Origin of the sequence: Embleya sp. NPDC050154 (assembly GCF_044460165.1) — a bacterium.
Classification (GTDB): domain Bacteria; phylum Actinomycetota; class Actinomycetes; order Streptomycetales; family Streptomycetaceae; genus Embleya.
Genome location: NZ_JBITJP010000030.1, coordinates 57,672 through 115,342, shown reverse-complemented (window position 1 = coordinate 115,342; position 57,671 = coordinate 57,672). Strand labels below are relative to the sequence as shown.

General features: G+C 70.6%; 42 protein-coding genes and 7 pseudogenes (2 of these 49 cut by a window edge). 27 read left to right on the top strand and 22 right to left on the bottom strand.

Annotated elements, in window-relative coordinates; genetic code table 11:
* Both ACIBSV_RS42260 and ACIBSV_RS42255 read left to right on the top strand, forming a co-directional pair.
* Positions 1–736, top strand: the 3' portion of a protein-coding gene (locus ACIBSV_RS42260; protein WP_395872800.1) for a hypothetical protein. Its footprint begins 53 nt before the window's first position; 736 of the gene's 789 nt are visible here — the last part of the coding sequence; the start codon falls outside the window, past its left edge; the stop codon is at positions 734–736.
* Positions 737–1,897 (top strand): methyltransferase domain-containing protein, encoded by a 1,161-nt coding sequence (locus ACIBSV_RS42255; protein ID WP_395872799.1) that lies wholly within the window; start codon positions 737–739, stop codon positions 1,895–1,897.
* Between the two features lie 3 nt (positions 1,898–1,900).
* On the opposite strand, the gene ACIBSV_RS42250 is transcribed toward ACIBSV_RS42255, so the two are convergent.
* The 3 genes and pseudogenes from ACIBSV_RS42250 to ACIBSV_RS42240 all read right to left on the bottom strand — a co-directional run.
* Positions 1,901–2,083, bottom strand: a complete 183-nt coding sequence (locus tag ACIBSV_RS42250) for a hypothetical protein (protein WP_395872798.1) — start codon at positions 2,081–2,083, stop codon at positions 1,901–1,903.
* 354 nt (positions 2,084–2,437) lie between these two features.
* Positions 2,438–2,989 (bottom strand): transcriptional regulator, encoded by a 552-nt coding sequence (locus tag ACIBSV_RS42245; protein WP_395872797.1) that lies wholly within the window; start codon positions 2,987–2,989, stop codon positions 2,438–2,440.
* Positions 2,990–3,039: 50 nt separating this feature from the next.
* Positions 3,040–3,582: pseudogene (locus tag ACIBSV_RS42240) on the bottom strand (hypothetical protein); the annotation flags it as partial.
* 938 nt (positions 3,583–4,520) lie between these two features.
* Between ACIBSV_RS42240 and ACIBSV_RS42235 the strand changes: the two are divergent.
* Complete coding sequence (locus tag ACIBSV_RS42235) at positions 4,521–5,375, top strand: hypothetical protein (protein ID WP_395872796.1); 855 nt, start codon at positions 4,521–4,523, stop codon at positions 5,373–5,375.
* On the opposite strand, the gene ACIBSV_RS42230 is transcribed toward ACIBSV_RS42235, so the two are convergent.
* Positions 5,325–6,122 carry a Scr1 family TA system antitoxin-like transcriptional regulator gene (locus tag ACIBSV_RS42230; protein WP_395872795.1) on the bottom strand — a complete coding sequence of 266 codons (798 nt, stop codon included), beginning with the start codon at positions 6,120–6,122 and terminating at the stop codon, positions 5,325–5,327. The two genes, ACIBSV_RS42235 and ACIBSV_RS42230, sit on opposite strands and share 51 nt — an antisense overlap.
* Before the next feature lie 130 nt (positions 6,123–6,252).
* Positions 6,253–6,570 (bottom strand): hypothetical protein, encoded by a 318-nt coding sequence (locus ACIBSV_RS42225; protein ID WP_395872794.1) that lies wholly within the window; start codon positions 6,568–6,570, stop codon positions 6,253–6,255.
* A gap of 152 nt (positions 6,571–6,722) precedes the next feature.
* On the opposite strand from ACIBSV_RS42225, the pseudogene ACIBSV_RS42220 reads away from it, so the two are divergent.
* Positions 6,723–7,445, top strand: a pseudogene (locus ACIBSV_RS42220) (PP2C family protein-serine/threonine phosphatase); the annotation flags it as partial.
* Between the two features lie 287 nt (positions 7,446–7,732).
* Here ACIBSV_RS42220 and ACIBSV_RS42215 read toward each other — a convergent pair.
* Entirely contained in the window at positions 7,733–7,951 is a 219-nt protein-coding gene (locus ACIBSV_RS42215) for a hypothetical protein (RefSeq protein WP_395872793.1), read from the bottom strand.
* 719 nt (positions 7,952–8,670) lie between these two features.
* Here ACIBSV_RS42215 and ACIBSV_RS42210 point away from each other — a divergent pair.
* Positions 8,671–9,111, top strand: a pseudogene (locus tag ACIBSV_RS42210) (sigma factor); the annotation flags it as partial.
* A gap of 43 nt (positions 9,112–9,154) precedes the next feature.
* Entirely contained in the window at positions 9,155–9,619 is a 465-nt protein-coding gene (locus ACIBSV_RS42205) for a sigma-70 family RNA polymerase sigma factor (protein ID WP_395872832.1), read from the top strand.
* Between the two features lie 410 nt (positions 9,620–10,029).
* Here ACIBSV_RS42205 and ACIBSV_RS42200 read toward each other — a convergent pair whose 3' ends face one another.
* A complete protein-coding gene (locus ACIBSV_RS42200) occupies positions 10,030–11,064 on the bottom strand; it encodes a glycoside hydrolase family 19 protein (RefSeq protein WP_395872792.1) in 1,035 nt (344 codons plus the stop codon).
* A gap of 402 nt (positions 11,065–11,466) precedes the next feature.
* Here ACIBSV_RS42200 and ACIBSV_RS42195 point away from each other — a divergent pair, with 402 nt between their 5' ends.
* On the top strand, positions 11,467–12,357 hold the full coding sequence (locus tag ACIBSV_RS42195; RefSeq protein ID WP_395872791.1) for a hypothetical protein: 891 nt from the start codon (positions 11,467–11,469) through the stop codon (positions 12,355–12,357).
* 186 nt (positions 12,358–12,543) lie between these two features.
* On the opposite strand, the gene ACIBSV_RS42190 is transcribed toward ACIBSV_RS42195, so the two are convergent.
* Positions 12,544–13,110 carry a hypothetical protein gene (locus tag ACIBSV_RS42190; RefSeq protein WP_395872790.1) on the bottom strand — a complete coding sequence of 189 codons (567 nt, stop codon included), beginning with the start codon at positions 13,108–13,110 and terminating at the stop codon, positions 12,544–12,546.
* Positions 13,111–13,426: 316 nt separating this feature from the next.
* On the opposite strand from ACIBSV_RS42190, the gene ACIBSV_RS42185 reads away from it, so the two are divergent.
* A complete protein-coding gene (locus ACIBSV_RS42185; protein WP_395872789.1) occupies positions 13,427–15,613 on the top strand; it encodes an IPT/TIG domain-containing protein in 2,187 nt (728 codons plus the stop codon).
* A gap of 167 nt (positions 15,614–15,780) precedes the next feature.
* On the opposite strand, the gene ACIBSV_RS42180 is transcribed toward ACIBSV_RS42185, so the two are convergent.
* The gene (locus tag ACIBSV_RS42180; RefSeq protein ID WP_395872788.1) at positions 15,781–15,921 is read right to left on the bottom strand and encodes a hypothetical protein; all 141 of its coding nucleotides are present in this window, start codon (positions 15,919–15,921) and stop codon (positions 15,781–15,783) included.
* A 37-nt stretch (positions 15,922–15,958) separates the two neighbouring features.
* Here ACIBSV_RS42180 and ACIBSV_RS42175 point away from each other — a divergent pair, with 37 nt between their 5' ends.
* Positions 15,959–16,972, top strand: coding sequence for a terpene cyclase (locus tag ACIBSV_RS42175; RefSeq protein ID WP_395872787.1), 1,014 nt, complete (start codon positions 15,959–15,961; stop codon positions 16,970–16,972).
* 294 nt (positions 16,973–17,266) lie between these two features.
* Positions 17,267–18,390, top strand: a protein-coding gene (locus ACIBSV_RS42170) for an IS3 family transposase (RefSeq protein ID WP_395872831.1) whose coding sequence is annotated in 2 segments (ribosomal slippage) — positions 17,267–17,471 and positions 17,471–18,390 — 1,125 coding nt in all. Because the reading frame shifts where the segments join, the coding sequence is not laid out codon by codon here.
* Positions 18,391–18,681: 291 nt separating this feature from the next.
* Here the strand turns inward: ACIBSV_RS42170 and ACIBSV_RS42165 are convergent.
* Entirely contained in the window at positions 18,682–20,739 is a 2,058-nt protein-coding gene (locus tag ACIBSV_RS42165; protein WP_395872830.1) for a WD40 repeat domain-containing protein, read from the bottom strand.
* A gap of 619 nt (positions 20,740–21,358) precedes the next feature.
* Positions 21,359–22,963, bottom strand: coding sequence for a caspase family protein (locus ACIBSV_RS42160; RefSeq protein WP_395872786.1), 1,605 nt, complete (start codon positions 22,961–22,963; stop codon positions 21,359–21,361).
* 531 nt (positions 22,964–23,494) lie between these two features.
* Here ACIBSV_RS42160 and ACIBSV_RS42155 point away from each other — a divergent pair.
* On the top strand, positions 23,495–25,000 hold the full coding sequence (locus tag ACIBSV_RS42155) for a TerD family protein (RefSeq protein ID WP_395872785.1): 1,506 nt from the start codon (positions 23,495–23,497) through the stop codon (positions 24,998–25,000).
* 886 nt (positions 25,001–25,886) lie between these two features.
* The gene (locus ACIBSV_RS42150; protein ID WP_395872784.1) at positions 25,887–26,114 is read left to right on the top strand and encodes a hypothetical protein; all 228 of its coding nucleotides are present in this window, start codon (positions 25,887–25,889) and stop codon (positions 26,112–26,114) included.
* Positions 26,115–26,304: 190 nt separating this feature from the next.
* Here ACIBSV_RS42150 and ACIBSV_RS42145 read toward each other — a convergent pair whose 3' ends face one another.
* On the bottom strand, positions 26,305–26,640 hold the full coding sequence (locus tag ACIBSV_RS42145; RefSeq protein WP_395872783.1) for a hypothetical protein: 336 nt from the start codon (positions 26,638–26,640) through the stop codon (positions 26,305–26,307).
* Between the two features lie 485 nt (positions 26,641–27,125).
* Positions 27,126–27,371, bottom strand: a complete 246-nt coding sequence (locus ACIBSV_RS42140) for a hypothetical protein (protein WP_395872782.1) — start codon at positions 27,369–27,371, stop codon at positions 27,126–27,128.
* 117 nt (positions 27,372–27,488) lie between these two features.
* Here ACIBSV_RS42140 and ACIBSV_RS42135 point away from each other — a divergent pair, with 117 nt between their 5' ends.
* A complete protein-coding gene (locus tag ACIBSV_RS42135; protein WP_395872781.1) occupies positions 27,489–27,626 on the top strand; it encodes a hypothetical protein in 138 nt (45 codons plus the stop codon).
* 128 nt (positions 27,627–27,754) lie between these two features.
* On the opposite strand, the gene ACIBSV_RS42130 is transcribed toward ACIBSV_RS42135, so the two are convergent.
* The 3 genes from ACIBSV_RS42130 to ACIBSV_RS42120 form a co-directional block, all read right to left on the bottom strand.
* Positions 27,755–28,870, bottom strand: a complete 1,116-nt coding sequence (locus ACIBSV_RS42130; protein WP_395872780.1) for a tetratricopeptide repeat protein — start codon at positions 28,868–28,870, stop codon at positions 27,755–27,757.
* Positions 28,756–29,109, bottom strand: coding sequence for a tetratricopeptide repeat protein (locus ACIBSV_RS42125; protein WP_395872779.1), 354 nt, complete (start codon positions 29,107–29,109; stop codon positions 28,756–28,758). The genes ACIBSV_RS42130 and ACIBSV_RS42125 overlap by 115 nt, the downstream gene beginning before the upstream one ends.
* 353 nt (positions 29,110–29,462) lie before the next feature.
* A complete protein-coding gene (locus tag ACIBSV_RS42120; RefSeq protein WP_395872778.1) occupies positions 29,463–30,224 on the bottom strand; it encodes an IclR family transcriptional regulator in 762 nt (253 codons plus the stop codon).
* A 74-nt stretch (positions 30,225–30,298) separates the two neighbouring features.
* Here ACIBSV_RS42120 and ACIBSV_RS42115 point away from each other — a divergent pair, with 74 nt between their 5' ends.
* From ACIBSV_RS42115 to dmpG, 3 genes are read left to right on the top strand one after another with little or no spacing between them, the layout of a single operon-like run.
* The gene (locus tag ACIBSV_RS42115; protein WP_395872829.1) at positions 30,299–31,117 is read left to right on the top strand and encodes a 2-keto-4-pentenoate hydratase; all 819 of its coding nucleotides are present in this window, start codon (positions 30,299–30,301) and stop codon (positions 31,115–31,117) included.
* Positions 31,114–32,058: an acetaldehyde dehydrogenase (acetylating) gene (locus ACIBSV_RS42110; RefSeq protein ID WP_395872777.1), complete on the top strand. Its 945-nt coding sequence runs from the start codon at positions 31,114–31,116 to the stop codon at positions 32,056–32,058. The genes ACIBSV_RS42115 and ACIBSV_RS42110 overlap by 4 nt, the downstream gene beginning before the upstream one ends.
* On the top strand, positions 32,058–33,089 hold the full coding sequence (dmpG, locus tag ACIBSV_RS42105) for a 4-hydroxy-2-oxovalerate aldolase (protein ID WP_395872776.1): 1,032 nt from the start codon (positions 32,058–32,060) through the stop codon (positions 33,087–33,089). The genes ACIBSV_RS42110 and dmpG overlap by 1 nt, the downstream gene beginning before the upstream one ends.
* Before the next feature lie 805 nt (positions 33,090–33,894).
* On the opposite strand, the gene ACIBSV_RS42100 is transcribed toward dmpG, so the two are convergent.
* Together ACIBSV_RS42100 and ACIBSV_RS42095 are read right to left on the bottom strand one after the other, a co-directional pair.
* Positions 33,895–34,764 carry a helix-turn-helix transcriptional regulator gene (locus ACIBSV_RS42100; RefSeq protein ID WP_395872775.1) on the bottom strand — a complete coding sequence of 290 codons (870 nt, stop codon included), beginning with the start codon at positions 34,762–34,764 and terminating at the stop codon, positions 33,895–33,897.
* Positions 34,765–35,078: 314 nt separating this feature from the next.
* Complete coding sequence (locus tag ACIBSV_RS42095; RefSeq protein WP_395872774.1) at positions 35,079–35,270, bottom strand: hypothetical protein; 192 nt, start codon at positions 35,268–35,270, stop codon at positions 35,079–35,081.
* A gap of 158 nt (positions 35,271–35,428) precedes the next feature.
* On the opposite strand from ACIBSV_RS42095, the gene ACIBSV_RS42090 reads away from it, so the two are divergent.
* The 5 genes from ACIBSV_RS42090 to ACIBSV_RS42070 all read left to right on the top strand — a co-directional run bounded on the left by ACIBSV_RS42090 (position 35,429) and on the right by ACIBSV_RS42070 (position 40,576).
* Complete coding sequence (locus ACIBSV_RS42090) at positions 35,429–36,724, top strand: aromatic ring-hydroxylating dioxygenase subunit alpha (protein ID WP_395872773.1); 1,296 nt, start codon at positions 35,429–35,431, stop codon at positions 36,722–36,724.
* A complete protein-coding gene (locus tag ACIBSV_RS42085) occupies positions 36,717–37,253 on the top strand; it encodes an aromatic-ring-hydroxylating dioxygenase subunit beta (protein ID WP_395872772.1) in 537 nt (178 codons plus the stop codon). Before ACIBSV_RS42090 ends, ACIBSV_RS42085 begins: the two co-directional genes overlap by 8 nt.
* Positions 37,254–37,279: 26 nt before the next feature.
* On the top strand, positions 37,280–38,155 hold the full coding sequence (locus ACIBSV_RS42080; RefSeq protein WP_395872771.1) for a VOC family protein: 876 nt from the start codon (positions 37,280–37,282) through the stop codon (positions 38,153–38,155).
* A gap of 50 nt (positions 38,156–38,205) precedes the next feature.
* Positions 38,206–39,072 carry an alpha/beta fold hydrolase gene (locus ACIBSV_RS42075; protein WP_395872770.1) on the top strand — a complete coding sequence of 289 codons (867 nt, stop codon included), beginning with the start codon at positions 38,206–38,208 and terminating at the stop codon, positions 39,070–39,072.
* A 574-nt stretch (positions 39,073–39,646) separates the two neighbouring features.
* Positions 39,647–40,576 (top strand): PDR/VanB family oxidoreductase, encoded by a 930-nt coding sequence (locus ACIBSV_RS42070; RefSeq protein ID WP_395872769.1) that lies wholly within the window; start codon positions 39,647–39,649, stop codon positions 40,574–40,576.
* Between the two features lie 588 nt (positions 40,577–41,164).
* On the opposite strand, the gene ACIBSV_RS42065 is transcribed toward ACIBSV_RS42070, so the two are convergent.
* On the bottom strand, positions 41,165–41,551 hold the full coding sequence (locus ACIBSV_RS42065) for a hypothetical protein (protein ID WP_395872768.1): 387 nt from the start codon (positions 41,549–41,551) through the stop codon (positions 41,165–41,167).
* On the opposite strand from ACIBSV_RS42065, the pseudogene ACIBSV_RS42060 reads away from it, so the two are divergent.
* From ACIBSV_RS42060 to ACIBSV_RS42035, 6 genes and pseudogenes are all read left to right on the top strand, one after another.
* A pseudogene (locus tag ACIBSV_RS42060) lies at positions 41,485–41,784 on the top strand (ISNCY family transposase); the annotation flags it as partial. The gene ACIBSV_RS42065 and the pseudogene ACIBSV_RS42060 overlap by 67 nt on opposite strands.
* A gap of 278 nt (positions 41,785–42,062) precedes the next feature.
* Complete coding sequence (locus ACIBSV_RS42055; RefSeq protein WP_395872767.1) at positions 42,063–43,043, top strand: threonine/serine dehydratase; 981 nt, start codon at positions 42,063–42,065, stop codon at positions 43,041–43,043.
* Positions 43,044–43,576: 533 nt separating this feature from the next.
* Positions 43,577–43,714, top strand: coding sequence for a hypothetical protein (locus ACIBSV_RS42050; RefSeq protein WP_395872766.1), 138 nt, complete (start codon positions 43,577–43,579; stop codon positions 43,712–43,714).
* Positions 43,715–44,246: 532 nt separating this feature from the next.
* Entirely contained in the window at positions 44,247–52,400 is an 8,154-nt protein-coding gene (locus ACIBSV_RS42045; protein WP_395872765.1) for an SDR family NAD(P)-dependent oxidoreductase, read from the top strand.
* Positions 52,401–52,801: 401 nt separating this feature from the next.
* Complete coding sequence (locus ACIBSV_RS42040; protein WP_395872764.1) at positions 52,802–53,251, top strand: nuclear transport factor 2 family protein; 450 nt, start codon at positions 52,802–52,804, stop codon at positions 53,249–53,251.
* 46 nt (positions 53,252–53,297) lie between these two features.
* Complete coding sequence (locus tag ACIBSV_RS42035; RefSeq protein ID WP_395872763.1) at positions 53,298–54,713, top strand: NAD(P)/FAD-dependent oxidoreductase; 1,416 nt, start codon at positions 53,298–53,300, stop codon at positions 54,711–54,713.
* 123 nt (positions 54,714–54,836) lie between these two features.
* On the opposite strand, the pseudogene ACIBSV_RS42030 reads toward ACIBSV_RS42035, so the two are convergent.
* From ACIBSV_RS42030 to ACIBSV_RS42020, 3 pseudogenes are all read right to left on the bottom strand, one after another.
* Positions 54,837–55,223, bottom strand: a pseudogene (locus ACIBSV_RS42030) (acyl carrier protein); the annotation flags it as partial.
* 336 nt (positions 55,224–55,559) lie between these two features.
* Positions 55,560–56,075 (bottom strand): annotated as a pseudogene (locus ACIBSV_RS42025) (SDR family NAD(P)-dependent oxidoreductase); the annotation flags it as partial.
* 51 nt (positions 56,076–56,126) lie between these two features.
* Positions 56,127–57,671: pseudogene (locus ACIBSV_RS42020) on the bottom strand (acyltransferase domain-containing protein); its annotated part runs 3,561 nt beyond the window's last position; the annotation flags it as partial.

Below are 57,671 nucleotides of genomic sequence, written 5' to 3'. Positions count from 1 at the left end.
GGCCGTGGGCAGGGCCCTACGGCAACAGCCGGGGCAGGGCAAGGTCGCGGGCATCGTCGTGCCCGTGTTCCTCGACGACCACGAACACCCCGACGACATGCTCCTGTCGGACGGACACCGGTATCTCGTGACCGTTGCGCGCCCACGCCCCCGAACTCGTGGAAGCACTCGCCGTCCCCAGATGACCACCGCACACGGCACAGCACGGGCGATCGCCGACGACGGGACCGACGACAACGACGCGGGCGGTGCGACCGGCGGCGGCACAGCGGCGGGCGCTCCGGGGGCGGGCCCCGCAGCAGCGGCTGCTGCGGGGCCGGGCGGCGCAGCAGCGGGCGGCGCGGGTGCCGCCGCAGGCGTCCGGTTCCTGCTGGCCATCGACGCGTTGAACGATGCGAACTTCCCCGAGGCGTGGAGGTTCGAGTTGCCGGCGCTCCTGGCCGTCTTGGAGCGGTACGAGCACATCGCCTTGGTCGTGTCGTGCCGTTCGACTCGACCGGCCTGGCTCGGGCCGTTCAGAGGGATCGTGTGCCGCGACCATTCACATTCGTGCTTCGATCCCGTCATCATGGGGTTTCGGACCGTGACGACCCAAGTAGGGGTGACCACCATCATGGGCGAGCACAGCAAGCCGGCTCCCGACCCGTCCAAGGGCAACCCGCCGCCGGGCAACAAGGACGGGCAGCCCACTCCGGAGCCGACGCCGGACGGGCGCCACAAGAAGGACCCGAAGTAGATGACCGGCGTCCTGGAGGAACGTCGCCGCGCCCTGGACGAGGCGATGCGGACGCGCGGCGCGTGGCCCGAGGACGCCCCGTGGGTGCGCGCCGCGTTCGACGCGCTGCCCCGCCACGCGTTCGCGCCCGAGCGCCTGTGGGACTGGGACGGGAACGCGTACGTGCCCGTCGACCGCGGCGCGAGCCCGGACCGGTGGGCCGAACTCGTCTACGCCGGGCCCGACGACGCGGCCGTCACCGAGATCACCGACGGCATCCCCTCGTCGTCCCTGTCGGCACCGGCGGTCGTGGCGACCATGCTCGACTCCCTCGACGTCGAACCCGGCCACCGCGTCCTGGAGTTGGGCACCGGGACCGGCTGGAACGCGGCACTGATCGCCCACCGTGTCGGCACCTCCGGGCGGGTGACCAGCGTGGAGGCCTCAGCGGAACTCGCCGACACGGCGGCCGGGAGGCTGCGGCGTGCCGGGGTTCGCGTCGACGTCGCCGTCGGTGACGGCAACCTCGGCCGGCCCGAAGCCGCACCGTACGACCGGGTGATCACCACCTACGCCGTCGACCACGTCCCCTGGGCGTGGATCGAACAGACCGCCTCCGGCGGCGACCTGGTCTTCCCCCTCGGCCGCCTGGGGCACTTCGCGGTCACCGTCGCCGACGACCACCGCAGTGCCCGCGGCTGGATGCACGGCCTCGCCCAATTCATGAACGCACGCGACACACCGCCGCCCGCCGCCACCGTCCGCTCCTACACGCAAATCCGGGCCGGCCGTGCCCCCGACGACAAGCGCACCGTCGACCGCGATATCACCCCTCTGCACACCGACACGAACCTGTTGTGGGCGCTGCGCATGGCGCTGCCAGACGTCGTGTACACCACCGACACCGACGAGGACGGCGTCAACGCCTGGATCCACGACGGGACCTCGTCCTGGGCCGTCGTCACCACCCTGCCCGATGGCAGTGCGCGTGCCGAACAAGGCGGACCCCGGCGCCTGTTCGACGCGTTCGAGACCGCCTGGGACGCATGGACCGCACACGGACAGGTCAGCCGCTGGGACCACGGCATCACCATCACCGAACACGAACAGTACGTGTGGGAAGGCGACCCCGACACCGCACGCCGCTACCGGCTTCCCGCTCCGGTACCCACCCGCGGGTGATCATCACGCCATCGACCACGCGATCAAGCCATGGGCGCGCAGGTAGGCGACCAGGACGTCGCGCGGGGGTAGGTTGCTGCGGTACGGGTTCGCGCAGGCACCGGTGTGCATCCCGCCGCCAGGCCCGGTGTGCAGGCCGCCGCCCGGGCCGCTGTGGCGATCTCGCGGCCATGTGTTCGTCGTCATGATCGGAGCGTAGGACCGCCTCCCGACACTTGCCACCGCCCATCGACGGCACCGACTCGCAACCGGGGGCCGGAACCATCGTTGGGACCTGCGGACCCGAGCCCCGGCAAGGCTACGGGTTCGAAGCCTTGAGCCTCCTGGAGTTGTAGGGTCTCGCAGTTCGCGTCCTACGCCGACGCTGTGACCGGGGGCTGCTCGCGGTGTCTCACGACGTGTCCGGTCCCGGATCTCACGACCGTGTCCAAATCCTCGGATCGGACGCTGAGTGCGCGCCACTGACCTGCGCAGTCTCACGAAGGGACATTCGTAGGACATCGGTCGTGAGGTCAGGACACGCGGACTGAGACCCGGAATTCAGGCGGCGAAGCCGACTCCGGTGGCGTATTCGTAGCCGCCCCAGTCGGAGCCGAGGTCGGCCAGGACCTCGTCGGTCCACTCCTCGTCCAGGGCGCGGTCGTCGCCAGCCGCCCAGGCGCGGACGATGGCGTCCCAGCGGCGGACGTTGACGCTGCGGTGCCCGGCCACCCCCGCCCTGCGGTGCTGGTCGCGCACCCCGGACTGGTCGTGCGGGTGCAGTTCCACCCGGGTGCCGCGGCCGCCGTTGTTCAACCGGCGGATCAACGAGCGGGCCACGTTGCGCCGGCGCAGGTTCGCCCGGTTCGGGGTTTGGTCCTCGGCGAGCCACGAGGCGAGGGTGCGTGGGGTGACGGCGATGCCCGCCGCGTCCATGGCGGTGTAGCCGGCGTTGGAGGCGGTGAGGTAGCGCAGGCGTGCGGCGAGGCCGCGTTCGGTGTCGACGGGCGAGGCGACCCCGTCGGCGAATTCGTCCAGGCACTCGGCGGCCAGGGCGGAGGCGCGGGTGCCGCGCATCCCGTATTTGCCGGGCTCCAGGGAGCGGTAAGGCATATGGGGTCAGGTCCTCTCGGGCGAGGCCGGTCGAGGGTGGGCGTGGTGCATCACTTGTCCTTGGTCTGGAGGGTGTAGGTGTCCTTGATCTTCACGTCGCCGACGCCGCGGCCCTCGGTCAAGACGGTGCGCCAGTCGCCGCCGGTGAGGTGGAGCTCGTCGGTGTTCATCACGCGCACCACGGTCAGGCCGCCGTGGTGAGCCTTGAAGGCCTTCACCCACAGGTTCGAGAAGGCCTGGGAGCGGATGGTGTGCATCCAGTCCGGGCGGTTGATCTCCCGGTTGTAGTTCGAACCACCCATCGTGGTCACGAGTTTCGCGTACATCTGCTTCACGTAGTCCAAGGTGACGTCGTCGCCGCCGGCGATCGCGGTGGCGCGGGCGTCGCGTAGCGCGCCACGGAGTCGTTCGAGGAGGTTCTCGGTGGCCACCGCGGTCCAGGATTCGAGGATGTGTGGTTCCTCGCACAGGTTGCCGTAGGCGGGCGACGCACACCGCAGCAACAGTCGGAGCGTGGGGTCGGTGATCCACAGCGGGCCGGGCTCGTCCCGGTCGCCGAGCGGGTTCGGCAGGGTGTGGTGGTGCCAGGCCGGCGCGCCTCGCGGAGCGCGCACGCGGGCGGGGACTCCCCCACTTCGGTTTGCTTTCGGCCGGGCGACACCCCCGCGTTGTCGGGGCATCGCTCGAAGGACGCCGTGGCCCGTCACCAGAGCTGGACCACGTCTGTGGCGCTCAATACGGCGGCCTCGCTCCTCCCCGAGTTCACCCGCGAGCATCCGGATCGGCCACAGTGATTCCGGTACGAGGTCGTCCCAGGCGAACGGCGCCCTGGTGAGCGATGAGGGTCGCCCGACCGGCATCATGCGATGCGTCGACCCATCGCAGCATGGTGGCGAATGGCCGGAAGCGCGGCCGCCTTCATCGCTCCACGAACGAGGGAATCACAGTCTCGAGGATCAACGACGAGACAACGGACTTGCGCCTGCCCCTCGGCCCACACCCACGCGTTATCCTCAACACGCCCTACCTACGGGCACGCACGGACGGCCACGATCCGACCCGCAAGGAAGGCCATGGTCACAACTCGGGCGACGCCACCACCACCGCTCCACGCGGACAACCCGCCACGACCCGATGGACGCGCTACGCCCGCGTCGTCGCGAACCGCCGCTCCAGGTGGGCGGTCCTGACCTTGCCCGATCCACAGCGGGAGACGGGCGACGCCCGTGAAGGTGGCGCGTCGGAAAAGCCCAACCTACGCGAGCGGCTTCGACGCAGATTCCGTTCCTCGCGCAAGCACGCGTCTCGGCATGATCCAGAGCCTCCCACCGCGCCGGCGACCGCGCACAATCCGGGGGTCTCCCCCGTCCCGACAGCGGCCCGGGCGCTCGATTCTTCCGACAGCCCCCCGTTGTCAACCCATGAAGGGACGGCTCCCGTCCCTTACAACCATCAATCCCCTGGAATAACTCCGGAGAGCTCCCATCTCCAGAACATCGTGCATGCCCGCGATGTCAAGGAGCTGTCATCCGTGACCACCGAGTCCCTGAAGAATCTAGGGATTTCGGATAGCGATCCATCCGCCCAATTCAAGGGGATGGATCTCTTGACCGCAAAGGAGGCAGCGATCGCTCTTTTGCACTCCCGCATGATCACACCGAACTCTGGATATCGAAACATCGGCATCGATAAACACGGCTTGATGAGCGGCCCCGCCTTTGCCCTGACAAGGGGCCGCGTGCGCGTCAATTACAAATACTTCGGGCCCGGCCGGCGGAATACCCTGCTTAATTCGATGCAGAAGTATCACGCCAAAGGGTCGGTGCTGGGCGGCGGACAGTATGGCGCCGCGACGGTGATCTTCCACGAGGTCGAGCACACGAACACTGGCAGAGCGGAATTTCTCCACAACCCCAAAAATGAGAAAGGGAAAATCTCTCTCAGCGCGGACTCGAGGGGCTGCACAAAAGACCCCACTATCATCGAAGGCCTCGGCGGCCATGCGGGGGACAGTTACGCGGAACGTTGGGCGATGAGTGCAACCATGGTTGCCTTCTACGGCACCAAGGCCCCTTGGATAGCCCAGCAAACATGGGTACAAGGGGTGGCCATGGATGCCGGCGACTGGGGCGCGGTCGACCGCCAGGCGGCAAATTTGCGACAAAGTCTCGATTATCTCTACACCCATACGAACCCCGGGAATGGTCGACCGTTGACGCCGGGCCAGGTGGAAGTCCGCAAAAAATGTATTGCAGCTTCCCTGGGCTTCGGGAAGCCGTGGACTCCCGGGCAGCCGCTCCCCGAACTCAACCCGGTCGTGCACGGCGTCAACGTGCTACCGCAGAGGGAGCGTCCCCGCGTGGCACCGGAACTGCCGGACCGTTAGAGAGCGGCGTGTCGGCGACCTGGGCGGCCCAGATGGCGACTGAAGGGTCTCGCGCTTTTCGGACAGGGTTCTGACTGTCAATTCAAAACCCGTTCGTTCTTCAAGTCCATGAAGAAGGATTCGACCATGGGTTGTCGAAGCAGATTTCGGTACAGCCGACGGAGCAGCGCAGTCCGAGTTCACCGAGTACGCTCGCGTACTCGGCCGAAAGGTAGTCGCTCCCGACTCCGGCGGAAGGATCGCGTCGCGGCGTGCGCGCAGCGGCACGATGCCCAGGGACACGGCGGGAAAGGCCATCACCGCCAGCAGGTAGCCCAGTTGCTCGGACATCACCGCGTCATCGGCGATGCGGTGATGCAGGACTGCTTCGTCGACCAGGAGCACGAACGTCCGCGTGCCCGGCGGCCGGACGATCGAGGACCGCGCAAGGCGCGCGGTCGCGGCGTCTGGTGAGTCGTCGGGGATGCGGTCGAACCGGGCGACGGATGCCGGCAGCGCATGCGCGTGGGCATGCGTCTGCACGAACCCGGGGATCACGTCGCACCGGTACTCGCGGAAGCGCTGCGTGTTGTCGAACTCGGCGGTGTAGGACTCCTGGAGCTGCCGCATGCCGGCCTTGTGGCGCCGTTTCCATTCGACGTACAGCGAGTCGACGTCACGGGTCTGCGCCAGCAAGTCCTCGACCTGATCCTCGGCCCCGCACACTGAGCACCAGGTGCGGATGTCGGACGGCGAGGGCAGCGTCACGCCGGTCGTCAGCCTGCCGAACTTGGACGCTTCACGGGTGCGTCGCCGGTGCGGTCGCGGGCCGCGGCCAAAGCGGACCGCGGGGCGAGGCGGGCCAGGTCCTGCAGGCGGACGTCCTCGGGAGGCGCGGTCATCGGGCACCCGCGCCGGTGAGCTTCATCGTGGTCGACGTCGCCAGGCGCTGCGCGAGGTCGACCAGGTCGTGGCCGTACAGGGCCCGGACGTAGCCGGGGTCCTCGCGGGTGAAAGCGGCCATCGTCAGGATCGCCTCCAGTTTCGGGTCGTCCGGGTCGTGGGTGACGTCGTGCCGGAGCCGGTCACGTTGCGCGGTGGTCATCGCGGCCGGGTCGGGCAGGCCGTCCTCGCGCAGCGGGAACTCGTCGCGCTCCTCGCGCCCCTGGTCGTCGACGTGCGCGACGTCGGCCGGGGCCAGGGCCTGGGAGATCAACGCTGCGGCCGCCGCCGGCGGGCCCGACGGCAGCGCGTCGACGGCCTGGTCCCACTCGCGATGCCGGGCCGCGGACGCCGCCCGCGAGTCCCGCCACTGCTCCAGGGCCAGGTCCCGCAGCTCCGGCGTGGTCCACTCGCCGGCCGCGTGGTCGATTCGCGGTCGCCGGGGCGCTGGAGCCCGCCGACCACGTCGGGGGCGACACCTTCGACTACGTGATCGACCGGGACACCGTCCAGCTCTCGGTGACCGGCGCCATGGGACACGACGTCGACGCCGCGCTGCCGGCCACCCTCGTGGTGGGCGCCCTGCGCAGGGCCCGGCGCGCGGGCGCAGACCCGGGCGAACAGGCCCGCCAGGCCGATCGGGCCATGCGCGACCACGGCCACCAGGCCTACGTCACCGCCCAGTTGCTGCGCTTCGGCCTCCTCGACGGCACGGCGGAGTTCGTCAACGCCGGCCACCCTGGCCGCTGCGGATGCGGGACGGAAAGGTACGGGAGATCGTTCCGGACATCGACCCGCCGTTCGGCTTCGGTCTCCCATTTGCGGAAGTCCCCACCTACCGCGTGCGGTCGCCGGACCTGCGACCCGGCGATCGACTGGTGATGCCGACCGACGGCATGCTCGAGCGCAACGCCACGAGCCCGGACCTGTCGGACCTGATCCTCGACACCCGCGCGCCGCACCACCGCGAGGCCGCCCGCGCCCTCATCGGGGCCATCGTCGACACCGCCCACGGGCCATCTGCAGGACGACGCGACTGTCATGTGCCCGGACCGGCACGGCGTCGTCCACTCCCGACGAGACGCCGCCACCGGCGCCGACCTCACCAACACATCACGACCCTCGAGAACCGAACCACCCACCCCCGGGTGGCGACCGAGCGCGCAAGGAATCGCCCCGGACAGGCAACGGGCCCCCACCCGGACACGCTTGTGGATCGGTACTCCCCAGGGCTTCGACGTCGCGACGACACCCATGCCGGTCTTCCGGCGTCACCGACCACTGGACCCCGGACGTTCCTCGAACGTGGCGTCACCGCCTTGGGCGGGGACACGGAAAGCCGGCCCGTGGCCGCCCCACCACCATCGAGACCCGTCGGTGGGTGTCCTTCCGACCGGAAGGACACCCACCCCGCGGGTAGCGGTCCGTCCCGGTCCTCAGTCCCGATTCTCCTCGAGCTTGAGGGCGACACCGATCGCGAAGAAGGTGGGCGCCCATTCGCCCACGAACAGCCCCCACCGGTCCGCACGGTCCACGCCGTGGGGCTCGACCTTCATCGACCCCAACCAGGACAGCACCGACAACCCGATCGAGGCGAAACCCGCCAGATACGCGTGCTCGGAACGCAGACCCCTGTCATGCAGAGACTTGATCATCGAAAAGCCCTCTTCCCGAAAGAACGGTTGGCACACGGCCCCACGCCCATACCCGCCACACCACCCACCACACAACCGCAATCGACGCCCCGACCACGCACGCCGAAGCGCGCGAGGCCATCCGGCCGCCGGTCCCGACCATTCCGTCGCCCGACACACACCGCCCGGCGGCGCAGCGGTCGCTGGTCGGCACCCCCATGTCCTCCGACGCGAAAGGCTGCGCCTGGCGATCGGGGCCAGCCAGCGCCGGAACTTCGACCCGCCCAAGCCCGTCGACACCACCGCATCGACCCGGGCCCCGGCCGAACCGACCACTGCCGGGCCCTTCGCGCCCTCGGCACGGTCCCACCCCATCCGCCGCGCACGTGAACGAGGAAACCATCCCGCGGTCGAACGCGCGGGCCGGACAGGGCGAACGTGTCGCCCGGCGACCCGGGGCGGCCGCGTGACGCGGCACTCCTCCCACGGGGAAGCCGACCACACACGCCACGAGCGCAGCTCGCCCTCGTGCCGCCATCACGGCCGCCGTCGGGCGAGAGGCGCGCGCCGTACCGACCCCCGGTCGCCCGAACGGCCGCACCTCCACCCCGGCTCCACCCGGCCGGTGAACGTGTCGCCGGGAAGTTCCGGTCTGTACATGTTCTTCTGTGATCGTCCCTGTGTTCAGAGTCGGCGGGAGTGTGACACGGCAGCGTGCCTCCGAGAGGTGGTGTCGTGTAATGGGCCGCGCTCCCGTCGGCCGCGTGCGCGCGAGTGCGTCCCACCGGGAAGGTGTGGACGGACGGCAGGGTGGAAGGCATCGACGAACGGCTCCGTCCCGGGCCGATCGTGCCGCCCCTTCTCGGCGGCCCCGGCATCCGACGCGCACCCGTTCGGAGGCCCCACTCCGCCATGACCCCCACCCGAAGCACGCCGACCCGGACGGCCTGTGTGCCGTCACCGACCGCAACCTCACCCGCGTTGCCACCCTGGAACCGGGCACGCACGCGCACGCCGCGCTGCGCAACGAGATCGTCGAGGACAACCTCAACCTCGTCACCCGCGCCTGCCGGCGCTACTTCCAACGCGCAGACCCGCACGAAGTCGCCGCGATCGGCCTGATCAAGGCCGTCGACGGCTACCGCCCCGGCCACGGCGCGAGCTTCCTCGCCTACGCCATCCCCACCATCTCCGGGAACTCGAACGCTACTTCCGCGACCACACCTGGGCCGTCCACGCCCGCCGCGGCGAACAAGAGCTCTACCTACGTCTCGTTCGCGTCCGCGACGACCTCTCCACCCGCCTGGGCCGCGAACCATCACCGCCGAACTCGCCACCGACCTCGGCGAGGACAACGACCGGGTACGGCTGGGCCTGGAACTGGGCGCGGCCCTGCGATCGGACTCCCTCGACGCACCCACCACCGAGCCGGGCGGCCGGCGCGACACCGGACACGACCGACGCGGCACCCGCGACCCCGCCCTCGAACTCGTCGTCGACCGGGAGACGTTGCGCCCACTCATCGCCGAACTCGACGACCGCGACCGCCGCATCCTCATGCTCCGCTTCTGGGACGACCTCACCCAAGCCGAGATCGGCCAACGCCTGGGCATGTCCCAGATGCACGTCTCACGCCTGCTCAACCACGCCTTCACCACCCTGCGCACAGGAATACTCGCCACGACCTGAACCCCGAGCCTCGACCGCCATCAGGGTCGTCCCGCCGCCACCGCGCCGCCTCCGGTGACATCCACCCGGGAACCCGCGCGGTGGTGAACACCCCGGGAGCGCTCCGTTCGAAGGTGTCGTCGACATCGGACGTCCGGGGTCCGGGCTCGCGGGCTTTCGCGGAGGCTCTCGACCTGCGCGGGATTCCCGCCCGCTTCCTCGACCACGCCTGAACGGTCGCGGGCCAGGGCCCGCCACCGGGCCCGTGAACTCCGTGGCCGTCCACGGCCACGGAATTCGCATCGCGGGGCCCATCGAGCGGCTTCGCTCCGGCCGAATCGACGTCAGGTTTGGGCGGTTGCACCTGCACGAGGCGATGGGCGCGGCGAACATTCGCCGCACCCATCGCCTTTCGAGCGATGTCTATCGGATCAGCAGCTCAGATTGTCGCCGTAGGTCACGCCGAGGATGTCGGAGAAGTTCTTGAAGGAGGCAATACGGTTCTCGACCTGGCGCGGGTTGCCGCCATCGCATTCGAGGGCTCCGTTGATGCTGCGAATTGATTCGCCGAACCCCAGGTCCCTCACGATCGCGTCGTGTCCGGTGACCGTGCCGGGGCCGGTCTGGGTGTTCCAGTACCAAAGGGCGGTCATCCAGGCGACCGCGGGGTCCTGCTCGACCAGGTAGGGGTTGTTCAGGAGGTCCAGGCCCAACAGGTCGCCGACGGTCTTGTAGTTGAAGTTCCAGCTGAGCTGGATCGGACCGCGACCGTAGTACGCCGCCTGGCCGGCCGGGCAACCATAGGGCTGCGTGGCGTCACAGTAGAGCGGGTAGTTGGCGGTGTTCTGCTCGACGATGTACTTGAGGCCACCGCTCTCGTGGTTGATGTTGCCGAGGAAGGCCGCCGCCTCGCGCTTCTTGATCACGTCGCTGCCGGTGTTGGTGAAACCGGGATAGGCGTGCAGTGCCTCGGTCAGACCGGCGTACGTATAGAAGGGGTTGCGGTTGGGGAACATCTGCTCGAACTGGGCTTCGGAGACCACGAAGTCGTCCGACACGCAGATGTAGGGCTCCCAGAACCACGTGGCCGCGACCGGGTCGTATCCCGGGTTGGCCTGCTTGGCGCGGAAGAAGCTGCCGTCGGCCAGCTTGACCACGTCGCCGATGTAGTACGGCGTGTTGGCCGCCCACGCGGGGTGCGTGCAACTGGGCTCGGGGTTCGTCGACCCACAGCCGCCGCGGTCGGTCCAGACGGGCGAGGTGCCCGGCTTCTGGTTCTGCGTCCACCACTTCGCGGACCAGTTGTGACCGTCGTCGGACACGGTTCCGCCGCCGTTGTACGAGGCCGAGGAGCTCCACGCCGGCGCGCATTCGGTGACGCCGGCGGCGGCGTTCGACGGGATCGACACCGCCAGGGCTCCGAATAACGAGACGGCCGACAGAATTGCCAAAAGGCGTGTGCGCATTACCTGATCACTCCCTTACGCGGCGCGAGGCCGCAGCAATCCACAGGGGTATCGAGCCGTACACGGGTGTTGTGCGCCACAAGCCGCAACAACCGGGTGCCGAAGCCGATGGTCGGGCTGTGGCTGCGCTTACTAAAGGGGCCTTGGTCTAGACCGGTCAAGGCGCTGCCGGAGTTGTTTTGCAGATGCGCAGCGCGAATGCGGCTTTTCGGAAGAAACGGTTCTTCGAGGGACTCTCTCGCACCTACTGACGAAGCGGGTACTCGGATGATTTCCGGATGGTGCCAGGGCCGGGCGAGACGAGGCCGTCGGTGTGCGCCGGGTGGGGATGAACGAACGCCGAGTGCCCTCACGGGTCAGGGCGTTCGGCCGTGTCACCGCGCGGCGTTACGCTCGCCGACCATGATCGACCGTCAGACGTACACCTTCAGCCGTGCCGACGGACTTCTCGCCGCGGCAGCCTCCGGCGACCCGGCGGTGGTCGCCGACATCGCTCGTCGTGACCTCCGTTTCGCGGCCGACGGTGTCGACGCCGCCGAGGTCTGCGGCGTACTCCTGCGCGGCGGCGGGCACACCCCATTCGCCGAGGACAACCCCTGGAACGTCTCCCACGACCAGGACCTGACCGAAATGCTCGCCCGCATCTGGGCGCCCGTCGCCGCCGAACTCCCCGAGTTCGTCGGCAGGTTGTCCCGCGAGGTCATGGGCCTGGTCCTGGTCCGAGTCGAGGGTGAATACCGCCTCGGGTATATAGCCTTCAAGCCGTCGTACCGCAGCACGACCCGCGCCCCGTCCACCGTCACCGACCTGCCCTCTGTCGCGCCCGAGGGCCGACTCCACTGGTTCTGGGGCGGACCCCCGGAGGAACTCGACACCGTGGGCAGCGGCAGCACCGCGTACGTCCTGCCCCCACCGGTCCGCACACTCGCCTCCGTACACGCGTCCTTGACCGCGCCCACGGCCGAATGGGCGATGGGCACCGGCTCGCTGGACGTCTTCGTGGGCGACAGTCTGCGCGAGCAGTTCGCCCAATGGCGGGAGACCGACGAAGACGACGAGGACGACGACACCGAGTACGCCTACGGCGATGACGACTTCAGCGACTACGACAACTACCGCCTGCTCGCCTCGTACGAGCCCGGCATGCAGTGGAGCATCCTCGTCCCGCCCGGCGCCGACGGACGCTGCCTGGTCTCGACGTTCGACCACCAAGACCTGAACGTCTTTGCCACCGCACCCTTCTGGGAGTGGTTCGACGACATCGCAACGGACATCCTCTTCGGCTCGGCCTAACCCTCGGGAACGGACCGACACCGAACCCGCCGGGCGTCAGGCCCGGCGGGTTCTCCATGCCAACAGCCGGGCAGTGACATCAATTCACATCGACAGTGATCTTGCGACGGCGCCTCAAGTGACTCCCGAACGCACCGCGAAACGACTCCCACGAACAGTGACACAGCCACTCGGCTGCCCGTGCGCCTAGATGTCGCGAATACGAACAAAGATGCTCGTTCGGTGACGGCCGGTGCCGAGAGCGATCTCGATGGGCAACGGAGCCGTGAGTGGGATGACGTGGCCGCCGGTTCGCCCGCGAGCCGGGGCGTCCAGGCGCCCTCGTACTGCTTCGGCAACATGGCGAGCCTGCCGGGTGTCGAGTTGTGGAGAGGTGGTCGTCCTGTGGCCTCCGGATAGTTCGATCAGCAGCGTGCGTGGGCGTTCGGCGGTCCCGATAATGCCGATCAGTAGGGCGTCGGTGGTGTCGCGCGTCCGGTGCTTGCGCCATCGGCGCTCTCCCGGGAGATAGCGCAGGCCGGGATCCTTGATCATCAAGCCCTCCACCCCGAAGGCCGCGAGTGTGTCCTGCCAGTGCAGGGCTTCGTCGCGATCGCTGGTCGCCATGACACGCTCGAGGGGTGGTCCGGTGTCGGCCAAGACGTCGGCGAGCATTGCGACACGCTCACTGAGCGGGCGGTTTCGGACATCGCCCCATTCTGGGTAAGCGAGCAAATCGAACGTGAAAGCAGGCGGGTTCCCGGGATCTGACACTCGAACGCTCCGGAACCCGGTGGCCCTCGTGGCGGTGTGGCCTGTGCAGCGGCGGGTTGCCGGTCTCGCATCCCGCAGCGAGTGCACCGTGTGGGGCGGATCATGGGGATTCGGCCGTTGTGGGGGGCTTTCAGGCCGTGCCCGCCGGTGTCGGGTACGGGCCGGGTGGTGGTCCGGAAGGTTGGCCCTGACGCCTTCGGCGGCGCTCGGTGTGCACCGTCTCGGGCGTGCCGTGGGGTCGTGTGCGGCCGCGGCCTGCGGTCGTCGGGGGCTTCCTGCTTCCGCCGCCGGGTCGCGGTACGAAGGGGGAAACTCGATGTACTCGACCGTCCAGTCACGCCTGCCCCGTGCCCGCCGGCGGCGCCTCGCGGCAGTCGCCGCGTCCGTGCTGCTGGCGTCCGGCCTGGTGGCTTTGGCCGCGCCGACCGCGCAGGCGGTGCAGCCCGGCCACACCACCGCCTACGTCACCAACTTCGCCGGCCAGGCCGTCTCGTTCGTCGACACCGCCACCGGCGCCACCACCGCATCCGTCCCGCTCACCGGGTTCACTCAGGACGTGGAGGTCGACCCGTCGGGCACCACCGTCTACGCGGCCACCGCGGTCGCGAACACCGTCACGGTCATCGACACCGCCACCGCCACCGCCACCGCGACGGTCCCGCTGGCCGGGATCCCCGTGGCGCTGACCCTCAACCCCGCGGGCACCGCCGTGTACGTCGCCGACACCACCGCGCACGTCGTCGAGGTCGTCGACACCGCCACCAACACCGTCACCGCGAGCATCCCGGTCCCGGGCAACTACCAGGACATCGCGCTGAACCCGGCCGGGACCACCGCCTACCTCACCACGTTCGCGCCCAACACCTTGACCGTCATCGACACCGCCACGACCACGGTCACCGCGACCGTGGGGATGCCGTCCACCCCGTACGGCGTGGTCGTCGACCCAACCGGCACCGCCGCCTACGTCGCCATCGGCAGCGGCTCGGTCATCGCCAAGATCGACACCGCCACCAACACCATCGCGGCCACCGTCGCCGCGACAAGTCCCGTCAACCTGGCGCTCACCCCGGACGGCACCACGCTGTACGCGACCAGCGCCGTCGCCGGCGGCGTCCACGTCGTCGACACCGCGACCTTCACCGTCACCGCGTTCCTCGGTGGCCTCGGCAGCCCCTCCGACGTCCAGGTCAACTCCACCGGCACCACCGCCTACGTCGTCGACCAGGTCAACCCCAGCGGCTCCGCCCCCGGGAACATCCTCGCGGTCGACGTCGCCACCAACACCGTCACCACCGCCGCCACCGGCGTGACCGGCGCCCGGCACCTGTCCCTGCACACCGTCCCCGCCCCCGAGGTCACCGCCGTCAGCCCCACCAGCGGGCCGATCGCGGGGGGAACGGTCGTCACCGTCACCGGCACCGACCTGGGCGGAGCCACCGCGGTCACCTTCGGAGGCACGCCGGGCACCGGCCTGTCCTGCAGCGCGACCTCGTGCACCGTCACCTCCCCCGCGCACGCTGCGGGCACCATCGACGTGCAGGTCACCACGCCCGGCGGGACCAGCACGCTCACCGCGGCCGACCAGTACACCTACCTCGCGCCGCCGAACGCCGACCTGGCGACCACCGTGGCGGACTCCGCCGACCCCGTCGCGCTCGGCGACACCGTCACCTACACCCAGACCGTCACCAACAACGGCTCCGCCACCGCCACATCGACGACCTCCGCGCTGACGCTGTCCGGATCCGCGGCCGCCATCGTGTCCGCGAACAGCAGCCAGGGCTCGTGCACGATCAGCGCGCCGACCGTGAACTGCACACTCGGCACCGTGAACAACGCCGCCTCGGCGACCATCACCGTCGTGGTCGAGCCGCAGGCCACCGGCACGGTCACCGCCACCGGCAGCACCGCCTCCGCCGTCGCCGACGCCACCCCGGGCAACAACACCGCCGTGCAGAACACCACCGTGGGCAGCGGTCACGGCTGCACCATCACCGGCACCGCCGGCAACGACACCCTGAACGGGACCAACGGCAACGACGTCATCTGCGGCCTGGGCGGCAACGACACCATCAACGGCGGCAACAACAACGACCTGATCTACGCCGGAACGGGGAACGACACCGTCGACGGCGGCAACGGCGACGACACCCTCCACGGCGGTGACGGCGACGACATCATGGGCGGCGGCAACGGCGCCGACTACCTCTACGGCGAGAACGGCAACGACACCAACTACGGGGAAACCCTCCTCGGTTCGCTGCTGTACCTGTTCGACAACGGCGACGACCACATCTACGGCGGCCCCGGCAACGACGACCTCGACGGCCAGAACGGCAACGACACCCTCGTCGACACCTCCGGCACCGACACCATGAGCGGCAACCTCGGCAACGACACCATCAACGTCCAGGACGGCACCGGCGGCGACACCGCCAACGGCGGCCTCGGCACCGACACCTGCACCACCGACACCGGAGACACCAAAACCAGCTGCTGACCCGCAACACCCGTGAACCGGAGGCCGGGCGGGCATCAACCGCCCGGCCTCCGCAGGATGCCCTTCGCGTCCACGGGGGGACGGGGCCGGCGAGCGAACCGCGGCCCGACCCACCAAGACCCTCGACAGAGCCAGGTGAGACCACCACCGCCGACCGCGTCACGGCGCTACCACGCCAACCCGTGCCGGACATCTCGGGCCAGCTCAGCGTTGACCAGGTCGACCAGGACGGCCGCCTCGACCCGGTCGCCGCCCCAGGCGTCGGGGCGTGCGGACGGGGCTTCCCGATCGCCCCCGGGTCGGGGCATGGTGCGGTGACGATCCCGCCACCGCCAGGAGGAACGCGTGCCCCAGGAGATCGACTTCGACATCCCCGCCCCCACGGGGATCAGCCCCGACCTCGCCGCGACACGACGACGCAACCTCGCCTGGGTGCGCCGCATCGGCCTGGTCCGCGACGGCGACGCCCTGGACTGGTACACCTCCTGGGACATGCCCGGACTGGCCGCCCTGGGATACCCACACGCCCGCGGCGCCGCCCTGGACCTGTGCGCCGACACCATGGCGTTCTTCTTCGTCTTCGACGACCAGTTCGACGGACCCCTGGGCCACGACCCCGCCGCCGCGAACCGCGCGTGCCGCAGGCTGATCGACGTCGTCCGCGGCACACCCACCCCGGCGAGCCGCGAACCCGACCCGTGCACCGCCGCGTTCGCCGACATATGGCACCGCGCGCTCCACCACGCGCCGCCCGGCTGGGCCGCACGCGCGGCCCACGAATGGGAGTACTACTTCGCCACCCACCCCCACGAGGCGATCAACCGACGCCGCGGCACCCCCGGCGACATGGAGCACCACCTCCACGTCCGCCGCGGCATCGCCGGCACCATCCTGCCCCTGTCCCTGGGCGAACACGCCGCCCGCATCACCGTCCCCCCGGCCGCCCACCACAGCCCCCACCTGCGGATCATGCGCGAACTCGCCATCGACGTCACCCTCATGGCCAACGACGTCTACTCCCTCGAAAAAGAGGAAGCCCGCGGCGACATGGACAACCTCGTCCTCGTCCTCCAACACACCCACGCCCTCACCCGCGACAAAGCCCTGACCGCCGCGACCGAGGAGATAGACCACCGCTGCGCACGCTTCCGGGACCTCGCGAGCCGGGTCCCGGCCATGGCCGACGAGTTGGGGCTGACCGGCGCGCAGCGAACGGCCGTGGACACGTACGTGGACGTCATGTCCGCGTGGATGAGCGGCTACCACGCCTGGCAGACCCGAACCGCCCGCTACCGCGACGCACTGCACGTACTGCCCGACACCGGCCCCGGCCACCACGACGAGGTCCTGCGGGCCTGAGACCCCACGGGGAAACGGCACACCGAAACACGGCTCGAACAGCCCCCTGAGGACCATCGGAGGGCTGTTCGAGCATTTCGGCCGACATCCGGGCCCGACCACCGACACATGTCCGTGGCGCAACCGCCGTCACTTTCAGGCTCTGGCACGGGAAGCGTGAACGATCTTCAGACGCCTGGAGTTGAGGTGCCCTTGATCTTCCGGACAGCGACCCGCGTAGGGTTGCAGGTAACCGGAAAGAGAACGCACGTGCCGCCAAGATATACACAGCAGTTCAAGGACGAGGCCGTCCGTATGGTGTTGGACGGTCCCCGACCGATCACCCAGGTCGCACGCGAGTTGGGAATCCACGACACGACACTCGGGACCTGGGTGACGCGTTATCGCAGATCGATGGCGGGGCCGGAATCTGCGCCCCGGAACCCCGACACTTCGACGGAGCGTGAACGGCAACTGGAGCGCGCGGTTCGGAAACTCCGTGAAGAGAATGCGTTCCTCCTAAAAGCCAGCGCCTACTTCGCCCGCGACCATCGGTGAGTTCCCGCTACGAACTCGTCGACGCGGAGAAGGCGAATTTCCGTGTAGCCGAAATGTGCCGATGGCTCGACATCTCCCGATCCGGATACTACGAATGGCGAATCCATCCGGAATCCGCAACCGCACGTCGACGGGAACGCCTCAAGGCGGCGATCAAGGAGATCTTCACGGCGAATCACGAGACCTACGGATATCGACGCGTCCACGCCGTCCTGGCGCGCTCCGGCGAGACCGCGTCCCCGGAACTCGTCCGCGCGTTGATGCGTGACCTGGGGCTCGTGCCCTGTCAGCCCCGGCCGTGGCGGGTCGTCACGACCCGAGCCGACGGCGCGCATCCGCGCATCCCCGACCTGGTCCGCCGCGACTTCGCTGCGGGCCGGCCGGGCGTCAAACTCGTCGGTGACGTCACCTACATTCCGACCTGGGAGGGATTCCTCTATCTCGCCACGGTCATCGACTGCCACAGCAAGGCGGTCGTCGGCTGGGCGATGGCGGACCATTTCAAGACCTCGCTGGTCACCGCGGCACTCGACATGGCCCGCGGACGGATCGACATCGAGAAGGGCGCGATATTTCACTCGGATCGCGGCAGCAACTACACTTCTGGGGAATTCGCCCGCGTGCTGAGTCGTCACAACATTCGCCAGTCGGTCGGACGCACCGGAGTGTGCTGGGACAATTCGATGGCGGAATCCTTCTTCGGTGCCCTGAAGAACGAATGGCTGAACCGCTCCGTCTTCACGGACCACGCGAAGGCACGCCGCGAGGTTGTCAGATACATCGAAGGGTTCTATAATCGCCGACGACTCCACTCACGCCTGGAATATCGCACGCCGCTGGAAGTCCTGAACGAGCACAAGCAACTCGGGCTGGCGGCGTAAACAACAGAAGTCAACGTGTCCGGAAAACACGGGGCACCTCATATCGAGGAACTGCTCGGTGAAGCTCGCGACGGTGGATACAGTGTGAGTCACCAAGTGATGACCGGTCTCCTCACCAATGCCGATCAGCACGAGGGTGCCGAACGCGGACGCCGACGCCCTGAGCCGGCTCGCCGACCGCCCGCTGGAGGACATGCGGGGCGGACCGCGCACCCACGGCGACAGGTTCCTCCGCGAATTACCACAATTCCTGCGTCAAAGTATGTCCGGCTTGACGGTGTTGTCAGGTCTTCACTTGCGCGTCAGCAGCGTGATGTCGATGTCGAAACCGACGAACAAGCGCTCGCCGGTTCCCACAGCCAGCGCTCCGCATCGTGCCGGCAGCGGACAAACGTCGAGACACCGCCTCGTGGTCAGATCCCATGTTCGCACGGTGTGGTCATCGCTTCCGGTGACGGCGACGGATCGTCCGTCCAGGATGGCGCACGCGACCGCCCGCACACGGTCGGTGTGTCCGGTGAGAGGTTGGCCGCTTGGAGTGCCGGTGGCGAGGTCCCACACCCGCACGGTGTGGTCAAGGGATCCGGTAACGACGACGGGTTGCCCCTCCACGCTGGTGAAGGCGATCGCGCGCACGCTGCTGTTTCCCGTGAGAGGTTCGCCGCATTGGATACCGGTGGACAGGTCCCACACCCGCATGGTGTCGTCGAGGGCGCTGGTCAGGGCGACGGGTCGTCCGTCCAGGACGCCGCACGCGACCGCGCGCACCGGGGCGGTGTGTCCGATCAAGGATCGGCCGTAGGGGTGTCGACGGGACCGGCCCGACGCTTGGACTCCGAATTCGTCCAAGGTCCGGCCGTTGGGGTGTCGAAGGGACAGGTCCCGCACTTGTACGCCGAATTCGTTGTCCGCTGCGGTGACGGCAACGGGTCGTCCGCTCACGGTGGTGCACGCTATGGCGTGCACACCTCCGGCGTGTCGGCTGAGGATTCGGCCCTGAGGTGGTTGCTCGGTCGTCAAGTCCCATATCCGCACCGTCTTGTCGTTCGCGCCGGTGACGGCGACCGGTCGTCCGTCCACGACGGTGCATGCCACGGCGTTCACTTCGTCGGTGTGCCCGGTGAGGGGTCGGCCGCGGGGACGCCCGGTAGTCAGATCCCACACCCTCACGGTGTTGTCGCCGGCACCGGTCACGGCGATAGGTCTTGTGTCCACGGTGGTACATGCGATCGCGCGCACGGGGCCGCCGTGTCCGCTGAGGAGTCGGCCGGGAGGCCTTCGGGTGGCCAAGTCCCATACCCGCACGGCCTTGTCGTCTGCACCGGTAACGGCGACGGGTCGCCCGTCCACGGCGACGCATCCAACCGCACGCACCCAGCCGGTGTGTCCGGTGAGAGGGGAGCCGCGTTGGATATCGGTGGTCAGGTCCCACACGCGCACGGTGTTGTCGATGGATCCGGTGACGGCAACGGGTCGTCCGTCCACGACGGTGCACATCACCGCGAGCACTTCGTCGGTGTGCCCGGTGAGGGGCTGGCCGCGGCGGCACCCGGTGGTCAGATCCCACACCCTCACGGTGTTGTCGCCCGCGCCGGTGACTGCCATGGACTGCCCGTCCACAGTGGCACACCCGATCGCATTCACGCGGCCGGTGTGTCCGGCGAGGGGATATCCGCACTGGGTGCCGGTCGTCGGGTCCCACATTCGCACGCTGCGGTCCATGGATCCGGTGACGACAACGGGTCGCCCGTCCACGACGGTGCACACCACCGCGAGCACCGGGCCGGTGTGCCCGATGAGCTCTCCGCCGTGGGGCTGTCCGGTGGTCAGGTCCCATACCCGCACGGTGTTGTCGTCAGCGCCGGTGACGGCGACAGGTCGCCCGTCCACGACGGTACAGGCCACCGCACGCACCCAGCCGGTGTGCCCGGCGAGGGGTCGGCCGTGGGGCCGCCCGGTGGTCAGGTCCCACACCCGCACGGTGTTGTCGTCAGCGCCGGTGACGGCAACGGGTCGCCCGTCCACGACGGTACACGCCACCGCACGCACCCAACCGGTGTGCCCGATGAAGGGTTCGCCGCGTCGGGTGCCTGTCGTCAGGTCCCACATCCGCACGGTGTTGTCGTCGGCGCCGGTGACGGCAACGGGTCGCCCGTCCACGACGGTACACGCCACCGCACGCACCCAACCGGTGTGCCCGATGAGAGTGTCGTGGTGTGCGGGGTCTGCTTGCCCGTCGGTTGCCGCGTCGGCCGTCCATGCACCGGATTCGATCCTGTCGTTGAGTGCTGTCGCAAGGATCCGGGCGTTGTGCCGTGTTGCGTCCAGGGCAAGGAGTCGGCGGCGCATGGCGGGTCCGCTGTCCCGATGATCGCCGATCGAGGTGCGGTAGACGGCGCGGGCCAGCCGCGCTCCGTCCGTCCGGACCCGGGCGAACGCGGTGACGAGCGCGGCCGGATCCCCATGAACCAGGTACTCGGAGTCGACCAGAAGTTCGTCGAGTCGACCTGCGGCTTCGGCATATGCGGGGGCGTGACGCAGAACGTATGAGGGTGCATTGTCCCAGGTGCGGGTGGGGCCGTCGTGGACGGTGTGGGTGACAAGAAGGTGGTCCAGGATCTTTCCGGCGGTGGGGCCGGAATCGGCCTCGTCAACCGTCGGGTGTCGGATGAGGTGGTCGACGAGGCCCTGGTGGAAAAGGCGGTAGAGGAGCGTGCCGTCGTGGTCGGGGGTGGCACACAGGTAGAACAGGGCGTCGGGCAGCAGGGTTCGGGCGTGGTCGGGGGCGAGGTCGACGAACAGCCCCGCCAGTGGGAGGGCCACCTCGAGGGGCATGCCCTCGCCCCGGGCCAGCGCCAGCGCCGACAGGACGGCGCGAATGCCGGGGCCATCGATACGGGAGGACAGGTCCAAGTCGAGGACCGCGGGTAGCGTTGTGGGCGCCGAGCGGCCCAGCTCCCGGGCACCGTCAACGTCGCTCGGGACGGGAATTCGTCCAAGGTGGCGGGTGAAGACCTCCGCGACCAGGAACGCCCCATTCCGCCCGCTGTTTAGGGGAGGAGACAAGGCGGTCGGCGACGGCTTGGGCGAGATGTCGCCGGATCGCACGCCGGCCCGGTGGAGCGTAGGCGGGCATGTCGGTCAGGCGGGCGTTGAAGTAGTCGGCCACGTCGTCGCGGACCTCGTCCGGGTCGGCGTCATCCAAATCCACCAACCCACGCGCAGCACCGGCCAATTCGAGCAAGGCGGCGAACCTCGGCCACGGCCGTGTACCCACCAGCAATCGCACCGAAGGTGTGCCGTCGGAACGCAACACGCGTGCCACGTGAACTAGGTCTGCACACAACGCCACCGGATCGGACGCCTCATCCAGGGCGTCCACGATCACCGCCGGAACCTCGCCCACCCGCGGCAACATGTTCGTGAATGCCTTCGCGTCGACCGACACATCAGGCTCCGTCTTCAGGCCGAGTTGGTCGGCCATCGACACGAACACCTCTGTCGTGGAGCGCCCGCGGGCGTGCACGGCGGCCAGGCGGTCGTTGACCGACGGGCAGGCGTGCGAGTCCCGGGCGTCCAGGCGTTCGCGCACCTGCGGTGCCGCCGACACCAGGTCCGGATGGGCGGCGCACGCCAACGCCGCCAGCAGCGCCGACTTCCCCGCCCCGGGAATGCCCGTGACCACCCGCAGGCCACCGATCTCGACGTCGTCCAACCACGGTGCGAGCAAGTGGAGTTGGGAACGACGCCCGGTGAAGCGAGAACCCGCCTTCTCGGTGAAATGACGCATGTCCGAGGGACTCAGGAACCCCCGCAGCGCCGGGTCCATCCGAGCCACACGCACCGCGCCCGCGTCGTGGAAGGGGTTGGGAAAGAAGGGCAGATCCGGCTCTTCCGTCGCCAGGACCATCGCCGTGCTCCGCACCGTCTGAGCCATACCGGCCATGCGTTCGACGTGCCGACCGATCCTGCGAGCCACCACCGAGAACGGCACGTGCGACCGCGCCGGGTCGGTGTCCAGTCCGGTCCGGGCAATCTCCTCGAACACCTCCGCCAACGCGAGGCTGAACCGGCCGTCGTACGCGTTCTCACCGCCTCCGGAAGCGGCAAGCACCCACGCGATCGCCGGCGAGTCCGTACCGTGCACCAGGTGAGGCAACGCCGCAGCACGTCCGGACCGACACAGGTCGAACAGGAACAGCGTCGGGACCCCCAACCGTTGCGCGTCGTCGACCCATTGCGTGATGTTCGTGCCCCGGCCCACGCACGCGTCCGCCGGCACCACGTCCACCCGATACGGATTGGCCGCATCCGCGTCCCCGTGCGAGGCGACGTAGACCACCCGCGCGTTCCCCAGCGCCCCGTCCACCGCGGCCCGCAACGCGGCCGAGTCGACGTCCCGGTGCACCTCGGTCGCGTATCCCAGACGGTTCAGCGCAGCCGCGACCGACGGCACCACCTCGTCCACGAACGGCAGATCCGACCACGCCGACGCACCTACCGCGACCTCACCGCCTGTCACATCCGCCTCGAAGTGCCCGATCCCCACCACCAACGCACGCCCGACCTCCACCCACGCCCCCACTCCCGTGCCCGGACAGGACACACAGCGTGCCAGGCATCCACCGGTCACACCCGACGAACGCAGGCAAAGCCGCGGCGGACGCTGCGCCGGGCGTCGAGTGATGGCAGCGTCCGGGAAACGGCGTTCGGGCACGTCTACCGGGTTCGGCCCGATCGTGCGGGGCGAGTTCCGGGGTGGACATGCCCAGGTGCTTCCCGGCTCCATGCCTCGAGCGGTGCGCGCGGAACGATGACGATCGCGGATGTCCCGGTTTCGCCAAGGACGGATGAGCCCGAACCACGCGGGTCCCCGGATGGGCGGTCGCACTCCGCGGCCACGACCTGCGACCCCACTGCGAAATCTGCCGTTATCTGGGGTGCGATCAGGGCGTGAGGTGTGTGAGGCAAGAGGCCCATCTCCGTACACGCCTCACGGTTATCTGCGGGTTCGTCAGGCGCGTTCGGCATGCGGGGGTCACCCGCCCTCGGAATCCGACGGAATCCATCGACCGCGGATGCCGGCCGGTGCCAGGATGCCGGTATGACGATCATCATCAAGGGGGCCAACACCCTGCTGCCCGGAGGCCCGTTCCGCATCACCGTGGCCCACGAGGCACGGCCGGGCACCCCCCTGGTGGCCGCCACGGCGGTGCTGCTGGACGCGGCGGGCCGGGCCCGCGGTGAAGCCGACGTGGTCCGGGGCGATCGGCCCTCGCGCCCCTCGGGCGCGGTACGGCACCTGGGCGGGGCGGCGGAGGGCGGGCTCCTCGTCCAGCGGCTGGAGGTGGACGAGGAGGCGGTGGAGACCGCCGTACAGCGGGTGCTGATCGCCGTCCTCGCCGCGGGCGGGACGTTCGACGCGGTCACCGGGCTGTCGGTGGAGGTGGCCGGCGGCGAGGGCCCGTGGGCGGCGAGGTACGAGGTCACGGACGCCGGCGGGGATACCGCCCTGGTGCTCGGAGAGTGCTACCGCCGCAACGGGGCCTGGCGCTTCCGCGCCGTGGGCCAGGGCTACAGCGCCGGACCGGCCGCGCTCGCCGCCGACTACGGCATACCCGCGCAGGTCCTGCCGACCGCGCTGCTGCCGGGCCCCGCGATGGCCGAGGTCCACAAGGAGGCCGTCCCGCCCCCGGGCATGATCCCGGGCCTGACCATGAACAAAACCCCCGCCGCGACCCCGGGCGTGCCCGTGAGCGGGGCCCGGGTGATGTCCCTGGCGAAGGCACCGGGCCCGGCCACCGAGGTCCATGAGGGCCACGGCAAGCTGGAGCTGACCCTGGTGAACCCAGAGCCCGGTCGGTCGGCGGTCGTGGAGTTCGAGCGGACCCGCGTACCCGGACCGCACAGCTGGTTCTACATCTGGCGGCTCGACGAGCAGGGCGAAGTGGAGGAGCTGAGCATCTTCTCCTCCACCAGGGACGCGCGGGGACGGCTGCTGGCGTTCGCCAAGGGCGAGCCCGAGGTGCGGATGAGGGTCGAGGGCTCCGGCGGCTGGCAGTTGCGGGTCCGCCCGATCGACACGGTGGAGACCCTGGGCAAGCTCGCCGAGGGGCGGGGACAGGCCGTGCTGCGCTACGCCGGCCCGCCCGCCCTGATCCGGGCCACGTGCGACGGCCCCGAGAACACCGCCGGCTACGTGCACACCATCCAGCCCGACGGCACCAGCCACAGGGTCGGACAGATCGGCACCATGCTGCCGATGATCGGTCCGCTCGCCGTCGGGCCCGACGGCTGGTGCCACGTGGTCGTGAAACTGGACCACGCGGCCTCGTGGAAGCTGGAGGTGCTGCCCCTGGACGACGTCCGCGAGCTGCGAGGGAAACTGTCCGGCCACGGCTGGGAACTGCTCGAGATGACCGGCCCCGCCGCGAAGGTGCACGTCCGGGTCGACCGCGGGGCCGAGTCCGACTCGATAGTGCTGGCCACCATGGACGCGTACCTGCGCCCCGAGCGGCAGCTGTGCCGGAAGCCGGGAACCTACCTCGTCCCGCCGGGCCTGATCGGGGTCCGCACCTCCGAGAAGTGGAGCCTGAAGGTTCGCCGCTGACCGGTGCGCCCGGCCCCATCGCGTCGGTGACGCCGGCCTCCGCACGGAGCGGACGCCCACGGCTCCCCGGTGCCTGGATCCGTAGCTTCGGCCGGCACTGCGTAGGGGCATCACATACGTACCGGACGGTCCTGCGTGACCAGCGGTGGGAGCGGATGCGGAAGGCCGACCCAGCCTTACCGCCCGCTACGACAGCGCCGTGCAGGCCATGCGGGAGAACAAGAGGAATAGCGGGACGTCGTAGCACCCGAACGTCGAACCCCAGTCCAGGTGCTTCGACCGAAACACCTGGACTGGGGTTCGAACGACGTGCCTCACATACCTCACGCGGTGATCAAGGCGCTGACCTGCGCACGGGGCCGACCATCCCCAGAGAATGAACGACCGCGCCAAACCCCACCCACCGATTGAGGACAGCACCACGGACAACTCGCCCGCCGCAGTCGGGGCTAGAACGAGACACAGGCCCGACCCTTGCAAATCCGGAGCAGATCGAACGGGACCACCAAACGGTCCTTGAACCACTCAATCTGCCCCTCGCAGGTCAAAGACCGATCGCAGGATCGCTCTCACTGGGACAGGACACCACGGGCAGCGTTGGTGGGCCATGTGCATCCGTCGTTGGCCATCTGGATCCTTCAGCCGTCGGGACGGCCTCCGACTCGCAGCCCGGCGTTGTCTCCCACGCAGGCGCCGGCCCTCGGGCGGGCTCGCCGGCAGCGTGTCGGAACCGGCGGGCGGCGCCCCAGGCCCACGTTCCGGCGGTCGGCCCACCCCGAACCTCCGCTTCCGCAGGCCGGCCCTGGGTAGGAGTCGAACATCCGCGGTGGTCCGGGGGCCGGACCCGAGGCTCGGACGACCACGCCCGACCCGGAAGGCCCCACCCATGCCCACCACCCGTCACGAGGAACTGCGCACGGCCGTCACCGCCGCCCGCCGCGCACTCGCCGCACACCCGGACGCGGAGACCGCGCCCGCCCTGGCCGACCTGATCGCCGCCGCGGAACCCTTCGCCAACTTCGCTCCCGCCGTCCTCCCTCCCGTACCGCGCGCGGGCGCACCCGCACCGATCGACACCGCACCGCCGGCGAGACCGGGGCAGCGACCCCAATGACGAGAGCGTCACGATCGAGGACTCGGCAGACGGCCCATCATGCGGCCGCTTCCCGCCCGCGACGACGGATGGCCAACCGACCCCGACCAAGGTGGCCAACAGTCGATGACCGCCCCACCATTGACCAGCAGTGTTTCGAGCGCCTCTGGCCATCCATCGCTGACGGTCACAGCCGCGCAGGCTTCGCCCGTCACCGGCGCATTGGTGTCGCCGGGGCGGTCTCGTCGACGGCGGCGGCTTCCTTGCGGCGGCGTCGGTGGCGGGAGTCCGGGGCGCAGTCGACGGCGTCGCAGGCGCGTTCGAGTTGAAGCGGGAAGAGCGGCTCGGTGTCCCACGGCTCGAGCGGCGGGACCAGGAGCACGTCGGCGTCCCGCTCGGACGTCAGCCGGACCCGGCGCTCCCGGTCGCCGATCAGGCGCAGGGTGATCCGGGTGAGGGCGAAGCTGCCGCGGTGGTAACCGATGGCGTGTCCGGCGGCGTCGCGGCGGGCGGCGTCGATGTGCTGGTGGATGCGGCGGCCCTGCATGGGGCAGCTCTCGCAGCACCAGACGATGCCGATGTCGAGGTGCTCGCGGCCGGGAGCTCGGCGAGCGGGCCGCAGTCGGTGGTGGTGGTCATGCCGGCCTCAACGACGACGCACGGTGGCGTGACACGGGGGCCGGCGAGCCGAACGGCGACCGGTCCAAGGGAAGTAACCCGCGCCCCGATCGGCCCGGAAATCGGTGTAGTCGTCCGACCGGGCGCGGCCGCAGTTGCGCGGCATCTCGCGTGGCGGCGTGCCGGGGGCCCTGGAATGCGGAACGGCACCGCCCCCAAGGGGCGGCGCCGTGAATGTCAAGGGTCGGTGGGGGTGGCCGCCTCACGGCGGAAGGCACACCGTGGCTCCGGCCGAACCGGTATTCCACGGAGGCAATGGTTGGGCCCGGGGGCACACCCTCACCGACACCGGATCACAACCCGGGGCGCCGGCGGATCATTCCCGACGCCCGGTCGCGTGGTGCGCCACGGGGCTCAGCCGGCGTCGGGGCCCTTGCTCTGGGCGATGAGACCGGCCAGGAGTTCGATGATGCGGGCGTTTCCGCTGCGGACCTCGACGGCGAGCGCGTCGATCTTCTGGTCGACGTTGCCGACCTCGAGGTGGAGGGTGGTCAGCTCGCTCTTGACGATGCCGAACTCGCGACTGTTCTGGGCCTGGGCAGCCTCGACGAGTCGGGTGAGCACGGCGAGTTCGTTCCGCCCGATCGGGTCTTCGGGCATGTCGGTCGATCCTTCCGGTCGTCGGCCCCAGTATGGCGGGGTGCCGGTGCGCCGAACGGGTGCCCGCGATCGGCGCGGATCGCCAGGCGGGTCGTCCGCATCGACGACCCCGTCGACATGAACGAGGAGACCGCCCTGGCCTGGGCCGCCAAGGCCGTCCGGACCAAAGGCGGCCACCGCGTCCTCGACTGGATCCCCGGCCCCGCCACCGAGCCCGGCGCGACGGCACTGTACGGCTCCGGCATCCCGCGGTAGCCCCGCCTCGCCGTCCTGTCGGGACCGTCACCCCCGCTCACCGAATCCGGACCCCTGCTGTAGGAGGGGCGGCACAGGCCAGGGCTGCAATCGACCGAGTGCGCCCCGTCGCACGTCGCACCCGCAGGTCAACCGGTCGCGTCCACCACATCCGGGCCGTCCTCCAACCCCGCGAGGAACGCCGCCGCACCTGCGGCCTCTGCGGCGCCGATCCGCCGGTAGACAGCCACCGCCGCCCGCAGGTCCGCCAGCCCACCGCCGCGGTCCTCGGTGGCCGCCAGCGCGCGGCCCGCGCCCTCCAGCGCCCGCGCCTCGTCCACCGGACTCCCCGCTGCCCGGGCCGGCCGGCGAGCCTCCCGAAACACCGCCAACGCCTCCCCGGGACCGGCCGACAGTGCCGGCAACGCACCGGTGCTGTTCAACACCTCGGCCTCTCCTTGCGGATTGCCGACCTCTCGCACCAGCACCAACGAGCGCTGCAGCAGGTGAGCGGCGGTCACGTAGTCCCCGGTCACCGTTCGCATCCGCCCCAGGTCCTGAAGGGCTTCGGCCTGCCCGAGGCGGTTGCCGAGGTCGGTGTACAGGGCGTGGGCGCGGTGCAGCGCCTCGGCCGCCCCCGGAAAGTCCCCGATCACCGTTCGCACCCGCCCCAGTCCCCACAAGGTGTTGGCTTGGCCGAGGCGGTTACCGAGGTCGGTGTGCAGGTCCAGGGAGCGCGCGAAGAGGTCGGCGGCGGCCGGGTAGTCCCCGGTGACCTGCCGCACCCGGCCTATCTCGTGGAGGGCGTTGGCCTGCCCGAGGCGGTTGCCGAGTTCGGTGTACAGGTCCAAGGAGCGCTGCAACTGGTCGACGGCGGCCGGGTAGTCCCCAGTGGCCAACTCAACCCGGCCCAGCTCGGAGAGGGCATTGGCCTGCCCGACGCGGATGCCGAGGTCGGTGTACAGGTCCAAGGAGCGCGCGAAGAGGTCGACGGCAGCCCGGAAGTCGCCGGTGGCCATCTCAACGCGGCCCCTGCTCTGGAGAACGTCGGCCCGCCCGACGCGGTCGCCGAGGTCGGTGTACAGGTCCAAGGCCTGCTGCAACTGGTCGCCGGCGGCCGGGTAGTCCCCGGTGACCTGCCGCACCCGGCCTATCTCGTGACGTGCATTGGCTTGGCCGAGGCGGTTGCCGAGTTCGGTGTACAGGTCCAGGGAGCGCTGCAACTGGTCGGCGGCGGCTGGGTAGTCCCCGGTGACCTGCCGCACCGGCTCATCTCGTGGAGGGCGTGGGCCTGGCCGAGGCGGTCGCCAAGGTCGGTGTACAGGTCCAAGGAGCGCTGCAGCTGATCGGTGGCGGCCGGGAAGTCCCCGGTGTACAGCCGCACCCTGCCCATCTCGTGGAGGGCATCGGCCTGCCCAAGGCGGTCGCCGAGGTCGGTGCACAGCTCCAGGGAGCGCGCGAAGAGGTCGGCGGCGACCGGGAAATCCCCGGTGTACAGCCGCACCCGGCCCGTCCGGCCCCGGAAACTCGGGCCTCGCCCGTCAGGGCCCGGGCGTGAACGACGAGTAGTCCTTCACTATGTCGCCGGCTTCGAAATGTCGCCGGCTTCGAACCCGGATGCGAAAACGCGTGTCCGGGCCGGTCCGGGGATCGGCCTGTGCGGACCCACTCTGAACGTGGCGGCGTCGACGTCGTCCACGCGGGCATAGACCTGCTGGATCATTCACAGGGCCACAAGGTCGCGGGCGCGCGACGTCGGTGTCGACGAGTGCGGCGACGGTGATTCCGGCGGAACGCGCCGCGGGCAGCAGGGTGTCCCCGCCGTGGTCGCCGTTGCCGACGAGCAGTGTGCGCACATCAGTGTGGTGGGTCGTGGCGGGTCAGGGTGATGCCGAGTCCGGTGGCGGCGGCTCGGACGTGTGTTGCGAATCGTTCGGGTCGGAACCTGCCGGTGGGTCCGGCCACACTGATCGCGGCGAGTGCTTCGTGGTCGGGGCCCAATACCGGTGCGGCGACGCACATGAGTCCGACGGTCGACTCCTCCCGTTCGAACGCGACGCCCGTCTCGACGGTCTGGCGCAGCTGGCGTCGCAGGATGCCGGGCGCCACCACGGTTCGCGGGGTGCGCCGTTCGAGCGGCCCGGCCAGTACCTCGTTGCGCAACTCGTCGTCGGCGTGTGCGAGGAGCGCCTTGCCGATGGCGGTGCAGTGCATCGGCATGCGCCCGCCGGCGCGCGAGGGTGACCTGGCCTGGTCGTGGCCGCCGATCTTGGCGACGTAGACGACATCGTGCCCTTCGCGCACTCCGAGGTGGACCGTCTCGTGGGTGCGTTCGTACAGGTCCTGGAGGAAGGGCGTCGCCACCTCCAGCAGGCTGCGTTCCGGCGCCGCGAGCATCCCGAGCTCGAAGAGGCCGCCGCTGGGGCGATAGCCACCCTCCACCCGGTCGAGGAGACGGTTGTCGACGAGGGCTCCCGTCAGCCGGTGAACGGTCGCCTTGTGCAGGCCCGTGCGCCGTACGAGTTCCGCGAGGGCGACGGCCCGGTCGTCGGGCCGGAAGGCGCGCAGGATGGTGACCGCCTTGCCGAGAACCGTGTCGAGACCGGCCGCGTCCGTCATCGGCCCAGCGTATCGCTGAGCGAGACGAAATGCTGGTTCGACGGGTGCCCCGGGCGCACAGTGAGGCGGTGACCATGAACCGAGCGCTCGCCACCGCGAGCACTTCCGACACCGCCCGGGCGGTCGCGCGGCTTGCCGGGGCGTCCGCGTCCGGCGTGCCGTGCGCGCCCGTACGAGACCTGATCGGCCGGGACGACCTGGCCGCCGCGTACGCCGTGCAGGCCGCGCTCACCGAACGTCGACTGTCCGCCGGGGCCCGGGTCGTGGGCCGCAAGATCGGCCTGACCTCGGTGGCGGTGCAGCGTCAGCTCGGCGTCGACCGACCCGACTTCGGCGTCCTCTTCGACGACATGGCGTGTGCGGACGGCGGCACGATCCGGGGCGGGCAGGTGCTTCAACCCCGGGTGGAGGCGGAGGTCGCGTTCGTGCTCGGCGCCGACCTGACCGACGGCGCGCTCGACACCGCGCAGGTCCGGGACGCGATCGAGTACGGCGTCGCCGCGCTGGAGGTATGCGGCAGCCGGGTCGCCGGCTGGGACATCAGCCTCGGCGACACCGTCGCCGACAACGCGTCCGCGGGCGCCTATGTGCTCGGGGAGCGTCGGCGCACGCTCGACGAGACCGAGCCCGTGGACGTCGTGATGTCGATGAGCGTCAACGGTGCGGAGGTCGCCACCGGGAAGGGGGCGGACTGCCTCGGCGACCCGGTCGAGGCCGTCGCGTGGCTGGCCCGCACGGCCTACGACCTCGGCGATCCGCTGCGCGCGGGGCAGGTCGTCCTGTCCGGCGCGCTCGGTCCGATGCGGCCCGTGTCGCCCGGTGACACGGTCACCGCCACGTTGTCCGGCTTCGGCACCGTAACGGTGCACTTCGGCGAGGAAGAGGTCTCATGAGCAGGACCAAGGTCGCGATCATCGGGTCGGGCAATATCGGGACCGACCTGATGATCAAGGTGCTGCGTGGCGCGCAGCACCTCAAGATGGGTGCCATGGTCGGCATCGACGCCGGATCCGACGGTCTGGCCCGTGCCGCGCGGCTCAGCGTCCCGGTCACGCACGAGGGCGTGGAGGGGCTGATCTCGATGCCCGGCTTCGACGGGATCGACATCGTCTTCGACGCGACCTCGGCCAAGGCGCACGAGGCGAACGCCGCCAGGCTGATTCCGCTCGGCAAGCGGCTGATCGACCTCACGCCGGCGGCGATCGGACCGTACGTGGTCCCCGCAGTGAACCTCGGCGAGCACCTCGACGCGCCCGTCGTCAACATGGTCACGTGCGGCGGCCAGGCCACCATCCCGATCGTCGCCGCGGTCGGCCGCGTCGTGCCCGTCGAGTACGCCGAGATCGTCGCGTCGATCGCCTCGAAGTCGGCGGGCCCCGGCACCCGCGCCAACATCGACGAGTTCACCGAGACCACGTCGGCCGCCATCGAGCGGGTCGGCGGGGCGCGCCGCGGCAAGGCGATCATCGTCCTCAACCCGGCCGAGCCGCCACTGATGATGCGGGACACGGTGTTGTGCCTCGTCACGGCCCCGGACTCGGCCGTTCGGGAGGAGATCCGGGACTCGGTCGTAAAGATGGTCGCCGACGTCGCCGCGTACGTTCCCGGCTACCGGCTCAAGCAGCAGGTACAGATCACCGAGATCCCCGACGACCAGCCCGTCGGCACCCTCCTCGTCGCCGACGCCGCCCGACCCACCCACCAGGTTTCGGTGTTCCTGGAGGTCGAGGGCGCCGCGCACTACCTCCCGGCCTACGCCGGCAACCTCGACATCATGACCTCCGCCGCCCTGCGGGTCGCAGAGCGCATCGCGGCAGGAAAGGAAGGCCGTTGATGGGCACGCCGATCTTCATCGAGGACGTCACGCTGCGCGATGGCATGCACGCCATGCGCCACAGGATCGATTCGGACGACGTCAAGCGCATCGTCACCGCACTCGACGCGGCCGGGGTCGACGCGATCGAGGTCGCGCACGGAGACGGCCTCGCGGGAGGGTCGCTCACCTACGGCCCCGGATCGCACACCGACTGGGAGTGGATCGAGGCCGCAGCCTCCGTGATCGAGCGCGCCCGCCTCACCACGCTGTTGTTGCCGGGCATCGGCACCGTGCACGAGTTGAAGCGGGCGTACGAACTCGGGGTCCGCTCCGTCCGAGTCGCCACCCACTGCACCGAGGCGGACATCTCCGCGCAGCACATCGACGCTGCCCGATCACTCGGCATGGACGTGTCGGGGTTCCTGATGCTCTCGCACATGGCGCCGCCCGAGGAACTGGCCGGACAGGCCAAGCTGATGGAGTCCTACGGCGCGCACTGCGTCTACGTCACCGACTCCGGCGGCCGGCTCACCATGAACGACGTGGCGGCGCGGGTGCGTGCCTACCGGGACGTGCTGGACGCCGAGACCGAGATCGGCATCCACGCCCACGAGAACCTGTCCCTGTCGGTCGCCAACTCCGTCGTCGCGGTCGAGAACGGTGTCCGCCGGGTCGACGCCTCCCTCGCGGGCCACGGCGCGGGAGCCGGCAACTGTCCACTGGAGGCGTTCGTCGCGGTCGCCAACGTCTCGGGCTTCGAGCACGGCTGCGATCTGTTCCGCCTCCAGGACGCCGCCGACGACATCGTGCGTCCGCTTCAGGACCGCCCGGTGCGCGTGGACCGGGAGACGCTCACCCTCGGATACGCGGGCGTCTACTCCTCGTTCCTGCGGCACGCGGAGGCCGCCTCCGCGCGGTACGACATCGACGTGCGCGACCTACTCATGGAGTGCGGTCGCCGCCGACTCGTCGGCGGGCAGGAGGACATGATCGTCGACATCGCGCTGACCCTCGCGGTCACGCGAGCCGAGCAGCCGACCGGATCCTGAACCGGCGAGGCGCGACGCGACGGAGCCGTTCCAGGGGGAACGCCCCTGGGACGGCTCCGTCGATTCCGCCGCTCTCGGTAGCGGTAGCGGTAGCGCGACGTGCCGAGCCGGGGGTAGCCGCTGTCAAGGAGTCTCGTCTCTGTGCCGACCGCACCACCTCCGCCGTCGACGTCTCCTCGGGCAGGTCGAACAGCCATTGGTCGGTGGGCTGTTCGGCCTCCTCCGGCCACGCCGTGAACAGGCCGGCCCCGGGCAGGACAGGGACCCACGACCCGCCCTCCGCCCTCGGCCGCCTCTCGGACCGGGCGCCGCACCGCCGTCCCGGCCGGTCGTAACCACACCCGCAACCGCTGGAAGCGTGAGCGCATCGCCCCCGCGCGCCGCACCGCCAGGTGACGTCGGCGAAGGCGTCCCGACCGCGCGCCACCGTGAGCGCGACCCCATCCACGGCGGGTTCGCGATATCGCGCCGCCGACCGAGGCCCCTCCCCGATCACGCGAGCGTCGTCCCGACCGCGGCGGCCGGATGGATGACGGCGTCGCCGCAACGCTGGACCACGTGGTCGAGCCCACACTCCGCCAACCCCGCCCGGACCAGCGCGTCCCGCCTGTAGCCGGGCGTCCACCACCGCCACCACCGGCCCACGCGTGCGGACGCACCAACGGCGGCAATCGCTACCGCTGCGCCATCCGCCGCCGCACCGGCACCCGACACCCGCTGAGGTATTCGTCGAGCGCGGGGGCAGGGGAGCGCACGGCGTCGGGCAGTTCCCGGAACCCACGCGTCCGTCACGGATGTCTCCGACCTACACCCCCACCCCCGGCGGTGCCGAGCCCCCATCGGCAACCAAGTCGGCGAGCCTCCGCGCGATGGTCGAACCGGGCTCCACCACGTGGATGAACAGGCTCAGGCCCGGGTCGTGTGTGACGTCGAGGCGCTCGTAGACGAGCTTGAGGTCGCCGATGGCCGGATGGTTCACATGCACGTCGCCCGAGCGGTGGTGGCTGATGTTGTGATCGCCCCAGCGGGACCTGAACTCCGTGCTGCGCGAATTGAGGTCGAGGATGAGCCCGGAGAGTTCGCGATCGTCGGGATGACGTGTGGCGTACCACCGCAGCGCTCCCACCGTTTCGTCGGCAACCTGCTCCCATTGGCACTGGAAGCCTCGGCTGACCGGGTCGAGGAAGATGAAGCGCGCCCGGTTGCCCTTGTCTTCGGGGTTGCCGAGGAGGGGCGCGTAGAGCGCGCGGGCTTCGCGGTTCCCGGCGAGGAAGTCCATGCGGTAGTTGGTGATCCACGCCGGCAGCGGACTGAGCGCGTCGGTGATCACGTTCAGTTCCGGGCGTACGGCATCGCCGTGGTGATCCTGGGCTCCGGTGGCCGTCGGAACCTTCGCCTCGGAGTGCGCGAGGTCGTGGAGGTGCGTGGCCTCGAGATCGTTGAGGTCGAGGGCGCGCGCGATGGCGGCCAGCACCGTCTCGGAGACACGCACTTTCCGGCCGCGTTCGAGGCGGGCGTAGTACTCGACGCTGATGCCGGCGAGCGTGGCCACCTCTTCCCGTCGGAGGCCGGGTACTCGCCGCCCGATGCCGGTCGCGCCGCCGAATCTCGTCGGGTTCACGCGTGCGCGGCGGGAGCGGAGGAAACTTCCCAGCTCGCTGTCTTCAGGTGCCATGGTCCGAAACTGTACGCCCGGACCGGCCGGCGGAACACGTACTGCCAGTACGCGTTACGTGGACCGCGTAACGACCGGCTCTGCCACGTCGCGGGCTATTCCCCGAAACTGAATCCATTCGGTTCCCGGTGTTTCCGGTGCGGCAACCACAACCGCCTCGGCGCCTGAACCGACGAGATCCGTCTGCATGCGAGATCCGGATGCCGACCGCGGTCCACACGATCCGCACAACGATCGAATGCGTCCCGGATCCTCGGCGCAAGGAAAGAACACAGTCTTCGCCGAGCGAGATCTCGAAGTGAGTACACATGACATCAATCGCAGAAACGCTCGGGCAAAGCGTGGACCGTTCGTCGCACTTTCGTGCGCGGCGGCCGGCACACGTCGACCTGCTCCGGGCGAACCTCGTGAACGTCGGCGCCTTCGATCGCGAGATCGCGGGTGTCGGTGTGAACCATCGCAACGGCGAACGCGGGTTCCTGCACACGAACGGCGACACCCAGCACGCTCTCGGATCGCTCGACGCGAGCCCGCAGGCCGTTCCCGGCCGCACCGCCTCGCATTCGGGCCCGAGGCCGGACCGTCCCTCGCGGCTGCCACGGCGAGGTTCGGACCTGTGTGACAGCCCGATCCCGATGCGACTGTCTCGAAGGGAGACAAACCGATGACCACGCAGGCAGAACGCCCGACGCCGGCCCGCGACGAGCACACGCGCACCTCGCCGATGCTCGTGCCCCGGCGGAACTACACCGATCCCGGCCTCTACGAGGAGGAGCGGGTCAAGATCTTCCGGCGTACCTGGCAGCTCATTTGCCACACCTCCGAGCTCCCCGAGGTGGGCAGCTACCGGACGGCCAGGATCGCCGGGGAACCGGTTGCGGTATGGCGCGGCACCGACGGGGTCATTCGCGGATTCCACAACGCGTGCACCCACCGCGGAGTCGAGGTACTCCTCGGCGCCAAGGGCACGTGCCCGGGTTCGGTGAAGTGCATGTATCACGCCTGGGCTTTCAGCGACAAAGGCGACCTCGTCGGCGTGCCGTTCCCGCGCGCCTATGGTGAGGGCCTCGACAAATCCGAGTACGGCCTGACGCCGGTCAAGGTCGCGGAGTTCGCCGGACTCGTTTTCGCCGCCATCGACCCGGCCGTCGAGAACTTCGAGGACTACCTGGGCGAAGCGGCGCGGTACCTCCGGGAATTCATGGCCGATACCGAGGTCATCGGCCGCGCCCGATGGGACTACCCGGGCAATTGGAAGCTCTGGACCGACAACTTCCGGGACAACTATCACCCGCAGTTCCTGCACCGCATGATCGCCGACGGCCGCGGCGGCATGCAGCCCGGCAAGAATTACGAGCTGGCCAGCGGCCACTCGATGCTCACGTTCCCGGCGTACGGCGGCTTCAACATCGAGAAGTACGCCGCCGGCCTCTCCTGCGAGCTGGGCGAGACGCTCACGCTGAAGGTCGAGGACTCGGCCAGTCGCGGCCATACCGATGAGGAGCAGGAAGCCCGACTCGCGGCGTGGGAGCGGGACGTCCGGCACGGCAACACGATCTTCGCGGTCTTCCCGAACTTCGACCTGCAGTACGACGCGGACGGCAGCAGCATCTTCCTGGAGGTGGCGACTCCGCTCGGTCTGGACAGCACGGTCGTGGAGCTGATCATCCTGGGCAAGGTCGGCGAGTCGGCGGCGGAGCGCAAGCGCCGCCTGGAGACCGGCGCCGATTCCCAGGGCTCCTGGGGCAAGATCTCCGCCGACGACCTGGAGGCGGCGGTACGCGCCCAGAGCGGACTGCAGGGCAGCAGCCTCGCGACCTCCCACATGGGCCGCGGTCTCAAGCCGGGCAAGGTCGGCGACAAGTTCGACGAGTACTCGCTGCGGTGCTTCCACAAGCTCTGGAACTCCTACATCAACGAGGAGCCCATCGTGTTGGAGAAAGGGTTCGTTCATGAGTGAGCAGCAGGTATCCGAGCACGAGGTCGTGCAGCCACAGACCGCGCCGACCACCGGCACGCGTACGTACGATCCGGTCCTGATGGAGCGGGTGCGTGCCTTCTACGCCGACTGGGCGGCGTGCCTGGACGAGGACCGGTACCGCGACTGGCTGGGGTTCTTCCACTCGAACGCCGAGTACTCCGTGACGGATCGGGAGAACGCGGACACGGGCCTGTACCTGACGAAGGAGCGAGGGCTCGTCGCGCTCCAGGTCCGGGCGGCCTACCTCTCCGGGTACTGGCGCATGCAGCGGAAGCCTCGAGTCCACCTGATCGGCAACCTGCGCGTCTTCGTCGAGGGTGACGGCACTCTCAACGTGAAGGCGAACGTGGTGTTGGTGCGTACCGGCCTCGACGGACACTCCCAGGTCCACGCCGCCGGCACCTACGACGACCTCCTGGCCGGCAAGGGCGAGGGCTTCGAGATTCTCCGCCACGCGGTGGTGCTCGACGCCGATGTGCAGCCCTATGACATGACCGACATCGTCTGATCGTTGGATTGGATAGGGGACTCGTCGTGAAGCAAGACCGATTTATCCGCGCACTCGGTTACGTCGGATTCACCAGCGCCCGACTCGAGGACTGGCGAACATTCGGCACCGGCATTCTCGGACTCCAGGACGTATCCGCGCCCGACGCGGCGGAGACGGAACTGCGCCTGCGCATGGACGAGCGCTCGTGGCGGATCGCCGTCGCGGCGGGCGCCGAGGAGGGGCTCGCGTACCTCGGCTGGGAGACCGCGTCACCCGAGGCACTCGCCGCGCTGGTCGACCATCTCACGACGCACGGCTTCGACGTGGTCGAGGAGACGCCGGAGTCGGCTCGGCATCGTGGGGTCGCGGAGCTTTACAGCAGCCGCGATCCGGACGGCAACCGGATGGAGTTCTACTGGGGTCCGAGCGCCGATCCGGATCCGTTCCACTCACCCGAGGGAGTGGAGTTCGTCGCCGGCGCGCTCGGGGTGGGCCACATCGTGCTCCGCACCGTCGAGTTCGATGCCTGCAACGCGTTCTACCGCGACGTCCTCGGATTCGGGCTCAGCGACTACGTGATCATGCCGCCTCGGCTGATCAACTTTCTGCACGTCAACGAGCGCCATCACAGTCTCGCCCTGATCCAGGGCGACCCCGCGGCGCCCTCGGTCAGCCACCTGATGCTCGAGCCGACCCGCGTCGACATGGTCGGCCGGGCGATGGATCGTGTATTCGCCTCGGGCGCCAAGCCGATCGTCGGACTCGGTCGGCACGTCAACGACCGGATGATCTCGTGCTACCTCCAGACGCCGTCCGGCTTCAGGCTCGAATACGGCGCCGGCGGTCTGCTGATCGACCCCGCGACGCATGTCTCCACCCACAACACCGGCGACAAGGTGTGGGGACACCAGAGTTACTGACCGACTCGGCGGGTCGATCGTCGAATTCTCGCAGTAAGGGAGGCGGACCGATGTCCGTGAACAGCATGTGGAACGACCTCGCCGGTGCCTCGGTGGGGTACCGAGGCAAGGAGTTCAAGACCCGTGTCATCGAGGCCGGCGAGGGGGAGCCGCTCATCCTCATGCACGGGAACGGCGGCCACGCCGAGGCCTACAGCCGCAACGTCATGCCGTTGAGCAAGCATTTCCATGTCATCGCCATCGACCTGCTGTGGCACGGCTTCTCCTCGGGCCGACCGTTCACCACCGAGATGGTGCCGACCTACGCCGAACAGGTCGTCGACCTGATGGACTCGATCGGCGCCGACACCGCCCACTTGGAGGGCGAGTCCTTGGGCGGCTGGGTGAGCATGTGGATGGCACTGCACCACCCCGACCGCGTCGGACGGATCATCCTCAACACGACCGCCGGTGCCGCGGTCGAGGAAGGGCAGGTCACGCAGGAGCAGCTCGCGGCGGGTGACGCCCTTCGGGAGCGCTCGCTCGCCGCGATCGGCGACCCGACCCGCGAGACGGTCCGCAAGCGGCTCGAGTGGCTGATGGCCGAGCCGGACCGCGTCACCGAGGAACTCGTCACGCTGCGGCAGTTCTTCTACCAGCGCCCCGAGACCCGCGAGGGCCTCGTCAACGTCATGCGGAACAGCTTCCGGTCCGACTCTCCACACCGCATCACCCCGCAGATGCTCGGCCGGATCCGACAGCCGACGCTGGTGCTCTGGAGCGACCACAACCCCGGCACGGGACCGGAGTTCGGCCGCAAGCTCGCCTCGCTCATCCCCGATGCGCAGTACTCCTGCATCGCGGACGCCGGCCACTGGCCGCAGTGGGAGAAGCCCGAGGAGCACGACTCGATCGTCACCGAGTTCCTCCGCGCCTGACCACCGCGCCTGACCACCGCGTCCGACCACCGACCGGACTCGCCGGAGGCTCCGGACACGTCGTCGGCCGAGGAGCACACGCCGCCGACCCGGACCGGTCCGGACCCGCCGATGGGGCAACGCCCGCGCCGCCGGGCCACGTCGTTCTTCGGGGCAACAAGAGCGGTGCCAACGCCGGAAGTTCGACGTGGCCTGCGGCGACGTCCGCATCGACATGCCTCCGCGAAGCAGCCGCCGGTTCCCGAGTTCGAGTGGGCGACCGTGTCGTGCCGGCGTCGTAGGTGTCGAAGCGCATCCGGTTCCGGTGTGCCGGCCACTTCCGGGCGATGGAGGGTGGTACCGACTCCGACCGGGTCTCCTTCCTGCACGACGACGCCGCGTTGCGGCGGCCGGATCGATACGGGCCCCGCGCAGCAGGACTTCGGGACGACGAGGCGTGACACCTCGCTCCGCTTCATCCTTCGGGCGGAGAGTCCGCGCGCGGGCCCCGTCACAGGCACCGCATCGCGCGTCGTCGACGGCGGCTCGATCCCATCGGTGTGACCTTCCGAGCAGAGAAGAGGAGGAAAGAATCATGCAGTTGTTGGTGAGACAGGTCCGATGGGAGGCCGTGGGGGTCGTCTCCCTCGTCCTGGTGGATCCGATCGGGCAGGACCTGCCCGGATGGCAACCGGGAGCCCACATCGACCTGGCGGTCGGCGGCGGCTCGGTCCGGCAGTATTCGCTGTGCGGTGACCCGGACGACCGGAAGTCCTATCGCATCGGCGTCCTGCGGGAGGCCGACGGCCGAGGCGGTTCCCTGTTCATCCACGACCGGTTGCGCGTCGGCGCACCGATCGAGGTGGCGGGTCCCCGCAACCACTTCCCGTTCGACCCGCCTTCCCGCATCCGCTTCGTGGCCGGCGGCATCGGCATCACCCCGCTGATACCGATGATCCGGGAAGCGGAGCGGCGTCAACTGGACTGGGAACTCACCTACGGCGGCCGCAGCCGGGCCTCGATGGCGTTCCTCGACGAGCTCGACTCCTCGCGGGTGCACGTGCATCCCACCGACGAGGTCGGGCCGATCGACCTCGACACGGCACTCGGCGACCCCCGCGAGGACACGGCGATCTACACCTGTGGCCCGGGTTCGCTCCTGGACGCCGTCGAGGAGCGGGCCTCCTCCTGGCCGCGGGGCGCGCTCCACCTGGAGCGCTTCTCGGCTCCGCCCGCCGCCGAACCCGTGGCCGGCGACGTCCCCTTCGAGGTCGTCGCCAAGCGCAGCGGGGTCACGGTGACCGTGCCCGCCGACGGGACCATCCTCAAGGCACTCGACGACGCGGGCGTGAGCACGATGAGCTCCTGCTCCGAAGGCATCTGCGGCGCCTGCGAGACGCTCGTGGTGGAGGGCACGCCCGACCACCGCGACCACGTCCTCGGAGAGGAGGACAAGGCAAGCGGCGAATACGTCATGATCTGCGTCTCGCGCGCCTGCACCAAACGACTCGTCCTCGACATCTGAGTCCGAATCGCCGCACCGACCGGATGATCCGCCGCGAGGTTTCCGGCGTCCGAATTCTCGCGTTCGTATCCGTACCCTCGTCCCGGCAGCCGTTCGAGCAAGGATGGTGGGCGTCGCGGCCCGTGTCGCGCGTCCTGCCCCCGCCCCTCCCGCAGCCCATCCCGGAGGGACATCCGCCCCCGCCTTCGCCGAACCCTCGCGGTGGCGGAGCGGGCGCCTCATGCCGCTCCCGACCCTGGTCGGCACACCGCACGCTGCGCAGGCCGAACAATGCCCAGGGGGCCTGTCGGGTGGCGTCGGTGAGGGCTGTGCGCTCTCACCCCTGCTCGGTCGCATGGCATCCGGCGAGACCAACGGGCTCGATCCGGAGCAAACCGGCCGACGGATCGTCGACCTCGTGCTCGACGGCGCGTCGGCCGCACCGAGCCGACGATCCGCGGCCTGGGCGATGCGGGCGACGGGACGAACGACCGTGATGTGGCAGGTCGACCGGCCCGCGGCCGCCGTCGGTCGGCGGTCGGAGTCGGGTCAGCCCTTTCCGTGAGCGGAACCGCACCCACAGGATTTGCCTCCGCAGCAAGCACACCCCTACCCGACCACGCCATCCGCACCCACCGCGTACGCGTGCATCCCGGCCGCGGAGGCGACGAAGATGCGATTCTCGGCGGCCGCGAGCGCGACGACCGGCGCGCGTACGGCGATCTCCGCCACGCACCGGAACTCGTCCACGTCCCACAGGCGTACCGTCCGGTCCTTGCTGCCGCTGGCCAGCAGGGTGCGCCCGCCCAGCGGCAGCAGACACAGCCCGCGGACCCACTCCCGATGCCCGGTCAGGACGCGCCGGGTCCGTCCGGTCGTGGGGTCGGTCGCGCCGAGGGGGTGGGAGGACCCCTCGTCGATCGAGCCCCGCCGCGCTGCTGGGCAACCCGGTCGAGGACAAGCTGCTGCGATGCCGCAGACTCCGCGTCGACGCAACCGTGATCGAGGCCGACATCGACCACCCCACGGACGCCGACCTGCCGGCGCACGGCGTCCGCAAACTGGGCCGACTCGCCCGGCGGATCAAGGCCGAGGGCGCCACGAGCCGCACCCGGTTCCGCGACCGCGGCCGCTCGGCCGGACGCCGATTGAGGCAGATCTCCCGCGCCCTGCGACGGCGCACCCGCCAAGCTCTGGGCGAGATCGATCGGCTCACCGATGAGATGGCCACCAGCCGGCCACCGCATCTCGTGCTCGCATTCCCGGCCTCCCTTTCACGGGCCCAATTCGCACTCCGCGCTCGGGGTCGGGCCCGCGCCCGTGCCTGTGCCCGTGCCCGTGCCCAGGGCACGTTGAGGGCTGCGGAACGTGGCCGAGACGCCAGGGGACGGGAGGGTTGGTTCCGCCTTGGCGTAACCGACGCGATCAAGCATTCGCGCTACCGCGGGGAGTGCTCGGCGGCGGAGTATTCGGTGGAACAGCGCCGGCGGCGCTAGTCTTTCGTGTCGTGCAGGAGACCCGCCTCGACACTGCTCGGATCCGGGCCGCTCGCCGATTGATCGACCCGATTTTTCTCGACACTCCGCTCTACCGCTGCGAGGCGCTGGAGCCCGGCCTCGGGTGCAGGGTGAGCATCAAGCTCGAAACGGCGAACCCGGTCCGCAGCTTCAAGGCCCGCGGCACCGAGGTGGTCGCGAGCCTGCTCGCCGACAATGGTCCGCGAGCCGTGGTGTGCGCCAGCGCGGGCAACCTTGGCCAAGCCCTTGCCTGGTCCGGTCGCGGCCGAGGGCTCGACGTGACCGTCGTGGCATCCCGCTTTGCGACTGTGGCCAAGCTTGATCGCATCCGCGCGTTGGACGCCAGGTTGGAGCTGGTGGACGGCGACCACGAGTCGGCTCGCGAGCGGGCGGCGGCCATCGCGCGGTACGACGGCATCCGGCTGGTCGAAGACAGTCTGGACATCGAGACCTGCGAGGGCGCGGCGACCGTCGGCCTGGAACTGGTGGACACCGCACAGACGTTCGACACCGTCCTGATTGCTCTCGGAGGCGGGGCGCTGGCCACCGGCGTGGGTCATGTGGTGAAAGCCTTGGTACCCGAAGTCGAGGTGATCTGCGTCCAGCCGCTGGGCGCACCGGCGATGACCCACTCGTGGCACCAACGACGTGTCGTCACCACCGACTCGACCGACACCATCGCCGACGGCGTCGCCGGCCGGCGTCCCATCCCGGCCGTCTTGGACGATCTCCTCCTCGTCTCTGACGACGCCGTCCTGGTCCGGGAGGCGTCGATCATCGCCGGTATGCGGATGCTCCTCGACCACGCCGGCCTCGTCGTCGAACCGTCGGCCGCGCTCGGCATCGCGGCTGTCCTCGAAGACCGTGACCGCTTCGCCGGCCGACACGTAGTCACCATCGTGTGCGGCAGCAACGTCGACGTGGACGCCTATCACCGCTGGGTGGGTACGGCTCCCATCCATAGGTCTTGACAATTGCTCCGACGGCCCCGGACGGTGGTTGTGTCATGGTCGGCTACGGATGGTCGCCTGATTGATGCCCGCGCGGCGTGATCGTCTCCACGAGTCGTGTCAGTGGGATGAAGCTGCCGCCGGTTCCGAGTTCTTGCGGCGTCGGGTCGGCAGACGTGGGGAGGCCGGCGAGTGCGACGACAGCTTCGCGGTCGCCTCCCAGAGCTTCTCGCCACCAGTCGCTGGGCGCCGTCCTGACCGCTCGGCACCCGGCTCCCCGCCGCCCGACGGCTCTACCTCACGGCCACGCCTCGGGTCTGGGAGCCTCCTGGGAACAGCGCCTACAGCGAAGCCGCCACGGCGGACAGCGACACCGAACTCCCCGGCCCTCGCCGAGGACGACGCGTGGGAGGACCCCGACCTCGACGACCGGGACGACACCACCGACGAGGGTGGGCCGGCCGAGGCAAGGGACGAAGCCCAAGGCGGTCGGCCGGTCCGCGTACGGGGCGGTCGGCCCGTGCACTCGGCTCTGTCGGCCCGCGGTCGCGTCGATGGACGAGGAGACGATCTCGGTCGAACACGGTGGTGAGGCGCATCAGGTCGAGCTCGGGGTCGCCCTCGCGAACGCACGGCAGCGGCGGGCCGGCTTCGCGCCGGAGCGGCTCGACGCGCTCTCCGCGCTCGGATGAGGCGGACGTGAGTTCGGGGCATCGACGCCTGGATGTGGCAGGCCCGGTTCCCAACGCCGGCGCTCGGTAAGGGGGTTCGGGCGGAGGATCTGGGGTGGCCCGAGCGGATGATGGGGTTGGGCTCCGGTACTGGGCTCAATAGCGTGACGGGCAGCCCTGTTGTGATCGTCCGCCAGTGTCGGTGCGCGGTGCCAGTGCCGTTGGCGAAACGGAAACGGGAGTTCTCCGTGGATAGTTGTCCGGCTGCTCGCCCCCGACCACTGCGGGGATGGGTGCTCCCACCCGCAAGAACAGAGCCCGTCAAGGTGCCGGCGGGCCGCTGCCGTCGGCGCGTCGAGCCGACGTCCGAGACCGCCTGCCTGGTGGCGGCAAGCGGTGACGGCTCATTCGGTCGCCCTCGTTCGCGTGAGGCGAACAGGCCGTACATCCATGGTGTGGTGAAGACGGGGCGGCGGGCGATGCACGGGTCGGCCCAACGCCCTTCGGCCGGGGCCTCTTCCCCGGTCTGCCACTGCGACGAGCGGAGTTCGGCGTGACCGCCCCTTCGGACCGGCTCGTCGACGCGCTCCGGGCGTCGCTGACGCAGAACGAACGGCTGCGCGCGAAGAACGAGCAACTCACCGCGCGTAACGAGGAGCTGGCCGCGACATCCGGCGAGCCGATCGCGATCGTGGGGATCGGCTGCCGTTACCCCGGCTCGGTGTCCAGCGCCCAGGATCTGTGGCAGCTGGTCGTCGACGGCACCGACGCCATCGGCGACCTCCCGGACGATCGCGGCTGGAAGCAGCAGGTGCTCGACCTCGCCGCGGCCGGCGACGGCATCGGCCCGGCCCCGCAGGGCGGCTTCATCGACGATGCCGACCGCTTCGACGCGTCCGTCTTCGGCATCGCGCCTCGCGAGGCGTTGGCGATGGACCCCCAGCAGCGGCTGCTCCTGGAGACCTCCTGGGAGGTCTTCGAAAGCGTCGGCATCGTGCCGTCCTCGATGAAGCGCAGCCGAACCGGCGTCTTCATCGGCGCCACGAGCACCGGCTACGGCGCCGGGGTCACGACGCTGCCCGAGGGCGTGGGCACCTACCTGGTCAGCGGTACCTCCAGCAGCGTCATCTCGGGCCGACTCTCCTATGTCTACGGCCTGGAGGGCCCGGCGGTCACGGTGGACACCGCCTGCTCCTCCTCACTGGTCGCGCTGCACCTGGCCGCTCAGGCGCTGCGCAACGGGGAGTGCTCGCTGGCGCTGGCCGGTGGGGTGACCGTGATGTCCACCGCCAGCATCTTCCACGGGTTCAGCAGCCAGGGCATGATGGCCCCGAACAGCCGCTGCAAACCGTTCGCCGCCGCGGCCGACGGAACCTCCTGGGCCGAGGGTGTGGGCCTGCTCCTGGTCGAGCGGCTGTCGGACGCGCGGCGCAACGGCCGGCGGGTACTGGCCGTGCTGCGCGGTTCGGCGGTCAACCAGGACGGCGCGTCGAACGGGCTGACCGCGCCCAACGGTCCCTCCCAGCAGCGGGTCATCCGGGCCGCCCTCGCCGACGCCGGCCTGTCGCCCGACCAGGTCGACATGGTCGAGGCGCACGGCACCGGCACCACGCTCGGCGATCCGATCGAGGCGCAGGCCCTGTTGGCCACCTACGGACAGCAGCGCGACCCCGAACTTCCTTTGTGGCTGGGGTCGGTCAAGTCCAACATCGGCCACTCCCAGGCCGCCTCGGGTCTCGCCGGTGTGATCAAGACCGTCATGGCGCTGCGCAACGGGCAAGTGCCACGTACCCTGCACGTCGACGCCCCCTCACCGCACATCGACTGGTCCGCCGGGGATGTCCGCCTCGCCGAAGAACCGCGCGACTGGCCGCGGTTGGGCCGGCCGCGCCGCGCCGCGGTCTCCTCGTTCGGTCTCAGCGGGACCAACGCGCACGTCATCCTGGAGCAGGCCGACCCCGACGACGACCCGCCGCCGGCCGAACCCGGGAAGCAGCGCGCGGACGGTCCGCTGGGCCATGGTCCGGTGCCGTGGCTGCTGTCCGCGGCCACCCCGGAGGCGCTGCGGGCCCGCGCCCGACAACTGGCTACCTGGAGCGTGCGCGAGCCGCGACCGGACCCCGTCGCGGTCGGCGCCGCGCTGGCCACCACCCGTACCGTCTTCGAACACCGCGCGGTCGTCCTGGTCGACGACCTCGACCGGGCCCGGGAACCGCTGCGCGCCCTCGACTCCGGTGTCCCGTCACCGCTGCTGGTCGAGGGGTCGGCCGCCGTCCGCGGCAAGGTCGTCTTCGTCTTCCCCGGCCAGGGCTCCCAGTGGACCGGGATGGCGACCCGACTACGCGACGAATGCCCGGAGTTCGCTGCCCACCTCGCCGCGTGCGAGGAGGCCCTCGCGCCCTGGACCGACCGGCCGCTGAGCGAGGTGCTGGACGACGAGGCCGCGCTCACCCGGGTCGACGTCGTGCAACCCGCGCTGTGGGCGGTCCTGGTGTCCCTCGCGCGGCTGTGGCAGGACCACGGTGTGCGGCCGGCCGCCGTCCTGGGCCACTCCCAGGGGGAGATCGCCGCGGCCTGTGCGGCGGGCGCGCTGTCGCTCGAAGACGGCGCCAAGGTCGTCGCGTTGCGCAGCCGGGCGATCGCCGCGGAATTGGCCGGGCACGGCGGGATGGCCTCGGTGGCGCTGCCGGTCGATGCGGTCCTGGCCCGTTTCCAGGGCGCCGACCACCGGCTGTCGATCGCCGCCCACAACGGCCCTCGCTCCACCGTCGTCTCCGGTGATCAGGACCGACTCGCCGACTTCTTGCGGGCCTGCGAGGCCGAGGGGGTGCGCGTGCGCCACATCCCCGTCGACTACGCCTCGCACTCCGCACAGGTCGAGTCCCTGCGCGACCGGCTGCTGACGGACCTCGCGGATATCCGACCCCGCGGTTCCGATCTGCCGTTCTGGTCCACCGTCACCGGCGACTGGATCGACACCGCGCGACTGGACGCCGACTACTGGTATCGCAATCTGCGACAGACCGTCCTGCTGGAGGAGGGCGTACGCGCCCTGCTCGCGAGCGGTCACGGCGTCTTCGTCGAGACCAGTCCGCACCCGGTACTCACGGCGGCCGTCGAGGAGTGTGCCGAGGACGCCGAGGCGGACGCCGCCGTCATCGGCACCCTGCGGCGCGCCGACGACTCCCTGTCGCGCTTTCGTACCTCGCTGGCCGAGGCCGCGGTCCGCGCCGGCAGGATCGGACTCGGCCCGCTGTTCGCCGGAATCGACGCCGCAGACGTGGCGCTGCCCACCTACCCGTTCCAGGGCGCCCGCTACTGGCTGTCGCCCGGCGCCACCGCGATCGAACCCGGCGCGCTGGGCCTGGACGCCGCCGACCATCCGGTACTCGGTGCGGCGGTGGAACTGGCCGACCGCGACGCGGTCGTCCTCACCGGTGTCGTCGACGCCGCCGACCCTTCGGTGCGGCATGATGCACAGGGCCTGCCCACGCTCGGCGCCGCCGCCCTGGCGGAGCTGGCGGTACGCGCCGCCGACGAGGTCGGCGCCACCGTGGCGGGGCTGGTCCTGGATCGGCCGCTGGTGCTGCCCACGGCAGGTGCCACCCGCATCCAGGTGACCGCCGCCGGGATCGGCGGCTCCGCCGGTACGCTCACCGTGCACGCACGCCATCCCGCCACCGCGGGCGGCCGATGGGTCCGGCACGCCGGCGCCACCCTCACCGATGTGTCTCCTCCGCCGGTCGTGGAGGACGGCAACCGGCCGCCCCCGGACGCGGATCCGCTCCCGCTTCCGGACGACGACGGCAGCCCCGATGGGGCGGTGGTCCGCGGGTTGTGGCGGCGCGGCGGCGACGTGTTCGCCGACGTGGTCCTCGGCGAGAACGCCCGCGAGGTACGGGGTTACCACATCCACCCCGCGTTGTTCGACGCCGCGCTCCGGGCCTGGCACCTCGCCCGATCGCCGCACGACGAGGGCACCGGCCGGCTGCCCACGTCGCTGGGCCGCGTCGCCGTGCACGCCATCGGCGCCGACTCCGCCCGCGTCCGACTGCGTCCGGGCGCCGACGACACGGTCACCGCAACGTTCGCCGATGCCGCCGGGCAGCCACTGGCCGACCTGGGCCCGGTGGTCTTCGGGCCGGTGGCCGCAGGGGACTCGGCGGTGCCCGCGGACCTGCCGCGCGACACGCTCTTTAGCGTCGAGTGGGCAGCGGTGACCATAACACCGGAGGCGCCGCCCGCGAACTGGGCGCTGCTCACCGACGACCCCGGCCACGTCGGGCTGTCCGCCGCGCTCCGCGATACCCGTACCGAGACCGGCACCGGTGCCGAAGTGTGGGTCCACCGCGACCTGGCCACCCTGACCGCCGCCGTCGCCGCGGGCGCCCGCGCCCCGGACGTCGTCGTCGTCCCGGCCGCCGCTTCCGGCGCCGGCCCCGAGGCCGCCGCATGCGCGGCCCTGGAGCTAATGCAGGCGTTCGTGGCCGACGATCGGCTCGCGGACAGCCGCTTGGTCCTGCTCACCCGGTCCGCGGTCGTCGCGAGCGTCGGCGAGGCGCCGGACCTGGAGGCCGCGCCCTTGTGGGGCCTGGTCGGTTCGGCCGACGCCGAACACCCGGGACGGGTCCTCCTGCTCGACACCGGCACCGATACCGGCACGGACATCGCTACCGATACGACCACCGACACCCGGGTCTTCGCCGATCTCCTGTGCGAAGCCCTGGCAGCCGGCGAACCCCGACTCGCCATCCGCGCCGGCACCCTGCGGGCCCCCCGCCTCAGCCGCGCCGGCACCACCCCCGCAGCCGACCACACCCCGCTCGACCCGAACGGCACCGCGCTGATCACCGGCGGCACCGGCACCCTCGGCGCACTCCTGGCCCGCCACCTCGTCCGCAACCACGGCGTCCGACACCTGCTGTTGCTCAGCCGCCGCGGCCCGGCCGCCCCCGGCGCCGAGGAACTCACCGCCGAACTCCACGAATTGGGCGCCCACGTCACCGTCGCCGCCTGCGATGCCGCCGACCGAAACGCGCTCGCCGCCGTCCTGGCCGCCGTGCCCGTGGACCACCCCCTCACCGCCGTCGTGCACGCCGCCGGCGTCCTGGACGACGCCGTCCTGGACGCCCTGACCCCGGAACGCGTGGCCGGCGTCTTCCGCCCCAAGGCGGACGCCGCACGGCACCTCGACGAACTCACCCGCGACGCGCCCCTGGCCGCGTTCGTACTGTTCTCCTCCGCCGCGGGGGTCCTCGGCACCGCCGGCCAGGCCAACTACGCGGCCGCCAACACCTTCCTGGACGCCCTGGCCGCGCGACGCCGCGCCCACGGCCTGCCCGGCACCGCGCTGGCCTGGGGCATGTGGGCGGAACTGAGCGAGCTGACCCGCCGCGTACAGACCGCCGGCCAGGACAGAATGGTCGATGCCGGCTTCCGCACCCTGTCCACCGCGGACGGCCTCGCCATCTTCGACGCCGCGGTGCGTACCGACACCGCCCTGTTCGTGCCGCTGCCGACCGACCTCGCCGTACTCACCCGGCAACTCGCCGGCAATCCGCCGCCCCCGCTCTACCGTGGTCTGCTCCGTACTCCCCTGCGTCGTGCGGTGGGCACGAAAGCAGGCAACAGCCCGGACCTGGCCGCCCGGTTGGCCGGTGAGCCCCCCGCCGAACGCACCCGGATCCTGCTCGACCTCGTCCGCGAACAGGCCGCAGCCGTGCTCGGCCACGCCGGCGCCGACGCGGTCGGTCCCGGGCGGCCGTTCCGCGAGTTGGGCTTCGACTCGCTCAGTTCGGTGGACCTGCGCAACCGACTCGCCGCCGCCGTCGGCCTGCGCCTGCCGGTCGGCCTGATCTACGACCACCCCACGCCCGGCGCGCTCGCCCAGTACCTGCGCTCCCGACTCACGGGAGACCCGGACGAGGCCGCCGGCCCGGTCCCCACCCGCAGCGACGCGCCGGTCGGCGAGGACGACCCGGTGGTCGTCGTCGGCATGAGTTGCCGACTCCCCGGCGGGATCGAATCGCCGGACGAGTTGTGGAACCTGCTGGCGTCCGGCGGCGACGCGGTCGGGCCCGTCCCGGACGACCGCGGCTGGAACCTGGACCGGTTCGCGGCCTGGAACCAGGCCATGCCCGGCGTCGGCCTGCTGTCCGAGGGCGGCTTCATCACCGGTGCCTCGGGTTTCGACCCGGCGTTCTTCGACATCAGCCCGGAAGAGGCATTGGTGATCGACCCCCAGCAACGGCTGTTGCTGGAGTTGGCCTGGGAGGCGCTGGAGCGTACCGGCGAGGACCCACGACAGCTGCGCGGGTCGCGCACCGGTGTCTACCTCGGCACCTTCTCCCAGAACTACGTCTCCGACCTGCGGCAGGTGCCCGAGGCGAGCCTGCCCTACGTGTCCTCCGGCGCCGGTTCGCCGTTCGCCTGCGCCCGGGTGGCCTACACCTTCGGTCTGGAGGGGCCGACGCTCGCCGTCGACACCGGCTGTTCGTCCTCCGGCGTCGCGTTGCACCTGGCCTGCCAGGCGCTGCGGCGCGGCGAGTGCGCTTCCGCGCTGGTCGGCGGCGTCACCGTGCTGGCGTTCCCGGCCGCGTTCGAGAACCTCGGCGGTATCGCCTCCGACGGCCGCTGCAAGTCCTTCTCGGCCGACGCCGACGGCACCGGGTGGGGCGAGGGCGCAGGCGTGCTGGTCGTCGAACGCCTCTCCGAGGCCCGCCGCCGGGGTCACCGGGTGCTCGCGGTGATCCGCGGCTCGGCCCTGAACCACAACGGCGCCAGCAACGGGCTGACCGCACCGCACGGCCCCTCGCAGAGTCAGGTCATGCGCCTGGCTCTCGCCGAGGCCGGCCTCGGCCCCACCGACATCGACGTGATCGAGGCACACGGCACCGGTACCCCCCTGGGCGACGCGGTCGAGGCGGAGGCGGTCATCGACGCGTACGGGCGACACCGTCCCGCCGACCGCCCCCTGTGGGTGGGCAGCGTCAAGGCCAACATCGGCCACCCCCACGCCGCTTCCGGTGTCGTGGGCGTGATCAAGACGATCCTGGCCATGCGGCACGGCATCGTGCCCGAGGCGTTGCACGCCGCCGAGCCACTGCCCGACGTCGACTGGCAGGACAGCGGAATCACCCTGGCCCATCGGGCCGTTCCGTGGCCGGAGACCGGGCGGCCGCGCCGCGCCGGGGTGTCCTCGTTCGGCGGCAACGGCACCAAGGTGCACCTCATCCTCGAACAGGCGCCCGACGACCCCACCGCACCGCCTTCGCGGGACGCCCCCGACACCGGGTCGGCACCGCTGCCCTGCCTGCTGTCGGCCCGCACCGGCCCCGCCCTGGCCGAACAGGCCCGCAGGCTGCGCGAACGGCTGGTCGAGGCGGACACCGTCACCCCGACCGACGTCGCCTGGTCGCTGGCCACCACGCGCAGCGCATTCGAGGAACGCGCCGTGATCCTGGCGCGGGATCGGTCCGAACTCCTCGACGCCCTGGCCGCCTTGGCCGCCGGCCTCCCCCATCCCGCCCTGGTCACCGGCCGGTCCGCGAGCGAGGGCGCACGCCTGGTGGCCCTGCTGCCCGACGCCGAGGAGCGCCTGCCCGCCGCCGAGGCCGAGTTCTACGCCGCGTTTCCGGCCTACGCGCATGCCTGGGACGGAGCCGCCGGCGCCCTCGCCCCCTACCTGGACCGGCCGCTGCCCCTCCCGGGCACGGACGGCGAACCGCTCGTCTCCGCGGCCGCGTTCGCGTCGCACGTCGCCGGCTACCGGCTGTTGGAGAGCCAGGGTCTGCGCCCGGACGCCCTGCTGGGCCGCGGCCTCGGACAGATCGCCGCGGCCCACCTCGGCGGCAGCCTGACCCTGCGTCAGGCTGCCGCGGTGGTCGCCGGTCGTACGGACGACCTCGACGACCGTACGATCGCGCGGCCGCGAATTCCCGCGCTGCGGGCGGGCAGCGGCGAGCCGATCGACGCCGAGGCCCTGCTCACCGGCGCCGCACCGGTCGTCGGCGAACCGACGCGAGAACGCGGCGGCGCGTCCGAGGCTCGCGGCACCGACCTCGTCGTGAACCTCGGTGCCGCCGAGGACCGGCCCGACTCGGGAGCGGCCGTCACCGTTCACCTCCGGCAGGCCCCCGGATCCGGAGCGATCGCGTCGGCGCTGGCCCGGTTGTACGTGGCCGGCGCCGACCTGGATCACGCCGCGCTGTTCCGCGGCGTCCAGGCCCGGCGGATCGACCTGCCGACCTACCCGTTCCAGCGCGAGCCGTACTGGCTGGGCGCGTTCCGGCCGAGCACCACCGACGGAGGGAGCACCATGACCGACGAGCCGACCCGCAAGAAGATCATCACCGAGTACTACCGCAGGCTCAACGCCGGGGACGTCGCCGGCGTGGTCGCCATGTTCGCCGGAGACGGATACATCGAGGACCCCCTGGGCGCTCCCGTCACCCGCGGCCACGAGGCGCTGCGCCACTTCTACGACGTCACCATCACCCAGGCCGACATCAAGGACACCGTCCACTCGATCGTCGGCGCACACGACGACCGCCACGTCGCGGCCGCGGTCACCGCCGATCTGATCAACGTGGAGGACCCCGAGCGCAAGCGGGTCACCGTCGACGCCGTGATGACGTTCCGCATCGACAACGACGGACTCATCGAAGAGGCCAGGACCTTCTGGGGCGCCACCGACGTGACCATGTGACCTCGCGCCCATCGCGGCGCAGCGCCGTGGTTCAGCCGGCGTCCCGGCCGGCGGCCGGGACGCCGGCGACGTGTCCGTCGTGGTGCGGCCGGCCGATCGCGTTCGTGGGCTCGGCGGCGACACGTGCCGTCGACGGGCGGCGCGGAGCGGTTCGGCCGCCGGATCACCTCGACCCCGCTGCCGGCGGGAGCCGCGGCCGGCGTCGCCTGTTCCCGCCGGACTCGGACTACGCCGGACGGGATCCCGGAGAACCGATGGCCACCCGGCGCACCCCTAACCTGTGCGGGCGTACCCCTGAACCGCGGCTCGAGGCGGTTGCCGCCGGGGGGCCGCGTGTCAGAGTCCGGCTATGCCTGTCACCACTTCGTCCCCGGTCGGACCGCGGGCGCCGGGAGGTTGCCGTGCCCGATGAGAATCTGCGCAAGCACCTGGTGGTGGAGCACTGCCGCCGGGTGAACGCCGGCGATCTGGAGGGCCTACTGGCCCTCTATTCGCCGCATGTACGGTTCGAGGACCCGGTGGGTACCGGGCCGCAGAGCGGGATCGAGGCGTTGCGCGCGCACGCGGGCGCGGCCATCGCCTGCCGGGCCTTCGAGGATTCCGGTGTACCGGTGGCGGCGCAGGACGGTGCGAGCGCCGCGGTACCGGTCGTCACGACCATGAACTACCAGCCCTGGGGTCCGAATCTGGTGCGCCTCGGGTTCATCCCCGCGCCGCCCGAGGAGAGCGACCCCGGCACGCGCATCCGCTTCGACTACGTGATGGCCATCAAGGTCGGGGCCGACGGACTGATCGCCGAGATGCAGGGCTACTGGGGCCTGTCCGACGTGGTGTTCCTGGACCCCGCATGACGCGGCCTCCCCTGCCCCGAACGACGACTGGAAGGGTGGCGTACCGATGACCGACTCGAAGCACGCCGTGGTGCTGGGTGCCGGACTCGCGGGGATGCTGACCGCGCGCGTACTGGCGGGCCATGTGGACTCCGTCACCGTGGTGGACCGCGATGTGATGCCCGACGGTCCGTATCCGCGCAAGGGCCTGCCGCAGGCCCGCCACGCGCATCTGCTGATGTCCGGCGGCGCCCGGGCGATCGACAGCCTGTTGCCCGGTACCACCGACCGACTGCTCGCCGCTGGGGCGCACCGGATCGGGCTGCCCGCGAACGTCGTGTCGCTGACCGCGTACGGCTGGCAACAGCGGTTCCCGGGCAGCCAGTTCATGATCACGTGTAGTCGAGAGCTGCTCGACTGGACGGTACGGGACACCGTGCTGCGCGATCCGCGGATCACCCTACGCGAAGCGATGGACGTGCTCGGTCCGCGCACGGAGTTCGGGCGCGTCACCGGGATCGACCTCCGGCCGCGCGACGGTTCGGCCGGACCGACCCCGCTGGCGGCCGACTTCGTGGTCGACAGCACCGGCCGCGGGTCGCCGGCCAAGAAGTGGCTGGCGGAGCTGGGTGTACCTCCCGTGCGGGAGGAGACCGTCGACTCCGGGCTGCGCTACTCCAGTCGGATCTTCCGCGCGCCGGTGGGGGCGGAGAAGGACTTTCCCGTGGTCAGTGTCTACCCGGACCACCGCTCGGGGCGCCCGGGGCAGAGCGCGGTGCTCGTCCCGATCGAGGGCGGCCGGTGGATCGTCACCATCTCCGGGACCCGGGGCGCGGAACCACCCGGCGGCGAGGAGGGTTTCGCCGCGTTCGCCGGGGCGGTTCGGCACTCGATCGTCGGCGACCTGATCGCCGCCGCCGAACCGGTCACCGAGGTGCAGGGCTCGCGCAGCACGATGAACCGGCGGCTGCACTACGAGCAGGTCAACCCGTGGCCCGCTGGCTTCGCCGTGCTCGGAGACGCGTTGGCGGCCTTCAACCCGGTGTACGGACACGGGATGAGCTGCGCCGCGCACAGCGCCCTCGCCCTCGACGGCGAGCTGCGCCGGCTCGGCGGCCTCGTTCCCCAACTCGCTCGGCGCGTCCAGCGGGCGGTCGCGGCGGCGATCGACGACGCGTGGATCCTGGCGACCAGCCAGGACCTCGACTATCCGGGCTGCCGCTCGGAGGTCACCGACACCCGGTTGGCCAACCCCTCCCCGGCGGGACGGCAGTTCGCGGACCTGGTCTCGACCGCGGCGCTCTCCGAACCCACCGTCGCCGTCGCGACGATGGAGGTCACCACGCTGTCCGCGCCACTGACCCGGCTACAGGCGCCCGAGGTGCTCGCCGCGGTCCGTCGGTTCGCCGCCGGCCCGGCCACCCGCCCGGTCTCGGCCGAACCACCGTTGAAGCCGGACGAGTCGGCGCTGCTCGGCCACTGACGGCGAGAAGGGGGCGGTCGGCGCAGGCCGACCACCCCCTTGCGCGCTCTGTCGGCGGGCTCGCGCCGGTGAACGAGGATCGACCCCGCCCTGTCATGGGCGGGGCCGATCCTCGTGCGCGGGTCAGGACTCGCCGGAGTCGTCGAGCGCCAGGCGGATGAGTTCGTCGGCGTCCATCAGGGCGATCGACGCGACGGCCTCCTCGTCGAACCCGTCGTCGGTGCCGTTTCCGGCCGATCCCGGCGCGGCGGCGTCCCGGGAAGGGCCGTCCTCCGCGGCGGCGTCCGGTGCGCCGACCGGTGCCGGAGCGAGGTCGTCGAGCAGCCGACGAGCCAGCTCGACCGGGGTGGGGTGATCGAAGATCAGGGTGGCGGGCAGTCGCCGGCCGGTGTCCGCGGTGAGGCGGTTGCGCAGTTCGACGGCGGTGAGCGAGTCGAAGCCGAGGTCCCGGAAGGCCCGGTCCGGATCCACCGCGCCGGCCGAGCCGTGACCCAGAACCGCTGCGACGTTGGCGCGAACCAGGTCGAGCAGAAGCTCCTCCCCGTCGGCCGCGGACAGACCGGACAGCCGCTGGTCGAGCGAAGGGCCCGAGGCCGCCGTATCGGCGGACGCGGCGCGCCGGGCCGGCCCCCGGGCCAGGCCGCGCAGAATCGGGGCCACCAGGCCGGCCGGTAGCGCGCCGGGGTCGATGCGCACGGGCGCCAACAGCGGTTCGTCGGTGCCCCGGGCCGTGTCGAAGAGCGCGAGTCCCAGGTCGGACGCCATCGGCACGATCCCGCCACGCGCCATCCGGGCCAGGTCCGCGTCGGCGAGTGCGCCGGTCAGCCCGCTGGCTTCGGCCCACAGGCCCCAGGCCAGCGAGGTGGCAGTCAGGCCGCGCGCGTGCCGGTCCTGGGCGAGGGCGTCCAGGAAGGTGTTGGCGGCGGCGTAGTTGGCCTGTCCCGCACTGCCGAGCAGGCCGGCAAGAGAGGAGAAGAGGACGAAGGCGGAGAGGTCGTGGTCGGCGGTGAGTTCGTGCAGGTTGACCGCGCCGTCGACCTTGGATCGCAGGACCCGCTCCAGACGCTCCGGGGTCATCGACTCGATCAGGCCGTCGTCGAGCACACCCGTGGCATGGACGACCGCGGTGAGCGGGGCTGTGACAGGTATCCGCGCCAAGGCCCCGGCAAGGGCCTCCCGATCGGCCGCGTCACACGCCTCGACAACGACCCGGGCACCCAGACCGCCGAGCTCGGCCACCAACTCCCCCGCGCCCGCGGCGTTCGGACCGCTACGACTGAGCAACACCACACTCCGCACACCGTGTTCCGCAACCAGACGACGGGCCACCAGAGCACCCAACGTGCCCGTGCCACCCGTGACCAGAACGCTCCCGCCCGGATCGAGCGGCACCGGCATCCGCAACACGACCTTCCCCACATGCCTCGCCTGCGACATCAACCGAAACGCCTCCGGCGCCCGCCGCACATCGAACGACCGCACCGTGATCGGCACCAGCACACCCGACCCGAACAACGGCATCAACACCGCGAACAACCCCGCGATCCCATCCGCGCCCGCCGCCTCCACCAAGTCGAACGCGTCGTACGACACCACCCCCGGATACGCGGACCGCACCACCCCCGCATCCCGCACATCGGCCTTGCCCATCTCCACGAACCGACCACCAACGGCCACCAACCGCAACGAGGCGTCCACGAACTCACCCGCGAGAGAGTTCAACACCACATCCACACCACGCCCACCGGTCGCCGAACGAATCCGCTCCTCGAACCCCAACGTCCGGGACGAAGCGATATGGGCGTCATCCAGACCCAACGACCGCAGAGTGTCCCACTTGCCCTCACTCGCCGTCGCGAACACCTCGGCACCCAGATGACGCGCGATCTGCACCGCCGCCATCCCCACCCCACCCGCACCGGCATGAACCAACACCGACTCACCGGCCCGCAGACCACCCAACTCCACCAAGCCGTAATACGCCGTCAGAAACACCACCGGCACCGACGCCGCCCGCTCGAACGACCAGTCACCCGGCACCGGAACCACCATCCGGTGGTCGGCGACCGCGTCCGGGCCGAAGCCGCCCCCGAACATGCCCAGGACACGATCACCGACTGCGAATCCCGATACTCCGGGCCCGACTTCGCTGACCACACCCGCGCCCTCGCCACCCATCATCGCGGCACCCGGATACATGCCCAGCGCGATCAGCACGTCCCGGAAATTGAGACCGGCGGCCCGGACCCCGATCCGGATCTGTCCCTCGCCCAGTTCCTCGCCCTCCGGGGCGGCCGGCACCGGGACCAGCGCGAGATTCTCCAGCGTCCCGGCCCTGATGGTGTCCAACCGCCACGCGCCGGGAGGTGGCACCAACGCGGCGGACCCGCCGATCCGTCCGAGGCGGGGCGCGAGCAATCGGCCGCAGCGTAGCGCGAGTTGCGGCTCGCCGAGGGCAAGCGAAGCGCGGACCGCGGCGGGCAGCAGCGGACGGGAGTCGGCGGCGGTATCCGTGTCGATCAGGACGCAGCGGTCGGGGTGTTCGCTCTGCAAGGAGCGGACGAGACCGACGATCGCGGCCCGGCCGAGGTCGGCGACGGCTTCGCCGGACTCCGTGGCCAGTGCGCCGCGGGTGCGCACCACGAGCCGGGCGTCGGCCAGGCGTCGGTCGGCGACCCACGCCTGGAGATCCGCCAGGACCCGTGCCGTGGACGTGTGCACCCGCGCGGCCAGGCTCCCGGACTCCAATGCCGCGTCCGTGGGCGAGAGCAAGGCGAAGTCCGGTACCGGGGCGCCCGCTTCGATGGCGGCGCCCAGTGCCGCCGGGTCCGTGTACACGGCTGGGGCGATCCCGGCACCGGCCAGATCGGCGAGCAGGTCCCGGGTGCCCGGGGTGTCGGACGCGCCCAGCACCACCCAGGTGTCCTCGGATCCGCCGCCGGCCGGCGCGGTCACCGG

Bases quoted from the DNA above. Each gene is read 5' to 3' on its own strand.
- ACIBSV_RS42255 (WP_395872799.1), top strand. From the start codon at position 737: ATGACCGGCGTCCTGGAGGAACGTCGCCGCGCCCTGGACGAGGCGATG.
- ACIBSV_RS42250 (WP_395872798.1), bottom strand. From the start codon at position 2,083: ATGACGACGAACACATGGCCGCGAGATCGCCACAGCGGCCCGGGCGGC.
- ACIBSV_RS42245 (WP_395872797.1), bottom strand. From the start codon at position 2,989: ATGCCTTACCGCTCCCTGGAGCCCGGCAAATACGGGATGCGCGGCACC.
- ACIBSV_RS42215 (WP_395872793.1), bottom strand. From the start codon at position 7,951: ATGATCAAGTCTCTGCATGACAGGGGTCTGCGTTCCGAGCACGCGTAT.
- ACIBSV_RS42200 (WP_395872792.1), bottom strand. From the start codon at position 11,064: ATGCGCACACGCCTTTTGGCAATTCTGTCGGCCGTCTCGTTATTCGGA.
- ACIBSV_RS42195 (WP_395872791.1), top strand. From the start codon at position 11,467: ATGATCGACCGTCAGACGTACACCTTCAGCCGTGCCGACGGACTTCTC.
- ACIBSV_RS42185 (WP_395872789.1), top strand. From the start codon at position 13,427: ATGTACTCGACCGTCCAGTCACGCCTGCCCCGTGCCCGCCGGCGGCGC.
- ACIBSV_RS42180 (WP_395872788.1), bottom strand. From the start codon at position 15,921: ATGCCCCGACCCGGGGGCGATCGGGAAGCCCCGTCCGCACGCCCCGAC.
- ACIBSV_RS42165 (WP_395872830.1), bottom strand. From the start codon at position 20,739: ATGCGCCGCCGACTCCTTGCCCTGGACGCAACACGGCACAACGCCCGG.
- ACIBSV_RS42155 (WP_395872785.1), top strand. From the start codon at position 23,495: ATGACGATCATCATCAAGGGGGCCAACACCCTGCTGCCCGGAGGCCCG.
- ACIBSV_RS42150 (WP_395872784.1), top strand. From the start codon at position 25,887: ATGCCCACCACCCGTCACGAGGAACTGCGCACGGCCGTCACCGCCGCC.
- ACIBSV_RS42145 (WP_395872783.1), bottom strand. From the start codon at position 26,640: ATGCAGGGCCGCCGCATCCACCAGCACATCGACGCCGCCCGCCGCGAC.
- ACIBSV_RS42140 (WP_395872782.1), bottom strand. From the start codon at position 27,371: ATGCCCGAAGACCCGATCGGGCGGAACGAACTCGCCGTGCTCACCCGA.
- ACIBSV_RS42135 (WP_395872781.1), top strand. From the start codon at position 27,489: ATGAACGAGGAGACCGCCCTGGCCTGGGCCGCCAAGGCCGTCCGGACC.
- ACIBSV_RS42120 (WP_395872778.1), bottom strand. From the start codon at position 30,224: ATGACGGACGCGGCCGGTCTCGACACGGTTCTCGGCAAGGCGGTCACC.
- ACIBSV_RS42115 (WP_395872829.1), top strand. From the start codon at position 30,299: ATGAACCGAGCGCTCGCCACCGCGAGCACTTCCGACACCGCCCGGGCG.
- ACIBSV_RS42110 (WP_395872777.1), top strand. From the start codon at position 31,114: ATGAGCAGGACCAAGGTCGCGATCATCGGGTCGGGCAATATCGGGACC.
- dmpG (WP_395872776.1), top strand. From the start codon at position 32,058: ATGGGCACGCCGATCTTCATCGAGGACGTCACGCTGCGCGATGGCATG.
- ACIBSV_RS42100 (WP_395872775.1), bottom strand. From the start codon at position 34,764: ATGGCACCTGAAGACAGCGAGCTGGGAAGTTTCCTCCGCTCCCGCCGC.
- ACIBSV_RS42090 (WP_395872773.1), top strand. From the start codon at position 35,429: ATGACCACGCAGGCAGAACGCCCGACGCCGGCCCGCGACGAGCACACG.
- ACIBSV_RS42085 (WP_395872772.1), top strand. From the start codon at position 36,717: ATGAGTGAGCAGCAGGTATCCGAGCACGAGGTCGTGCAGCCACAGACC.
- ACIBSV_RS42075 (WP_395872770.1), top strand. From the start codon at position 38,206: ATGTCCGTGAACAGCATGTGGAACGACCTCGCCGGTGCCTCGGTGGGG.
- ACIBSV_RS42070 (WP_395872769.1), top strand. From the start codon at position 39,647: ATGCAGTTGTTGGTGAGACAGGTCCGATGGGAGGCCGTGGGGGTCGTC.
- ACIBSV_RS42050 (WP_395872766.1), top strand. From the start codon at position 43,577: ATGGACGAGGAGACGATCTCGGTCGAACACGGTGGTGAGGCGCATCAG.
- ACIBSV_RS42035 (WP_395872763.1), top strand. From the start codon at position 53,298: ATGACCGACTCGAAGCACGCCGTGGTGCTGGGTGCCGGACTCGCGGGG.